This is a genomic window from Microbacterium sp. PI-1, assembly GCF_004337555.1.
Lineage (GTDB): Bacteria > Actinomycetota > Actinomycetes > Actinomycetales > Microbacteriaceae > Microbacterium > Microbacterium aurugineum.
The window spans coordinates 113,976-170,220 of record NZ_SJYZ01000001.1; the positions used below are offsets into that span (position 1 = coordinate 113,976).

The following is a 56,245-nucleotide window of genomic DNA, read 5'->3' on the forward strand; positions in this document are numbered from 1 at the left end:
CTGATCGGGGCGGGCAACGCGGGGAACCTGCAGTCGCGGTTCGCCGCCACCGATCTCGCCGCACCGCAGCATCGTGGTCGCGACCTGTCGATCGTCGTCTGGTCGACGACCATCGGCGGTGTCGCCGGCCCGCTGTTGCTCGGACCGGGCGAGATCGTCGGGCAGGCGGTCGGGATGCCTCCGCAGACGGGCTCCTATCTGTTCTCGTTCGTGGCGCAGTGCGCGGCGCTCGTGCTCTACATCGTCGCGCTGCGGCCCGATCCTCTGCTGGCCGCTCAGCGTCTCGCGAAGTCGTCCGCCGCCGTCACGGGAACCGCGGTCGCGGACCGGCCTCGGGTCGCGCGCTACGCGATCTTCGCGATCGCGGGGTCTCACGTGGTCATGGCATCGGTCATGGCGATGACCCCCGTCCACCTGTCCCACATGGCGCATGGCGCCGGCGGGATGGCGCCGAGCCCGGCGGATGTCTCCGCGCTGGTCGGTATCACGATCGCGCTCCATGTCGGCGGCATGTACGCGCTGTCGCCCGTCTTCGGGGTGCTCGCCGACCGGTGGGGCCGGCTCCAGGTCGTCCTCCTCGGTCAGGCGCTCCTCGCGGGGGCGCTGGCTTTCGCGGTCTTCACGGGCACCGAGGCCTGGGGCGTGATGGTCGCCCTCATCCTGCTCGGTCTGGGGTGGAGCGCCGCGACGGTGGCCGGTGCCGCGCTCCTCACCGAGGCGTCCGCGCCTGAGCTCCGCACGCGCAGGCAGGGCCGCAGCGACTCGTTGATGAGCCTGTCCGCTGCGGCGGGTTCGGTGCTCGCGGGAGTGGTGCTGGCGAACTTCCAGTACGCGGGGCTCGGGGTCGCCGCCTTCGTGCTGGTCATCGCGATCGTGGCGCTGGCTCCGCTGGCTCGTTCCGGAGCACGGTGAAGGACTGGTCCGGCGTCGGCGACGCGTACTCGGCTTCCTACGCCGCGCTCTGCGCGGGCACCTTCTCGGCGATGCGGGAGGTGCTGGGCGAAGGGAACGGTCGCAGTCTGGTCGACGTCGGTGCGGGGGACGGCACGCTCGCAGCGAGGTGGGCGGCCGACGGATGGACGGTGACGACATGTGAGCCGGAACCCACCATGCGCGCGGCGTCCCGCCGGTTGCACCCTCGGATCGAGACGATCGACGGCGCCCTGCCCACACTGCCGTTCGCGGAGGGAGAGTTCGACGTGGCCATCGCGAACTTCGTGCTCAATCACGTCGACTCTCCGCGCTCTGCCGCCGCGGAATTGCGACGAGTCAGCAGGGGTGTCGTCGTGGCGACGGTCTGGACCCTCTCGCCTTCCTGGCTCTGGGCCGAGATCACCGAGCGTGCCGGGATCGCGCCGTTCGTCGGCGCACGGCTCTCGGACGCGGAGGACTTCGAGCGGACGTCTGACGGATTCGGGCGGATGCTGCACGAGGCGGGACTCCCGCACGTCGCGGTCACCGAGATCGACTGGATCTGGAACGCGGACCCGGATTCGCTCTGGCTCTCGGTCGACGGGGGAGTGGCCGGTGCGGGTGCTCTCTACGCCGGTCTCGACCAGGCCGAGCGGCAGCGCTTCCGAACCGCGTTCGACACCGTCGTGGAGGAGCGGAGCGTGCGCGGATCGCTGCCGCTGGAGCATCGTGCGGCGATCGCGGTGAGCGCCGGTCGCTGAGCGCCGCGACCCGCCGACGGCGCCCAGCGCTGTCCCCGTAGAATCGAATGGCTATGGCTACCCCTCATCCTCTCACCACGACTGTCAGTGGTGCCGACGTCCGCGTCCGCTTCTGCCCCTCGCCGACCGGTCTGCCGCATGTCGGCATGGTCCGCACGGCTCTCTACAACTGGGCCTATGCCCGTCACAACGGCGGGAAGATGGTGTTCCGCATCGAGGACACTGACGCCGCGCGTGACAGCGAGGAGAGCTTCCGCCAGCTGGTGGACGCGCTGACCTGGCTCAAGATCGACTGGGATGAGGGCGTCGAGGTCGGCGGTCCGCATGCGCCCTACCGGCAGTCGGAGCGTCACGACATCTATCGTGAGGTGATCGACAAGCTCATCGCCACGGGAGCCCTCTACGAGAGCTACTCCACGGCGGAGGAGATCGATGCGCGCAACGAGGCCGCCGGTCGCGCCAAGCAGCTCGGCTACGACAACTTCGACCGCGACCTCACCGATGCGCAGAAGGAGGCGTTCCGTGCCGAGGGCCGTCAGCCCGCTCTCCGCCTGCGTGTTCCGGATGAGGACCTCACGTACGTCGACCTGATCCGCGGTGAGGTCACCTTCCCCGCCGGTTCGTTCCCCGACTTCGTGGTGGTGCGTCCGAACGGCGTGCCGCTGTACACGTTCGTGAACCCGGTCGACGATGCGCTGATGGGCATCACCCACGTGCTGCGTGGCGAAGACCTCATGCCCTCGACCGCGCGCCAGCTCTCGCTGTACGCGGCACTGATCGATGCAGGTGTGACGACCTTCGTGCCGCGCTTCGCCCACATGCCGCTGGTGCTGGGGGAGACCGGCAACAAGAAGCTCTCCAAGCGCGACCCGCAGGCGGACCTGTTCCTGCACCGGGAGCGCGGGTTCATCCCCGAGGGGCTGCTCAACTATCTGGCTCTGCTCGGGTGGTCGATCGGTCCCGACCGCGACGTCTTCTCGCTCGATGAGTTCACCGCCGCGTTCGACATCACCGACGTGAACCCCAACCCGGCGCGCTTCGATCAGAAGAAGGCCGAGTCGATCAACGGCGATCACATCCGGATGCTGGGGGAGAAGGACTTCGCCGAGCGGACCGTGCCGTACCTCGCCGCCGCGGGTCTGTTCGATGAGCCCACGCATGAGCAGCTGGTGATGGCGTTCCGCGTCGCGCCCCTCGTGCAGGAGCGTGTGCAGCTGCTGGGTGAGGTGCCGGGGATGGTCGGCTTCCTCTTCACGGATGAGGTCTCGTATGCCGAGGACGCGCTCAAGGGCCTTCCGGCGAATGCGGCCGAGGTGCTCGACGCCTGCGTCACCGCGCTCGAACCGGTGACGGATTTCACGCCGGAGAAGATCCAAGAGGCCCTCGCCGCCGAGCTCGTCGAGAAGCTCGAGCTCAAGCCGCGCATCGCCTACGGCCCGCCGCGGGTGGCCATCACCGGCCGACGGGTCTCGCCACCGCTGTTCGAGTCGATGGAGCTGCTGGGCAAGGAGGAGTCCTTGCGACGCCTGCGGTCGCTCTCCACGTTCCTCGCGGGCTGAACCGCGACGCGCCCGGGCGGCGGCACAGGGCACCGGTTTTGGTGTTCCGCCGCCGCTCGGGTAGGCTTGATTCTCGGTGCGAGGCCCTGGTTTCGCCCTTGGGGTATGGTGTAATTGGCAACACGACGGTTTCTGGTTCCGTTATTCTTGGTTCGAGTCCAGGTACCCCAGCAAGATCAAAACCCCCGCTCAGACGGGGGTTTCTTCGTGTTCGGGCGATCGTGCGCAGCTGGCCGGTCGTCGCACGGCATCCCCCCGCGTCGCGTCCGAGGAAGACCGACGTCGCGACTAATGTGAATGTGTGACAGGAACACGAGCGGAATCGGCATACTCCCGCGCTGTCACCGCTTTCCGCACTCCGACCCTCGATCTGCTCCACGGTCGGTTCGCTCCCTTCGTCGTCGCCTCGCTTTCTCTGCTGTTCACGGCTGACCGGCCGTCGATCCCGATCGCGGATGCCCATGCCGAGCTCTCCGAGATCCTCGAGGAGCTGAGGGGCGCGGACGACGACGACGATGAGCGGCGGACACCGGCGGGGACTGGACGCGATGTCTCGAGGAATTGGGTGCGCCTGGGCTGGCTGGTCCAGCAGATCGATGACGACGTCGAGGTGTATCGGCTCTCCGCGCATGCGGTGGAGGCGCTGGAGATCGCGGGCCGGACGGGCGGTGGACGCACACGCGTCTCGAACTCCCGCGTGCGCACGCTCCTCGAGGCCGTGGAGCACTTGGCGGACAGCGCGGAGGCCGATCCGGAGCGACGACTCACGCGCCTTCGCGAGGAGCGGACGGCACTCGACGCGGAGATCGCCCGGATCGAGGAATCCGGCAAGGCGGATCCCCTCGATGATGAAGAGCTCTTCGAAGAGGCGGAGAACGTGCTGCATCTGGCTCGCGAACTCCCGGCGGACTTCACCCGCGTCGCCGAGTCCCTGAAGCTCATGCAGCGCGATGTCGTCGCCCACCTGCGTCGCGACGAGCGTCCGACGGGCGAGGTCCTCCGTGAGTATCTGCAGCGCGCGCAGGACGTCATGAACTCCACCCCCGAAGGGCGCGCGTTCGCCGGGGCGCTGCGGTTGATCGGTGACCCGGAGCGCATCGACGCGCTGTCCGAGCAACTCCACGGCCTGCTCCGGCAGCCGTTCGCACGCAAGCTCGACAGCAACCAGCGCGCCGATCTCGATGCCATCGGACGCCGGGTCGAACTCGGCGTCGAGGAGGTCTTGGCCGCGCAGCGCCGCGCATCGCACGTCATCACCGGGCAGGTGAAGACGCACGATCCGCTGCGGGACCGTCAGATCGACGACCTGCTCCGCGATGTGATCGCCGCCCTCCACGTCTGGGACGGCACGGGCGCGAGCGCAGCGCCGGTGCGCAGCCTCCCGCTCGTCGACCTCGGACACCTCCGGCAAACGGTGAGCAGCATTCGCCCTCCCGCCGCCCCCGCTCCCCTCACGGACGCCGTCGACGTCGAGTTCCTCGACGTCGACAGTCGCGCCTGGGGAGGCCCGAGATACACCGAACTCGAAGAACACGTCTCCGCTCTCGGCGAGGAGTTCGACCTCGCCGCGGCGTTCACGACAGCCGCGGACGACACGCGCCGCCCCGTCGACCTTCTCGGTCTGCTCGAGATCGCACACCGCAACGGCATGACCGAGAGCGACGAGGTGTCGGTGGTCGAAGCCCTGCGTCCGGACGGTTCGACACGACGTTTCGCGTTCGGTGCCGTCACGGCGCGCAACCCGAAGGAAGATGCACATGCCTGAACAGAGCCTCGCGACCGAGGCGCCGCTCGATGAGCCGTTCATCGCGCCGGTTCCGATGGAAGACGACATCGAGGAGCACTTCGCCGGTGATCGGGGAACGCTCGATCCGGAGATCCGACGAGTGCTCGTGCACATCCTTCAGCGCCGGTTCATCGCTGCGGAGCGCAACCGTCGGGAGTGGACCCTGCTGCTGGACCATCAGCAGGTGATCGAGTCGCGCTTGAACGACCTGTACCTCCGCCTGGTCATCGACCACGGCCGGGGGTTCGCGTACAAGCAGCAACTCCGCTCCGATGAGATCGACATGCCCGTTCTCCTCAAGGATGCGCCGTACACACGTGCGGAGACCCTGGTGCTCGTGCACCTGCGCACCGTCTATCAGCGGGAGTCCGCCGCCGGTGAGGCCTCCGTCCGTATCGACATCGAAGATCTCGAGCAGACGGTGCTGAGCTACTTCACGGATGTCGACGGAGGGACCGCCCGACAGCAGAAGGCGATTCGCAACGCGATGGATCGTCTCGACCGTGAGGGGATCATCCAGGAGGAGACGAGTGGTCGCTATCGGATCACGGCGCTCGTCGAAGTGGTGCTGAGCGCGGAGACGCTCAAGGAGCTCCGGGATTGGCTGCGGTCGCAGGAAGTGGTGCAACGATGACGATGGTCGACACGCTGTTCGGACTCATTCCCTCGGGGTCCCGAGGACAGCAGTGGGTGGCGGAGGAACTGCAGCTGATCAACTGGGGCGGCTATGACGGCGGCCCTCACCGCGTGCGTTTCTCCCCGGATGCGACCCTGCTCTGCGGCGGTTCGGGGTCGGGGAAGTCCACGCTGATGGACGCGTACATCGCGCTCATGATGCCGCACACGACACCGTTCAACGGCGCGTCCAACGGTGGCGTGACCGGGCGCCCCCGGGGCGAGGAGCAGCGGAACATCCTCTCCTACGGGCGCGGGAAGATCGACGAGTCCCGAACCGAGGACGGCACCAAACTGCGCGTGCTGCGTGGTGACGGTGAGGACACCTGGAGCGCGATCGCCACGACGTGGCTGGATCACGACGGGTCACGGTTCACCGCGGTGCGTGCGTGGTACATCCCGGCGGACGCGCGCACTCTGGAAGACACGACCCGGGTGCGGGCGACGGTCGGCGGCGCCTTCGACCTGGGACTGCTGGAGCAGGCGGCCGCGCAGCGCCTGTCCGATGCGGCGGTGCGTGGGACCGGGCTGGAGACGCTCGCCACCGACCGTGAGTTCTCGGCGCGGCTGCAGGCCGTGCTCGGGATCGGTGCCGCGGGCTCCGGCTCGAAGGCCATCAGCCTACTGGCGCGCATCCAGGCAGGACAGCAGATCACGACGGTCGACGATCTCTACAAGAAGCTCGTCCTGGAAGAGCCCGAGACCATGGCCACCGCAGACGCCGTCGTCGCGCACTTCGACGAGCTCGAGAGCACGCGCACCCGGATGCTGACCGCCAAGCAGCAGGTGAGCGCTCTCGAACCGATCCGGGCGATCAAGGATCGGATCGCCGCGGCTGCCGAGCGCGTCAGGGTGATCGACGAGGTCGGGGTGTTCACCGACCCGTCCTCGCTCGCCGCTCTGTGGAATGCGCAGCGACGTCTGGATCTGCTCCGCGAGGTGGAGGTCGAACTGGGTGACCGTGCGCGTGCCCTGAGCCTCGCCGTCCGCGAGAAGCGTGCGCTCGTCGACGCGGCCGATCTCGAGCGCGAAGGACTCCTCGATGTCCTCCGTCAGTCCGGCGGCGATCGCCTCGAGACCGCACAGCGCGAGCTCCGCGTCGCGGAACGCCGGCTCGAGGACGTCCGCCGGGAACGGGCGAAGTTCGACGCCATCGTCCGCGAGTTCGGCGCAGAGGTCGAAACCGCGGCGCAGTTCGACGCGTTCGTCTCCCAGGCTCGCGGTGCGTCGGCGAAGTCCGACAGCCGCGGGGCACGGGCTGCGTTCGCCGACGCGGAGACGACTCGGAGAGCCGCGGAGACGGAGATGCGCGGTGTTCGGGAGGAACGCGAGCGGACGAGCCGCGTGCGGGGCAGCATCCCGGCGCGTCTCGACGAGTCGCGGGCTCTGCTCGCCGAAGCGGTGGGTCTCTCCCCGTCGGAGCTCCCCTTCGTGGCGGAGCTCATCGAGCTGCGGACCGAGTTCGAGCCCTGGCGTGAGGCTTTCAACCTCGCTCTCGGCAGTTTCGCCCGGACGCTGCTGATCGATGCCGAGCACCTGGCGACGTTCCGCTCCGCCATCAACGCGGTCCGCACTCCCGAGCGCCTGAACTACGAAGGCGTGCACGTCGGACTGCCCGAGATGCGCCCGGCTGACCCGAAGTCGCTTCCCGCCCGGCTCGACTACCTGCCATCGCCCTTCACCGGCTGGTTGCAGCAGAGACTGCAGGAGCGCTACGGGTACGTCTGCGTGGATTCCCCCTCGCAGCTGAGCGAACACCAGAAGGCGCTCACGATCAGCGGTCAAGTATCTCAGGGAAGCCGCGGCGGTCACGGCGGTCAGGGCCGTGCCAATGTGCTCGGCTTCACCAACGAACGCCGGTTGCGGGAACTCGACGAGCAACTCCGCCGACTTGCCGAGCGATACGAGGACGCCGCCGCGGCGGCGCAGGAGGCCGAGGCCGCGCTCGACCGGATCGAGACGACCTCCACCGCGCTCGCGAAGATCGAGGACCTCACCTGGGAGCAGATCGATGTCGTCGCCGTGGAAGCGGAGAAGGAGCGCTGGCTCGCGGTCGAAGCCGAGGTGACGACGGCCAGTCCCGAGATCGCGCAGCTGAAGAGCCAGGCCGAGGAGTTGAGGGCCCGCGCGGGTCGCCTCCGCGACGACGAGGCGCGTCTGGGCAATGAGCTCGCCCAGACGCAGGAGCGGTGGGGGCAGGTGACCGATGACGTCGACACCTGCCAGACCGTGATCGATGCGGCAGCGTCGTCGGGGACCGTCTTGGAGGAGGGGCACGCGGCCTTCCTCGACGGGCGATTCCTGCATGCGGAGACCGGGGACACACCGACGGCGGCTCAGAGACTGTCGCATCTCGACACAGCGCTCCGGACCGCCGCGCAGCGCCTCCTCGAGGAGCGCCGCGAAGCCGCCGACGCTCACGAGCAGCAGCGGGAGAGCATGCGTCGACTCATGACCGGGTTCCTCGAACGCTGGGACAGTCTGACGATCCTCCCCGATCCGGATGCCTCGGTCGGCGAGTTCGAGAGCATCCTCGAAGCGCTCCAGACCAACGGGCTGCATGAGCTCGAAGCCGAGTGGCGCGACAGTCTCCTCAAGCTGTCCGGAAACGATCTGACGAGCCTCGACTCGACGCTCAGCCGCTCCCTCCGAGAGATCAAGGATCGGATCGATCCCATCAACAGGATCATGGAGGAGCTCCCGTTCTACGACGATGACCATCGGCTGCAGATCACCCCGCGGGAGAACCAGACGGAGGCGCGCAAGCGGTTCCGCAGGGAGCTCCGTGAGGTCCGCGGACTCATCGATGCGGCGTCGACGGATGCGGAGCGTGAGACCGTCTACCGCAAGATGAGCCGGCTGATCGCACGCATGCGTCGCACGGCCCCCGATTTCGCGGAGCTGATCGACGTGAGGAACCATGTGCGGGTGAGTGCGGAGAGAGTGGACGCCGCCACGCGTTCGCATGTCGCGCTCTACGACCACATCGGCGAGAAGTCCGGAGGGGAGTCGCAGGAGCTTGTCGCGTTCATCGTCGGCGCCGCTCTTCGGTACCAGCTCGGAGACGCGGGCGCGGCTCGACCGCGCTACGCCCCGGTCTTCATGGACGAGGCTCTGATCAAGGCCGATGCGCATTTCACGAAGCGCGCGATCGGTGCGTGGAGAGGTCTCGGCTTCCAGCTGGTGATCGGCGCCCCGAACGACAAGTACAGCGCGATCGAGCCTCACGTCGATGTCGAGTACGACATCCTCAAGGACACGCACGGGCGGTCGTGGGCGAAGGCGAAGGTGGGCCTGCCGGAGGACACCGAGAATCGGAACGCCTAGGCTCCAGACATGGCTTTGGAACCCCTCTTCCTCCGTCTCGATCGGATCGCGGGCGGCCGCCACGCCGGCGTCGCCATCAGCGAGGCCGACCGCACCCACCCCCGGACGGTGCGCGCCTTCGCGTGGATCCTCTGGCTTCTCGTCGTCGAGCTCGTGATCGGTGTCGGGGCGGTCGTCGTGGCGCTGGTGCTCGCGGTCGACGGAGAGCCCGTTTCATTCGCGGTGTGGATGCGGACGCTCGTGGTCCTCGCGATGACCGTCACGCTGTTCTACTTCGCGTGGCGAGCGCGGCGCGGGTGGCGCTGGGCGTATCAGCGCCTGCGTCTGTTCGCGCAGATCTTCCCGATCATCACGCTCGTGATGGCCGCCATCCCCGGCCTGTATCCGCTGTGGATGGTCTCCGAGCAGATCATCTTCAGCCTCATCATGATCGGTATCGCCGACTTCCTGACGAGCGACCACATGCGTCGTGCGTTCGCCGCACCTCCCTCCGACGACGAATAGCACGCACAGGGCCGCGACGCCACTCCCTATCGCCGGCCGTGACGAGGCGGCATCCTCGTCCGAGGCGAGAGGGTCGAGGAGGGAGAGCGGATGGCGAGACTGAACCGCGTGGTTCCGGGGGAGGACCCCGGGTTCCGCAGGCGGCGATCCGGATCGGGGTTCCGGTATGCGGGTCCCGGGGGAGAGACAGCCCCGGAAGCTGATCGGCAACGCATCGACGATCTGGTGATTCCGCCGGCCTGGCGCGACGTCTGGATCGCTGCGGATCCGTTGGCGCACATCCAAGCGGTCGGGGTCGACGAGGCGGGCCGCAAACAGTACCTCTACCACCCGCTGTGGCGCGTCAGCCGCGACCGCAAGAAGTTCGTCCGCGCTCTCGAACTCGCCGCTGCGCTTCCCGGTGCCAGAGCACGCGTGACACGGGCTCTCCGCGAGGACGGACAGACGAAGGAGCGCGCGCTGGCGATCGCCTTCCGCCTGCTCGACGATGCGGCACTCCGGATCGGCTCGGAGCGGTACCTGGTGCGTCACGGCAGCCGTGGTCTCACGACCCTGCGACGTCGTGACGTGCGCGTGGCCGGGAGCGAGGTGGCGTTGTCGTTCCCCGCCAAGAGCGGGCGCACCGCATCGATAGAGATCACCGATGAGGCGCTCGCGGACGCCCTGACCGATTTCGCCGCGGGGAAGTCCGGAGCCTTCCTGCTGGCCTATCGGCGCGGCCGCCGCCGTGTGCGCATCAGCCCGGCCGAAGTGAACGCGTATCTGCGCGAGGTCACCGGCTCCTCCTTCTCGGCGAAGGACTTCCGGACTCTGCACGGGACGATCATCGCCGCCGACGCCCTGGCCCGGATCGGTGAACTCGATCGTCGCAGCGAGCGCAAGCAGGCCGAGCGGCTCGCAGTGCAGGCCGCGGCGACCGCACTCGGCAACACCACCGCCGTCGCACGCGGCAGCTACATCGATCCGAGAGTGTTCACGCAGTATGCGCGGGGGCGCACCCTCGACATCTCCGTGTCGCCCGAGACGGCCATCCGCCGACTGCTGGGCGGACCGGCGACGTCGCGGAAGAGGACGCGGCGATCCGGATGACAGGATGGATACATGGATACAGCCAACCTCACCCGCGAGGAGACCGCAGCGCGATCCGCAGCGGTCACCGTGCACCGCATTCGCGTCGAGCTCGACCTGACCGGCGCCCCCGAGCGGGCTCGCACCGGGTTCCCGACGGTGACGACGCTCGAATTCGACGCGTCCACCGAAGCGACCTGGCTCGACTTCATCGGTGAGGCCGTCACCCGCGTCGTCCTGAACGGTGTCGAGCAGGAGGTCGTCTATGACGGCGCACGGATCTCCCTCGTCGGGCTCGGCCCGTCCAACGTCGTCCGGGTCGAAGCGGTCGGCGCCTACAGCCGTTCGGGCGAAGGACTGCACCGTTTCCACGATCCCGCCGACGACCAGACGTATCTGTACACGCAATACGAGCCCGCCGACTCGCGCCGGGTCATGGCGTGCTTCGAGCAGCCGGATATGAAGGCGTCCTACACCTTCGTGGTCGACGCGCCGTCCGGGTGGGAGGTGCTCTCGAACCAGTCACCGACGCACACGGACCTCGGCGTCGGCGTGCAGCGCGTCGAGTTCGCCCCGACTCTCCCGATCTCGAGCTACATCACCTCGGTCGCCGCCGGCCCCTATACCCGGGTGGACGGCGAGTGGCAGCGCGGCGAGGAACAGGTCGCCCTCGGAGTCTTCGCCCGCCGCTCCCTGGCCCCGTATCTCGAATCCGAGGAGATCCTCGAGGTGACCCGGCAGGGGCTGGACTTCTTCGCGGAAGCGTTCGCCTACCCGTATCCCTGGGGCAAGTACGACCAGATCTTCGTCCCCGAGTACAACCTCGGAGCGATGGAGAACCCGGGGCTCGTCACCTTCACCGAGGCATACCTGTCCCGAGGGGCAGCCACCGAGGCGCAGCGAGCCGCGCGTGCCAACACGATCCTCCACGAGATGGCCCACATGTGGTTCGGCGACCTCGTGACCATGACCTGGTGGGACGATCTGTGGCTCAAGGAGTCCTTCGCCGACTACATGGGCGCACACGCGTCCGCCGTCGCGACGCGTTTCCATGACGCGTGGGTCAAGTTCGCCGCGAGTCGCAAGGCGTGGGCCTACCAGCAGGATCAGTTGCCGACGACGCACCCGATCGTGGCGGATATCACCGATCTCGAAGCCGCGAAACTCAACTTCGACGGCATCACCTATGCCAAGGGTGCTGCGGTGCTGAAGCAGCTCGTCGCGTTCGTCGGGGACGAGGCGTTCTTCGAGGGCGCCCGTCGCTACTTCGCGGCGAACGCGTTCGGGAACACGACTCTGGACGACTTCCTCGTGCAACTCAGTGCCGTGTCCGGACGTGACATGAGCGACTGGTCAGCGTCATGGCTGCAGACCTCCGGCGTGTCGACGATCCGGCTGGAGAGCGACGACGACGAGCGCCGTTTCCTCGTGCAGACGGATCCCCGCCCGCACCGGCTCCGCATCGGGCTCTACGGGCGCGAAGATGGTCGCATCGTCCGGAAGGACCAGCAGGAACTCGATCTGCTCGGTGAACGGACCGAGGTGGAGCTCGATGACGCCGATCTGGTGCTGCTCAACGACGACGATCTCACCTATGCGAAGGCGCGACTGGACGAGGCGTCCCTGCGCACCGTCGAGGAGTCCCTCTCGTCGATCGAAGACCCGCTGGCCCGCGCCCTGGTGTGGTCGTCGCTGTGGAACGCCACCCGCGACGGCGAGCTCAGCGCGACGCGCTACCTCGCGATCGTGCGCACGCATGCTCCGGCGGAGTCGAACAGCGGACTCCTGTCCGGCGTCCTGGCCAATGCGGTCCACACGATCCGGCACTTCGTCGCACCCGCCCGGCGCGACGACGAGCAGCGCACCTGGACCGACTCCGTGTGGAATGCGCTTCAGGCCGCGGACGTCGGGAGCGACGCGCAGCTCTCGTGGGCGCGGGCTCTGGCGACGGCCTCCGCGTTCGACGATGTGCACAGCGAACGGGTGCGCGCACTGCTCGACGGGGACGTGCCCGAGGGTCTCGTCGTCGATCCTGACCTGCGCTGGCAGCTCCTCACGGCACTCGTCGCGACGGGGCATGCCGACCTCGCAGACATCGCGGCCGAGGAGGAACGCGACGACACGGGGAGTGGGCGCACGGCGGCGCGGCGCGCACGTGCCTCGCGCCCGGAAACCGCCGTGCGACGCGGCGCGTGGGAGTCGGCGTGGAATGACGAATCGCTCAGCAACGACCACTTGGATGCCGAGATCGACGGCTTCCGCGCCGGGGGACGCCGAGACCTCATCGCGAGCTTCGATGAGGAGTATTTCCGCCGTATCGGTGCGGCATGGAGCGGACGCAGCATCGAGATCGCTCGAAGGCTGGTCCTCGGGTTCTTCCCTGCGGGCGACACCCTCGGCCCCGTCGACGCCTGGCTTTCGGACAACGAGGCCGCCCCGGCCGCACTTCGTCGCCTGGTCGTCGAGCAGCGGGATCACCTGCAACGCGACCTCCGGGTACGCGCCGCACAGGACGCGTCCGCCGAGGGCTAAGCCGGGGCGACCTGCATGCCCATGACCGTACGTACGATCCACGGGTGGGCGCGGTCGTCGTCGATGTGCGTCATGCCGAGGTTCTCGGCGACCCCGCGCGACGCGGTGTTGGCGGGGTGGATGATCGCCGTCAGCAGGGTGGGGGCGAGTTCGCGGGCGACGAGTTCGACGCATGCCCTCGCGGCTTCCGTCGCGTAGCCCCGGCGCTGACTCGCGCGACGGACGTGATAGCCGACCTCCAGCACCGGAGCATCGTTCGCGGACTGCCAGGTCAGACCGCAGTCCCCGATGAACTCACCGTCGTGCGTCTCGATCACCCAGAGCCCATGCCCGTGTTCCCGGTAGCGCTCCTGCATCCGCGCGATCCATTCGGCGCTCTCCGCGCGCGTCTTCACGGCCGGGTAGAAGGCCATGACCTCCGGATCGCCGAGCATCTCGGCGATCTGATCGAGGTCGTCTTCCCTCATCTCGCGGAAGCGCAGGCGGGCGGTCGGCGAGGGGAGGAGTCGGCGTGCTGCGCCGGTCACAGGTCGAGGGTGTCGCCGGGCTCCAGCACGAAGAACTCGCCGTCGCCCTGCTCGGTGGCCCATTGCAGGCGCTGCCGGTGCATGTTCTTGCCGATGACCGACAGCGTCATGTCGTGGGTGCCGAAGGCGCGGCGTGGCGCGACGGCGAGCACGTAGTCCATCGCTTCGCCGATCTTCAACCAGGGCGCTCCGAGCGGCGCGGCGAGAGTGCCCACCGAGATGCCTTCGGGAACGGCGTAGGAGTCGCCGGGGTAGTAGAGCTCGTCGTTGACGAGGACGCCGACGTTTTCCACGGTGGGGAGAGATGAGTGGATGACCTCGTGCGTGCCGCCGAAGAAACGCAGAGTGAAACCGCCGACCTCGACGGTGTCACCGGGGGAGACCACGGTGATGTCGTAGCCCTCTGCCGCGCGCGCGACGCCGGCGGGCGCGAAGATCGGGGTGCCGGGCGCCATGCGCAGCAGACGGTCGAAGTGCTCAGGGGTCCAGTGGTCGGGATGCTCGTGCGTGATCACGATCCCGACGAGATCGTTGAGATCGTTCACGGGTGCCGTGAAGGACCCCGGATCGATCAGGAGGGTCCTGTCGTTCGCATCGAGACGGAGAGCAGCATGTTCGAACTTGGTGACGCGCATGAGATGAGTCAACTCCTTCGTCTGCTCCACGGCAAACGGATTTCGCGCGCCACGCCCGGGGGTCACGAGGAGGCGGCCTCGATTTTGCGGACGGAGAAACGCCGTGGCATACTTGAACGGTTGTCGCGCGACGGAAACGTTTCGCCAGACGGCCCCATCGTATAGCGGCCTAGTACGCTGCCCTCTCACGGCGGTAACGCGGGTTCGAATCCCGCTGGGGTCACACAACACGAGAAAGCCTCCGGTTCGCCGGAGGCTTTCTCGCGTTTCAGAGGCCGTCATTCCGCCGGGGCCGAGCGAAGCGCCATCGTGCGGAAGGTCCTGTTGCTCAGCGGCAGGATCATCAGCGCCATCATCGCGCCGCCGAACAGGGTGAACGGCACCCACAGGCTCGTGAGTGAGGCGAGCGCGCCGAACCCCGCCATCGCCAACGGCATCAGGCAGTCGTCTCCCAATCGGGTCAGCGACCCCATCCGGCCGAGATAGGCGGTGTCGACGGTGGCTGAGAAGGTCGCGCTCAGCAAGACTGAGGCGTATCCGGCTGTCGCTCCGATCACGAAGGCGGCCGTCGCCACTGTCCAGGCCGGCCCGAACCCGAGGGCGACGATCCCTGCCCCTTGGACCACCAGGGCCCAGAAGCCACCGCGCGCTTCGTGGCGGGGTCGCCACTTCGCGACCGAGACGGCTCCGATCGCCGCGCCCAGACCGAGGAGGGCTTCGAAGAGGCCGACCGCCTGCGCGCCCCAGCCTTCGGCGTGTGCGCGCAACGCGAGGCCGATCCCGACAGCGGGCCCCACGGCGAGGTTCAGACCCGACAGCGCGATCACGAGGGTGCGCGTGGTCGGATTCGCGGAGAGGTGCGCGAATCCTCGCGCGATGCCGCGCAGCGCCGACTCCTTCTCGGCCCGGGCGAGCCGGAACCGCGGTCGCAACCAGATCGCGATGAAGGCGGCGACGAGCGCGAACGTCAGCGCATTCAGCGAAGCGCTGCCGACGAGGCCGGCGTGCGCCACGATGATCCCGCCGATCGCCGCGCCACCCATGGTGCCGAGTCGTGACGCAGTCTGCGCGGCCGCCCCGTACGACGGTAGATCCGTCGGTCGGACCAGCTGTCGCGCGATGGTGCCCGCCGACGGCTCGTAGAACGCGTCGCACACCCCGAACGCGATCGCGGCGAACAGCAGGATCGCCACGGATGGGGGCGTTGTGAGGACCCACACGGCCACGGTGACGAGCACGCCCACGCGGAGGATGGTGAAGAAGAGCATGATCCGCCGCGCATCGGCACGGTCGGCGATAACGCCGCCGAACAGCAGGATCGCCGCCCGGGGGATGGTCCCGGCTGCGACGATCAGGCCGGCGACGGCCGGCGACGCGATCTGCACGGCTGTCCAGGCGAGTGCGATCGTCCAGAGTGCATCCCCCGCGTCGGAGAGGGCCTTGACGCCGATCCATGCGTGCACGCGGTGGTCGCGTCGGAACTCCGGGGGAGTGAGGAGCACCGTCGGCTCGCTGAGGGTGGCCATCACGGCACCGTCGGGAAGGCGTGGGCGAACACGAAGATGGGCGTGCGCGACTGGTCGTCCGCGAGATCGATGCCGTCCTGCCACTCGCGGATCGTCGCCAGGAGTCGAGCGGAAAGATCTCGCAACTCATCGGGAGAAGCCCAGGTCGTGGTCTCGGTGTTGGAGCCGTCATACCCGACGTAGGCAGGATCGTGTCGGTGCCTGTGCCACTGCTGGAGTCGCTCGATCTGCATCCGGATGCCCTGGCGCTGCGCCTCTCGAGCGAGAAGGGCGTCGGAGGGGGAGTCCGCGTAGTCGTCGGTCGACCAGGTCAACCCTCTCCGTGCGACAGCCCACCAGCTGGTGCGCTTGTCACCGTCCGGGTCGGGAACGCGCTCGACGACCCCCGCTCGCTCGAGCATGCGCAGGTGGTGGCTGATGCTGCCGACCTGGCTCTCGAGTGCGCGGGCGAGCGTCGTCACCTGAGACGTCCCGTACAGGAGGAGGTAGTCGTAGATGCGGCGGCGCAACGGATGGTGCACGGCGGTGATCACGGAGATGTCTTCCACGGGAGAAGACGCTAATCCCGCCCGTGCAGACGCACAAGCCTTCTTGTATACCCCGGAAAATCAGGCTTCGTCGGCGTCCGTACGGTCTCCGGTTGTCGCGTGCGAGGCGCGACGGGCCCGGCGCGACCGGCGGACCAGCCACACGATCAGGATGACGACTCCGGCGATCGCCAGCCACGGGAGGATGAATCCGACCGCGACCACGAGCGCGTTCAGCGAGACCACGAGGCCGTTCCATCCGGCGAGCAGGCCGTCGCTGAATCCAGCGGGGTCAGCAGTGGTGGGAGAGTTCTCCCGGGTCAGCTGCACCTGCAGGGATGACATCGCCACCTGGTCCTGCAGTGCCTCGAGCTGCTGCTCGTACGACTCGAGCTGCGCTTGCCGATCGGTCAGCGCGACTTCCGCCTCGATCAACTCGGACACGCTGCCCGACTGCGACATCAACTCGGTGAGACGATCGACCGATGCTCTGGTCGAGTCGATCCGCGCCTGCAGATCGATGGAGATCGAGGTCACATCCTGCTTCGACGTCGACGAGGAGAGGACGTCCCCGACGTCGCCGAGCGCGGCGATCACCTCCGGCAGGTCATCGGACGGCACTCGGACGCTGATCCACCCGTACGCGGAGTCGGCCGGCGCCGGCTCGGAGGTGCCGTCCATCGCGGCCGCCTTGCCGATCTCCGTGCTCTCCACGTATCCGCCGTGGTCGGCGGCGAGTGCGGCGATGGTCGTCGCGGCTTCGGGAATGCTCGGTACCTGAACCGTGGCCTGTGCGGTGGCGATGATCTCCCGATCGCCGTCGACAGCGCCATCGACGGCACCTTCGACGGCGCCGCCCGCATCAGTGGTCCCTTCGGCGAGCATCTCCGGAACACTCTCGGCCATGCGGTCGGGCGAGGAGGAGGAAGCGTCGGTGGCGGCATCCCCGGACATGCTCCATCCACCCGCGGTGACCGAAGTGGAGCCGCCGACCGCGCCGAGGATCGGGGGAGTCACGAGCACGCCGATGACGAAGGCTGCGGCGATGCCGCCGCCTGTCAGCCAGCGCCGTCGTCGCGTGCGTGCGCGGGCCGCAGCCAGGTTCACCGGCGCACGCTCGGCGGCGATCTCGGCGAACACCGACTCCTCGATGCGGGCGATGGTCTCGTCCGACACGACCGGCAGCTCGCCGTGGGGGTTCTGATCGTTCATGCGTCTCTCGCTTCCTGGACGGTACCGCGCAGTCGGGTGCGCACGCGGGAGAGACGGTTTCGGACGACGGCGTGGGTGATGCCCAACTCTTCGGCGGCTGCGTGGTAGGCGTAGCCCTCGGACGCGCAGAGTCGGAAGATCTCCCGGTCGAGCTCGTTCAGGGTGCCCACCTCGGCGGCGATCCGTGCGGCGAGCTCAGCCGTGATGACCTGCTCCTCCACGCTGATCGTGTCCGGCAACAGCGTCGCATCCACGGCTTCGGCGGTGTGCGCCTGATCGCGTCGCTGCTGGCGGAGCCGGTTCGCGGCCTGGAACCGGCAGATCGTCGCCAACCACGGCAGGATCGATTCGCCCTGGAGGTCGAGGGCGGGGAGCTTCCGCCAGGCGACGACGAACGTCTCCTGCGTGACATCCTCCGCATCGGCGGCCGATGCGAGTATCCCTCGGGCGATCCAGTAGACCGGCCGGACATGCGCGCGGTACAGCTCGCGGAAGGCGCTCTCGTCGCCTGCCGCGGCCTGGGCCGCCCATTTCTGATCACTCGTCTGCACGGGCATCCTGATTCCGTTCGGTGTCTCTCACCCGGGAAGTGTCGACGGAGTCCTCATCGTCTCAGATCCTGTTCCGTCGATGTCCGCCGCGTGGGCGGTTCCCCACGCTCCCAGCACTCCGGTAGCATGGCCCGAGCGAGAGGGAGTATCCCGGATCCGCGCGTAACGTCATCACGAGCACCGTCATCGTTGCTCCGGGCGCGCGACGCACCACTGTGCGGGGGAGAGACTTTCGAGTCATTCCCGACCCTTCGCGAAAGGTGCAGTGCGCCGTTGGAAATCCCTGTCTGGTTCGAGATCACGTCGATGGTCGTCCTCACGATCATCCTGATCGCCGATCTGCTGCTCATCCGGCTGCGGCCGCACATCCCTTCCACGAAGGAGTCCACCCTCTGGGTGGTGTTCTACGTCGGCCTCGCGCTCCTCTTCGCCGTGCTCCTCGGCAACGTCGGCGGCTGGCAGAATGCGGGTGACTTCATCACCGGCTGGGCACTGGAATACAGCCTGTCGATCGACAACCTGTTCGTGTTCGTGCTGATCATGGCTCAGTTCGCGGTGCCGCGACGTCTCCAGCAGCAGGTGCTGATGGTCGGCATCATCATCGCCCTCATCCTGCGTGGCCTGTTCATCCTCGCGGGCGTCGCGATCGTCGAGAACTTCTCGCCGATCTTCTACATCTTCGGGGCGTTCCTCATCTGGACGGCGATCCGTCAGGCCATGCCGGACGGAGACCACGAGGGTGAGGTGCAGCGCGAGAACTTCGTCGTCCGCCTGCTGCGGCGTCGGATCGACATCAGCGAGACGTACGACGGGTCCAAGATCCGCACCACGGTGGACGGCAAGCGCATGTGGACCCCGATGGTCATCGTCTTCATCACCATCGGGGTGACGGACCTGATCTTCGCGATCGACTCCATCCCCGCGATCTTCGAGATCACGACCAACGGATTCCTCGTCTTCGCGGCCAACATCTTCGCGCTCATGGGTCTTCGTCAGCTCTACTTCCTGCTCGGCGACCTGCTCGACCGTCTCCGCTACCTGCACTACGGCATCGCCGTCATCCTGGGCTTCATCGGTGTCAAGCTGATCCTCCACGCCCTGCACGTCAACGAGCTGCCGTTCATCAACGGCGGCGAGCACGTCGAATGGGTGCCCGACATCAGCAACATGGTCTCGCTCGGGGTGATCCTGGCGTCGATGACCATCGCGACGATCGCGAGCCTGATCGCCTCCTCGCGGGAGAAGCGAGCGGCGAGGGTCGCGACGCCGGCGGAGTGAGCTCCCTCAGCGTCGCCGACGTCTCACTCGTCTGACCACAGAAGCTCGGCCTCGAGCGTGAGGTCGATGATCTGACGGAGCAGCGACCCGACTGTGGCGGACTGCAAGAGGGCGTATCTGTCGTACTCGCCGAGAGGTGCGATCGCCGCGAGCTGCCATGCCGCGGCGATCGGATCGTCCGAGAGCTCCGTGCCGGAATCCCACGGGGCCTCGGGCGTGCGTGCGAGGGTGCGCCGCACGATGGCCTCGGCCTCCGTGCGCATCGGGGTGAGCTGGTCGTTCCAGTCGAGCTCCGGCAGCGGCGTGACCTCGGCTCGGGGATACGGCTCGTCAGCCAGCCACTCGTCGACCGAGAACCGCTCGGTGCCGACGGCGACGGCGACCAGCGCGTCAGCGCCGGTGGAGATGCTGACCAGCCGCGCGGTCGTCCCGATGCGACGGCGCTGGTCGCCCCCACCGACCTCCTGGCCGCGTTCGATGAGAACGACACCGAATCGCGGGTCATCCTCGTCCAGAAGCCGCCCGATCAAGGTGAGATAGCGCGGCTCGAACACGCGGAGCGGAAGCGGGGTGTACGGGAACACCACCGAGCCGAGCGGGAACATCGGGAGGGCGGTCATGGCACCAGTCAACACCGAGAGACGTACAGTGAACAGATGCGCAGACCTCGCCCCGAAATCCCCGCCGCCGGTCAGGAGTCCGTCTGGGACTACCCGAGGCCGCCGCGCGTCGAGCCCGTCGGCGAGCGCATCACCATCCGCCTTGCGGGGAACCTGATCGCTGACACCCGCGATGCCGTGCGTGTGCTGGAGACGAGTCACCCTCCGGTGTATTACCTTCCGATGGCCGACTTCGTCCCCGGCGCACTGGTCGAGGCCTCGGGCTCGTCGTTCTGCGAGTTCAAGGGGGCCGCCCGTTACTTCGACGTGCGCAGCGGAGACACCCTGCGCCAGGGGGCGGCCTGGAACTACCCGCATCCCTCTCCGGGCTTCGAGATGCTGACCGATCGGGTCGCCGTCTACGCCGCGCCGATGGACGAGTGCACGGTCGGCGGCGAGGTCGTGGTACCGCAACCCGGCGGGTACTACGGCGGGTGGGTCACCTCGTCCGTCGTCGGTCCCTTCAAAGGCGGGCCGGGCTCGCTGGGCTGGTGACGGTCGCCTGACGGCCGGTCAGAACGCGTGCAGGTTCGCCTGCAGGCCGCCGTGCGAGTACTCCCGGCGGAGGATGCCGCGACGGCGCAGGATCGGCACGAGCTCGTCGAGCGTGCGATGCAGCGTGACCGGATGGAAGTCTCCCCACAGCAGCACGCCGTCGTTGCCCCATTCGCCGAGCTCTTCGATCAGGTCGGCGAACTCGTCCGCGGTTCCGACGAAGCCCGTCCGATCGCTGATCCGTCCGGTCCGGGCGAGCGCCGTCAGGTGCGCGCGCAACGGGGCGTCCTCTCCACGGTCGCCGATCAGACGCTGAATGCTGCCGCGCGAGACGTGGGAGCCGAAGAGCGAGGGAGGCAGGGGTTCGTCGAGATCGAGGGAGGTCAGATCGGTCTCGAGATCGCTGGACTGCTTGCGGGCGATCTGCAGGAGTGCTCCGTCGTCGGGGTGCGCGGAGGCCGCCACGACGCGATCCGCCTCTTCGCGCGACGGCGTGATCACGGGTTGGATGGCGAACAGGACCTTGACGTCCTCGGGGCGTCGTCCTTCGGCGACGGCAGCCGCGTGCACCCGGGAGCGGTAGTCGCGCACCGACTTCTCGTTCAGCGGTGCGAGGGCGAGTTGCACATCGGAGTTCGCGCCCGCGAACCCGAGCCCGCGACCGGAACCTCCGGGGAGACGATCGCAGGGTCGCCGTCGGTGAAGGGGAGGGCGTTGAGCGGGCCGTCGAAGGCGAAGTGCTCGCCACGGTGCTCGACAGCGCGCAGCCGCGAGCCGTCGGCGAACACGTCGGTCGCGCGATCGGCGATGAGGGCGCCGTCCTCCCAGCTGTGCCACAGGGCACGGATCCCGGCGAGCCATTCCTCGGCGCGGTCGTACGCCTCGTCGTGGCCGAGCTGCGGGGCGTCGGAGAAGTGACGCGCGCTGCCGGTGTCGGTGACCACGTTGAGTCCCAGCCGATGTCCGCTCGCGTGCTGCAGGGTCGCGAACTGGCGCGCCGCTGTATAGGGGAGGTGCGCCGCAGGGTTCACGGTCGGCACCACACCGAGATGCCTCGTCGCCTGGAAGAGGTAGGGGGCCAACAGCAGCGGATCGTGCTTCGGCCCGCCGAACGCGTGGCGCACGCGCAGGTCGATCGTCGAGGGCGAACCCAGCGACGGCGCGTCCTCGATGATGACCAGGTCGAACCCCGCCTGCTCGAGCGTCCGTGCCGCCTCCTGATAGACCTCGGGACGCGTCCAGTCGTAATCCCAGTCGAGGGACGGGTACCCCCAGCCCTGCGGCCCGAAGCCGCGGGCGAGGAACCAGCCGAAGTGCTGAAGGCGGCTCATGCCACCGTCTCCCGCACGCCCTCGAGCACCTGTGCCAGATCCGAGAGGAGGTCGTCGAGGTCCTCGATGCCCACCGAGAGCCGGAGCGTGCCCGCACGCACGCCGAGCCCCTCGCGCTCCTGCTCGGTGCGCTGAGCATGGCTCGTCGTCCCGGGGTGCAGGACCAGGGATCGCACATCGCCGAGGTGCGTCATGTGCGTGAACACCTGCACCTGCTCGACGAATCGTCGTGCTGCCGGGAGGCCGCCCCGGAGCGTGAACGTGAACACCGAGCCGAATCCGCCTTCCAGGTACCGGTTCGCGGTCGCGTGGTCAGGGTGCGACGGCAGGCCGACGTAGTCGACGCTTTCCACCTCCGGATGCTCTTCGAGCCAGCGGGCGATCTGCAGGGCGCTGCGGGATTGCCGCTCCACGCGCAGTCCGAGTGTTTCCACGCCCTGGCCGATCAGGAACGCATTGAACGGGGAGGGCGAGGCGCCGAATCGCGGAGCCACCGACTCCCGGGCATAGGCGATGCGAGCGCGGCCTCCGTGGCGCGCGAAGACGCTGGCCGCGTCGCCGCGGCCCGGGAGCACGAGATGGGGCGCGTTGTGGCCTGCGCCTTCGGCGTCGAAGCGTCCGTCGTCGACGATCACGCCACCCAGCACGGAACCATGCCCGGCGAGGAACTTCGACGCCGAGTGGACCACGATCGCGGCGCCGTGTTCCAGAGGGCGCAGAATCGCCGGTGTCGCGAGGGTGTTGTCGACGATCAGCGGGATCGCGAACTCTTCCCCGACGGTGCTGACGGCGCGGATGTCGAGCACGTCGTTGCGGGCGTTCGCGATCGATTCGGCGAACAGCGCGCGGGTGTTCGGGCGGATCGCGCTCCGCCAGGCGTCCGGGTCGGCGATGTCGTCGATGAACGTCGTCTCGATGTCGAGCCGCGCGAGGTTGTCGAGGAGCAGGCCCCGGGTGCCCTCGTAGATGTGCGTGGACGACACGATGTGGTCGCCGGCGGCCGCGACGGTGAGCAGGGCTGTGGCGACCGCCGCCTGGCCGCTGGCGACGAGCACGGCGTCCGCGCCCGACTCCAGCGCGGCGAGCTGGCGTTCCACGGCGCGGACGGTCGGGTTCCCGGTGCGGGTGTAGCCGAAGCCCGCTCCGGTGCGGAAGTGGTCGGCCGCGTGATCGAAGTCGTCGAACTCGAAGCCCGCCGTCAGGTAGATCGGTGTCGCGCGCGATGCGGCGGTCTCCCGGTCGCGCGCCGCATGGACCGCGCGGGTGGCGAAGCGGGGGTGTGCGACGGTCATGCGGTGCCTCTCGGTCGTTCGGTGCTCAACAGAGTGTCATGGCGGATCGGAGCACGGCCGAGCGGTGGTAATCTGACGTCATGCGGACCGTGCTCCTTCTTCTTATGGGCCGCGACGAGACCTCGATCTAGAGCCCCTCCTCGTCGCGGAGTCCATCGTGGGCCGAACCGTCAGCCACAGGAGACACGCAATGACCACCCCCGCACACAGTGCTGATCCGTCACGCCGCAGGACACTCGCCGAGAAGGTCTGGGACGACCACTTGGTCGTCAAGGGCGACAACGGCGAGCCCGACCTGATCTACATCGACCTGCACCTCGTGCACGAGGTGACGAGCCCCCAGGCCTTCGATGGGCTGCGCACCGAAGGACGACCGCTGCGCCGGCTCGACCTCACGATCGCGACCGAGGACCACAACACGCCGACCTGGGAGATCGACAAGCCGATCGCCGACCTCACCAGCCGCACGCAGATCGAGACCCTGCGACGCAACGCGGCGGAGTTCGGTGTGCGTCTGCATTCACTCGGTGACGCGGAGCAGGGCATCGTGCACGTCGTCGGGCCGCAGCTCGGTTTGACCATGCCGGGGATCACGGTGGTCTGCGGAGATTCGCACACCTCGACCCACGGGGCGTTCGGTGCGATGGCGTTCGGTATCGGCACGAGCGAGGTCGAGCACGTCATGGCCACGCAGACGCTTCCGCTCAAGCCGTTCAAGACGATGGCGATCAACGTCGACGGGACACTGCGTCCCGGGGTCACGGCGAAGGACATCATCCTTGCGGTGATCGCGAAGATCGGCACGGGCGGCGGGCAGGGCTACGTGCTCGAGTACCGCGGCAGCGCGATCCGCGCCCTTTCGATGGAGGGGCGCATGACGATCTGCAACATGTCGATCGAAGCCGGTGCGCGCGCAGGCATGGTCGCTCCCGACGAGACGACCTTCGCGTACCTCGAGGGGCGCCCGCACGCGCCCAAGGGCCAGGATTGGGAGGACGCGGTCGCCTACTGGCGCACGCTGCCGACCGACGAGGGCGCGACGTTCGACGCCGAGGTGTTCATCGACGCCGACGAGCTCGAACCGTTCGTGACCTGGGGGACCAACCCCGGTCAGGGAAGCTCGCTGTCCGCCTCCGTGCCGGACCCGGCGCAGATCGTCGATCCCAACGAACGTGCCGCGGCGGAGCGTGCGCTGGAGTACATGGACCTGACCCCCGGCACGCCGCTCAAGGAAGTGCCGGTGGATGCGGTCTTCATGGGGTCGTGCACGAACAGTCGCATCGAGGACCTGCGCGCCTTCGCCTCGGTCATCGAAGGCAAGAAGAAGGCCGACGGCGTCCGCGTGATGGTGGTTCCCGGATCCGCGCGGGTGCGTCTGGAGGCCGAGGCGGAGGGCTTGGACAAGGTCATCAAGGACTTCGGCGCGGAGTGGCGCTTCGCCGGCTGCTCGATGTGCTTGGGCATGAACCCCGACCAGCTCGCGCCGGGGGAGCGCTGCGCCTCCACATCCAACCGCAACTTCGAGGGCCGTCAGGGCAAGGGAGGGCGCACACATCTCGTGTCGCCGCTCGTCGCCGCCGCCACCGCGATCCGTGGCACGCTGTCCAGCCCGAGCGATCTGACCGAAGGGTTCTGAATCATGGAGAAGTTCACCACTCACACCGGCATCGCGGCGCCGTTGAAGCGCTCGAACGTGGACACCGACCAGATCATCCCCGCCGTCTTCCTCAAGCGGGTCACCAAGACCGGCTTCGAGGATGCGCTGTTCCACGGATGGCGCCAGGACCCGGAGTTCGTCCTCAACCAGCCTGCGTTCCAGGGGGCGTCCGTGCTTCTCGCCGGACCCGACTTCGGCACCGGCTCCAGCCGTGAGCACGCGGTCTGGGCCCTGCGCGACTTCGGCTTCAAGGTCGTGCTCAGCCCTCGTTTCGCCGACATCTTCCGCGGTAATTCCGGCAAGCAGGGCCTCCTCGCGGCGACCATCTCCGAAGAGGATCTCGAGCGTTTCTGGGCCGAGATCGACCGGAATCCCGGGGTGTCGATGACCGTCGACCTCGAGGCGCGGACGGCGTCCATCGGCGACGTCCAGGCCGACATCGGGATCGACGATTACACTAGATGGCGGCTCCTCGAAGGGCTCGATGACATCGGGCTCACGCTGCGCAACGAAGACAAGATCGCGCAGTTCGAGGCCCGTCGCGAGTCGTGGCGGCCACGGACCCTTCCCGTTCAGTAGACGGTGGGGGCGGGGGAGCCAGGGGCAACCCGCCCCCGAAATCCGTAAATGAAGTGAGGCTCCGAATGACGACACCTGTGCGCGACGCTCTTCCGGACGGAGTCCCTGCACTCACCGGAGACGTCCTCGCCATTCGAGGCGGACGTCCGCTCCGCGGCCGTGTCGACGTCAAGGGCGCGAAGAACCTGGCCACGAAGGCCATGGTCGCGTCCCTCCTCGGCGAGACCGTCAGCACGCTACGAGACGTCCCCGCCATCAGCGATGTCGCCGTCGTGCGTTCGCTGCTCGAGGTGCACGGCGTCCGGGTCTCCGAGGGCGACGAGCCCGGTTCGCTCGTGTTCGACCCCAGCGACGTGGAGTCCGCACACTTCGAGGAGATCGACGCGCACGCGGGGGCCTCCCGTATCCCGATCCTGTTCTGCGGCCCGTTGCTGCACCGTCTCGGACAGGCGTTCATCCCCGACCTCGGCGGGTGCCGCATCGGCGACCGCCCCATCGACTTCCACCTGGACGCACTGCGCAAGTTCGGCGCGATCGTCGAGAAGCTCCCCAGCGGCATCCGCCTCTCGACCGGGGGAACGCGTCTGCACGGCGCCAACATCCATCTCCCGTACCCGAGCGTCGGCGCGACCGAGCAGGTTCTGCTCACGGCCGTCCGCGCCGAGGGGGTCACGGAGCTGCGCAACGCAGCCATCGAGCCCGAGATCATGGACCTGATCGCCGTGCTGCAGAAGATGGGCGCGATCATCTCCTACGAGCCGAACCGCGTCATCGTGATCGAGGGCGTCGAGAAGCTCCGCGGCTACGACCACCGGTCGATCTTCGACCGCAACGAGGCGGCATCCTGGGCCTCCGCCGCGCTGGCCACCGACGGCGAGATCTTCGTCGGCGGCGCCAAGCAGCAGGAGATGCTGACGTTCCTCAACGTCTTCCGCAAGGCGGGCGGCTGGTTCGACATCCAGGAAGACGGCATCCTGTTCCGTCGCGACGGCGAGATCAAGCCCGTCGTGATCGAGACCGATGTTCACCCCGGCTTCATGACCGACTGGCAGCAGCCGCTGGTCGTCGCGCTCACCCAGGCACACGGTCGCTCCGTCGTTCACGAGACCGTGTACGAGAACCGGATGGGCTTCACCGATGCGCTGGTCAAGATGGGCGCCGACATCGTCGTCCACCCCCGGGGTCTCCAGGACGGCCCGCGTCGGGTCCCGCGTCGCGACCTCGAGCAGGCTGCCGTCGTCACCGGCCCCACGCCGCTGCACGGCGCTGACATCGTGGTCCCCGACCTTCGCGGCGGCTACAGCCACGTCATCGCGGCGCTGACCGCCACCGGGGAGTCGAAGGTGTCCGGCGTCGACATCCTCAGCCGCGGCTACGAGAAGTTCCTCGCCAAGCTCGACGCGCTCGGCGCCGACTTCGACGTCATCCGGTGACCGAAGTGGCGTCCCGATCATCGGAGACGAAGCGCCCGAGCATTTTCTGGCCGCTCGCGGCGCTGGTGATCCCTCCGGTCTCCCTGATCGCGAAGATCCGCGTCCGCGGGGCGGAGAAGCTGCCGCGTGAGGGCTCGTTCGTGCTGGCCCCGAACCACTACTCGGAGTTCGATCCGCTCATCGTCGCCGTCGCCGTCTGGCGTGCCGGTCGTGCGCCGCGCTTCATGGCCAAGGAAAGCCTCTTCAGGGTGCCGGTGCTCGGCTGGTTCCTGCGCCGCACCGGGATGATCCCGGTCGCTCGCACTTCATCGGCCGCGTCCGCTCGGCAGACGATGAAGCAGTCGGAAGAGCTCGTCGAGCACGGTCGGGGTGTGATCGTGTACCCCGAGGGCACGCTCACACGTGATCCCGAGCTGTGGCCGATGCGCGGCAAGTCGGGCGCGGTGCGTCTGGCACTCGCCGACGGCATCCCGCTGATCCCGATGGCCCAGTGGGGAACCCAGGCGATCATGGGGCGCTATCAGAAGGGTCTCAGCCTCTGGCCGCTGCGCAAGCCGGTCCGCGTGCTCATCGGAGATCCGGTCGATGTCGCGGATCTGCGTGAACGTGCGGGCGAGCCTGCTGCCCTCAATGAAGCCACCGATCGACTCATGAACGCCATCACCGCTCTGCTCGAGGAGCTTCGAGACGAGAAGTCCCCGGCGGAGCGCTGGAACCCCGCGAACCACGGCCAGAAGGAGACCGGGCGCCTTGACTCCTAAGAGAACCGTTCCGAGCGGACCGCGCGTCACGGTGATTGGCGCCGGCAGCTGGGGGACGACCTTCGGCAAGATCCTCGCCGACGGCGGCGCACACGTCACGATGTGGGCCCGGCGTGCAGAACTCGCGCAGGAGATCAACGAGGCCAAGCGCAATTCACGCTACCTCCCGGGCATCAACCTCCCGCGGACGATGGCGGCCACCCACGAACTCGCGACATCGCTCGACGGCGTGGAACAGGTGTACCTGTCGGTGCCGAGCCAGTCGCTCCGCGAGAACCTGAAGGCGCTGCGCCCGTTGCTCGCCGACAGCGACACCAAGGTGATCAGCCTCATGAAGGGCGTCGAACGCGGCACGGGTCTGCGCATGAGCCAGGTGATCCAGCAGGAACTCCGCTGCGATCCCGACCGCATCGCCGTGGCATCGGGGCCGAACCTCGCACTGGAGATCGCCCGGGAGCAGCCCACCGCAGCGGTGATCTCCTCCCGTAGCCAGGAGACGGCCGATGTCGTCGCGCGCGCGGCTCGCAACCAGTATTTCCGCACCTTCGTGAACACCGACGTGATCGGCACGGAGTTCGGCGGCGTCCTCAAGAACCTGATCGCGGTCGCCATCGGCATCGTCGACGGCGTCGGGTACGGGGAGAACACGAAGGCATCGATCATCACGCGCGGACTCGTCGAGATGACGGACTTCGCGGTGGCCAACGGTGCGCATCCGGAGACGCTCCAGGGCCTGGCCGGTCTCGGCGACCTGATCGCCACGTGCCAGTCGCCGCTGAGCAGGAACAACACGGCGGGACGCCTGCTCGGCCAGGGGTACAGCTTCCAGGACGTCGTGAAGCAGATGCAGCAGACGGCGGAAGGTCTCGCCTCCGTCGCTCCGATCCTGCAGCTCGCGCGCGAAGCCGAGGTCGACATGCCCATCGTCGAGCAGGTGAAGATGGTGCTCGACGGCAAGATGGATCCGCGGGACATCGCACCCCACCTGACGACGGACGACGACACCCCGCAGGGTGAGAGGACCAACCATGGACAAGCAGACGGTGGTGGTGCTCTTCGGCGGGCGCTCCAGCGAGCATTCGATCAGTTCCGCAACAGCGGGGGGCGTGCTGGGAGCGATTGATCGCGACCGGTATGCCGTGATCCCGGTGGGCATCACCCGCGAGGGTGCATTCGTGCTGGAAGACGACGATCCCGCGAAGTTCCCGCTGGATGCGGCGCATCTCCCGGAGGTCGTCGACAACGGCACTCGTGTGCTGTGGCCCGAGCCGGGTGGTGACCGCACACTGCGCGTCGTGCAGGCGGACGGCTCGGTCGAAGGCTTCGGCGAGATCGATGTGGTGCTGCCCATCCTGCACGGACCGCACGGCGAGGACGGCACGATCCAGGGCTACTTCGATACCCTCGAGGTCCCGTACGCGGGCGGCGGCGTGCTCGACTCCGCGCTCTGCATGGACAAGCACTTCATGAAGATCGCCCTCCAGGCCGCGGGCATCGCCGTCGCCCCGTGGGTGACCGTGCGCCGCCGGCAATGGGACGGTGACGCCGCAGACGTGCGCCGCCGTGCCGCCGCGCTCGGCCTGCCGCTGTTCGTGAAGCCGGCGCGCGCCGGTTCGAGCGTGGGCGTGTCGAAGGTCGACACCGCGGACGAGCTCGACGCCGCGCTGGCCGTGGCCTTCGCGGAAGACGACAAGGTGCTGATCGAGACCGGCGTGAGCGGTCGCGAGATCGAAGTCGCCGTCCTCGAGGGCGCCGACGGGGTCCGGGCGTCTCTGCCGGGCGAGATCGTGCTGACGTCCCGCGGCTTCTACGACTTCGAGGGCAAGTACCTCGGCGGCGACGGCGTCGATGTCGTGTGCCCGGCGGAGCTGACCGATGCCGAGACCGCAGCGATCCAGCAGGCGGGTATCCGCGCGTTCGACGCGGTGGACGGTCGGGGACTCGCCCGGGTCGACATGTTCCTGACCCCGACGGGCGAGTTGGTCGTCAACGAGCTGAACACGATGCCCGGCTTCACGCCGATCTCGATGTTCCCGAAATGCTGGGTCGCCTCGGGGCTGAGCTACGGCGAACTGATCACCGAGCTGGTCGAAGCGGGCCTCCGCCGCTGAACATCGAGTTCCCCGTGGCGATCAGCTCGCGGGGAACTCGACCCGATCGGTGCACTTCGCCGTGGCCGGGGCGAGCCCGGACTGGATGCTCTGCGAGATCGAGTCCACGATCGACTGGAAGTCGATCTGCTCGCCGCGCCGGATGTTCAGCTCGACCGCGGGATCCCGGCCGTAGGTGACGAGGCGCTGACGTTCCTCCTCCTGCTCGAGGACCAGCCAATCGACGCCCCCCAGCGTGGTGCACACGAGGGCGGAGGGAGCCGGCGGCTCGACGCCGCAGCGCAGCGCGACCGCGGTGGGCTCGCCCCACGCGCCGGTGGCCTGGGCATCCGTCCACACGCGGTCGAGACCGGCGACGTTGTCGGGCAGCAGGACCGACACCGAGGCGCATGCGGGATTGTTCGCATCGTCGGCCGGTTCGAGGTGCACGGTCGTCGCGCAACCGGAGAGGACGGCGGAGAGGGTCACCGCGCCTGCGAGGGCAGCGAGGCGACGGGAACGAGGCATGCTTCCAGGCTACCGTTGACAGCATGCCCTCCCGACCCGACGCCGACGATCCACGCCTCGGCGATGTCTCCGAAGGACGCATCCTCCACGCGATCCTGAGCCGAACGTCTTCCGCCTCGCACGCCCTCATCGGCCCGGGGGACGATGCCGCGGTCGTGGCGACCCCCTCGGGCAGTGTGGTCGCGACGACCGACACCCTGGTGCACGGACCTGACTTCCGCCTTGCCTGGTCGAGCGGATACGACCTCGGCTGGAAGGCCGCGGCCGTGAATCTGGCGGATGTCGCTGCGATGGGCGCACGTCCGACGGCACTCCTCGTCGCGTTGGCCGTGCCCGCCGATCTCCGACTCTCCTTCGTGGAAAGGCTCGCAGACGGCTTCCGGGACGCCTGTGACGCCCTCGCGCCCGGTTGTGCGGTCGTCGGAGGGGATCTGACGGTGTCGGATGTGCTGACGGTCGCTGTGACGGCGCTCGGAGATCTCGAAGGCAGAGCGCCGGTGACCCGCAGCGGGGCGCGTCCTGGCGACGTCGTCGCGGTGGCGGGAGAACTCGGTCACGCCGCTCACGGACTGGCGGTGCTGTTCGGACGCTTTCGTGACGGAGACGTGCCGGTGGCGGTCGACCCGGCGATGCTCGCCGCAGGGGAGAGCGCGGCGGTGGCCGCGCAATTGCGCCCCTCTCCGCCGATCGGACTCGGTGCGGTCGCAGCATCGGCCGGCGCCAGCGCGATGATGGATGTGTCGGACGGGCTCGCCCTCGACGCCCGGCGGATGGCTGCGGCCTCCGAGGTCACCATCGCGCTCGACCGCGAGACACTCGGTGATGACCCCGAGCGTGCGATCGCCGGTGGCGAGGACCATGCGCTGCTCGCGACTTTCCCCGCGGATGCGCTTCCGCCGGGCTTCCGTGCGATCGGACGGGTGCTTCCGCGCGGCGCGGAGGACCTGCTGTGCGACGGTTCTCCGGTCGAGGTCAGCGGGTGGGACCCCTATCGCGACTGGGACTCGGTCTCGGGCTGAGCGTCGGACGTCTTCGGCTCGTCGTCCGCCCGGGGCTCGGCCCACCAGAGGGCGGTGTCGCCGTAGGTCTTCTCCCGGAACAGGTCGAGGCCGGCGGCGGGAAAGTCCGGTGGCGTGGATCGGCGTGCACGTTCGACCACGACGACGGCATCGGGGGACAGGAGCGGCGCGAGCGCGACGAGATCCGCTGTCATCGCGGCATCGTCGAGGTCGTACGGCGGATCGCTGAAGACCAGATCGAAGGGGCCGGTCGCCCGCTGCAGGAACGTGCGGACCGCGCCCTCGTGCACATGGCCCGGCGCCATGCCGCCGGCCTTCGCCACGGCCGCGGCATTGCGGCGCACGATCGCGGCAGCCTGTCGTCCGCGCTCCACGAACTCCGCCGACGCCGCGCCCCGGCTCAGCGACTCGAGGCCGAGAGCACCGGATCCTGCATACAGGTCGAGGACCCGGGCTCCGTCGATGGCACTCAGTGACTCGAGTGCGCCGAAGAGCGACTCACGCACACGGTCGCTGGTGGGGCGCGTTCCCGCACCGGGTACTTCGAGTCGAGTGCCCCTGGCTCTGCCCGCGATGATCCTCGTCACCCGTTCACGATACGACAGCAGCGGTGCGGCCGGTGTCGGTCGGGTTCCCTAGACTCGGAGCATGTCGCTCTCGCTCGATTCCTCGCTGGAGGACGCGCTCGGCGCGGCGTCTGCCAAGACGCTCGGTCGTGCGTTCGCCATGCGGAGCGTCGGTGACCTCCTGGCGCACTACCCGCGCCGGTACGCCGACCCGGGTGAGCTGACCCCGATCCGTGAGCTGCCGCTCGGGGAGACGGTGACCATCGTGGCAGAGGTGCTCTCCTCGAGCTTCCGGCGTATGCGCAACCGCCCAGGAGCCATGGTCGACGTGGTGATCGGAGACGGCATCGGACGCATGTCGCTCACGTTCTTCGCGAAGAACGTCGGGGCAGCGGAATGGCGCTCCAAAGATCTCGCCGTGGGACGACGGGGAGTCTTCTCCGGAAAGGTCGGAGAGTTCAACGGAGTAACGCAGTTCGCGCATCCGGAGTACGAGCTCTTCGACGATGAAGACTCCGCGCGCCGGAGCGCAGACGCGCGTGCGGCTGTTCCCATCCCGATCTATCCGGCCACCTCGACGATCCAGACCTGGCAGATCGCCCGGCTCATCGGACGGGTGCTGGACGACCTCGCCGAGGTGCCCGACCCGCTGACCAAGGACATCCGCGAGAGCGAAGAGCTGCTCACGGCCGGCGAGGCGCTCGAACGTATCCACCGCCCGCGGACGCGCAACGACATCGATCCGGCGGTCCGCACTCTCCGGATGCATGAGGCTCTCACATTGCAGACGGCGCTCCTGCAGCAGCGGGATGCGGTCCGGGCGCTCTCGGCGACGGCCCGTCCGGCCGGTCCCGGCGGACTCCTGGAGCGCTTCGACGCGGCGATGCCCTACACGCTGACGCCCGATCAGGAGACGGTCGGCGCGCAGATCGCGGCCGACCTGATGGGATCCTGGCCGATGAACCGGCTCGTCCAGGGTGAGGTCGGTTCGGGTAAGACCCTCGTCGCGCTGCGGGCGATGCTGCAGGTCGCCGAGAGCGGAGGCCAGGCCGCTCTGATCGCCCCCACCGAAGTTCTGGCCGGCCAACATCTGCGTTCCATCGCGAAGATGCTGGGCCCGGAACTGGCGCCGCTGCTGATGCCCACGCTGCTGACCGGGCAGCTTCCCGCTGCCGAAAGACGCAAGGCCGCCCTCCGGGTCGCCTCGGGTCAGGCGCTCATCGTGGTCGGCACGCACGCCTTGCTGGGGGAGAAGACCACCTTCGCCGATCTCGGCCTCGTGGTGGTGGACGAGCAGCACCGCTTCGGCGTCGAACAGCGTGAGGCACTTCGCGCCAAGGGGTCGAGTCCGCACGCACTGGTCCTCACGGCGACGCCGATCCCGCGAACGGTGGCGATGACGGTGTTCGGCGACCTCGACACCTCGGTCATCCGGACGATGCCGGCCGGCCGCGCAGGCATCGAGTCCTTCGTGGCACCGCTGGCCGAGCACCCGGGATGGTTCAACCGGGTCTGGGAGCGCGCGGCAGAGGAGATCGCGCAGGGCCGCCAGGTCTTCGCCGTGTGCGCCGCGATCGATACCGCCAAGAAGACCGCGGAGGCCGGTGAGCAGCCGCCTCTCGCCCCCGATGGGGCCTCCGGCCCCCGGTGGGGGGTGGTGCAGCTCGATGAGGCGCTGGCGACGCATCCGACGCTCGGCGGGATCCGTCGTGCCGTGCTCCACGGCCGGATGCCTTCGGAAGAGAAGGATGCGGTGATGCAGGCGTTCGCGCGCGGTGACATCGATCTGCTCCTGGCGACCACGGTCATCGAGGTCGGCGTCGATGTGCCGAATGCATCGACGATGATCGTGCTCGATGCCGACAGGTTCGGTGTGTCCCAGCTGCATCAGCTGCGAGGGCGCGTCGGCCGTGGCGGCGTGCCTGGTCTCTGCTTGCTGGTCACGGAAGCGGAATCCGGGTCCCTCGCGCGAGAACGCGTCGACGCGGTCGCGGCGACGCTCGACGGTTTCGCTCTGGCGGAGGTCGATCTGGGGCTGCGCGGCGAGGGCGATGTGCTCGGCGCGGCACAAGCCGGCGTGCGTTCCTCGCTGAAGCTTCTCCGTGTCGTGAAGGATGCGGGTCTCATCACCCGAGCGCGTGAACTGGCCGAGACGATCCTCGTGGCAGACCCTGCTCTCGAGGCGCATCCGGGCCTGCGTGAGGCCATCGCCCGCCGGGTGAGTGACGAGGACCGTGCGGCGCTCGCGAAGAACTGAGGTGCGCGCGAGGTGCCCTAGGCTGGTGGCATGAGCAGCAGGATCGCCGTCGTCCCGGGTTCCTTCGATCCGCCGACCCTGGGTCATCTCGATGTGATCCGTCGGGCCGCGGCCCTGTACGACGAGCTGCACGTGCTCGTGGTGCACAACCCGGGCAAGGAGGCGATGCTCCCGATCGCACAGCGCCTGTCGCTGCTGGAGCGTTCGATCGCCGACGACGGGATGTCGGGGAACATCGTGATCGGGTCATGGACCATGGGTCTGCTGGTCGACTATGCGCGCGATGTCGGCGCCGGTGTGCTCGTGAAGGGCATCCGCTCCCAGATCGACGTCGCGTACGAGTCCCCGATGGCGATCGTCAATCGGCACCTCGCCGGCATCGAGACCGTGTTCCTGCTGCCCGACCCCTCGCATGCGATGGTCTCGAGCTCCCTGGTGCGTCAGGTCGCTTCGCTCGGCGGCGACGTCGCACCGTTCGTTCCGCCGGCGGTTGCCGACTTCCTCGACACGGGGGCCCGCGGAATCTGACCGCCGTTCCTGAGCACGGGCTCGGCGCGACCCTGGGGCGACCCGGGTAGCATGGCGGAGTGCGCTCTCGAATGAACGGTCCCTTCGTGCTCCCCGTCCGCGACATCGTCCGGCGACCGGGGGAGATGCGTGAACACGAGTTCTCCGTGGCTCTCAAAGAGGCATGGGGCGAGGGCATCGTGACGTTCGAAGCAGGCTCCGAGATGGCCCTCGATGTGCGGCTGGAGTCCGTTCACGAGGGGGTTCTCGTGTCCGGAACCGCCGATGCAGAATACGTCGGCGTCTGCGGCAGATGCCTGATCGACATCGCCCGGCCCGTCGAAGTCGAGTTCCAGGAGCTTTTCGCGTATCCTGGTGAGGAAGAAACTGACTTCGAGGTTCAAGACGACCACGTGGATCTTGAAACTCTCGTCAGGGATGCGGCCGTATTGTCGCTTCCTTTTCAGCCGGTGTGTCAGCCGGATTGCCCGGGTCTCGACCCGAAAACGGGTGAGCGACTGGCCGTGAACACCGGAACGGAGCAGGTGGCTCCCATCGATCCTCGATGGAGTGCGCTCCAGAACATCACAGACCAAGACGGCGCGGAAGAATCTCGCGCCGCCGAGAAAGAAGAGAGCTAGTCATGGCTGGTAACCCCCCGAAGCGCAAGGTTTCCCGTTCGAACACCCGCTCGCGCCGCGCGCAGTGGAAGGCGGCTCCCGTCGCCCTCGTCAAGACCATCGAGAACGGTCAGGTCGTCTACAGCCGTCCGCACCAGGCGAAGGTCGTCACCGACTCGCAGGGCACCGAGCTCTTCCTGGAGTACAAGGGCCGCAAGGTCGCCGACGTCTGAGTCGCGAACCGTGACGGAGGTCCCCGGGGGGACGAGACCTCTCCCAGATAAGCTCCGCGTCGAGATCGACGCGGAGCTTCTGGGGTTGGCCCTCACCCACCGCTCCTACGCGTATGAGCACGGCGGGATACCGCACAACGAGCGCCTGGAGTTCCTCGGCGACTCGGTGCTCGGGCAGGCGGTGACCGTCATGCTGTTCACCACGCACCCGGACCTCGACGAGGGCGAGCTGGCGAAGCGACGTGCGAGCGTCGTCTCGACCGTCGCGCTTGCAGAGGTGGCGCGGGGGATCGATCTCGGCAGTCACCTGTTGCTCGGACGCGGAGAAGAGCAGACCGGTGGTCGCGATAAGGATTCGATCCTCGCCGACACCATGGAAGCGGTGATCGGGGCCACCTATCTCTCCGCAGGACCGGATGCGGCCACGGAACTCGTCCTGCGTCTCACGAAGCCACTGCTCGCCGATCCGGAGCGCTACGGCGCGGCGATGGATCCCAAGACGAGTCTGCAGGAACTCGCCGCCCGCGTCGGTGCGACGCCGCCCCAGTACTCGATCGAGGCGAGCGGTCCCGATCATGACCGTCGTTTCACGGCGACCGTCGTGGTCGGTGACGTGACCATGACCGGCACCGGCAGCAGCAAGAAGACCGCGGAGATGGCGGCCGCCCTCAGCGCCTGGCGCACGCTCAGCGCGCGTGCCTGAGCTCCCTGAAGTCGAGGTCGTCCGCGCCGGCCTCGCGCCGGCCGCTGTCGGATCCCTGATCACCTCGGTGAGCGTGTTCGATGAACGCGCGCTCACGCGGCACTCCGCCGGCGCTGAGGACTTCGTCGCCCGGCTCGAGGGGCGACTTTTCGTGGCGGCCTCTCGCCGGGGGAAGTTCCTCTGGCTTCCGCTCGATGATGACGACTCCGCGTTGATCGCGCACCTGGGGATGAGTGGGCAGATGCTCCTGCGCGCACCGGAGGCTACCGCGGAGCGACACGAACGTGTGCGCATCGGCATCGAGCATCCCGAACATGGCGAACTCGCGATCGTGTTCGCAGACCAACGCACCTTCGGCTCGCTCGCGGTCGACGCCCTGGTAGACGACGGCGGCTCGAGGATTCCGACCCAAGTCGTCCACATCGCCCGCGACCCGCTCGACCGCCGCTTCGATGACGACGCCTTCCGCGCGGCGCTCGCCCGGCGTGGCAGCGCGATCAAGCGGGTCCTCCTCGATCAGGGCGTGGTGAGCGGTATCGGCAACATCTACGCCGACGAGTCCCTCTGGGCGGCGCGCATCCACCCCGAGACCCCCGCGGCCCGCCTGTCGACGCCGTCGGTGCGCAGACTGCTGGCCGAAGTGCGCAGCGTGCTGGAGAAGGCGCTTGCCGAGGGCGGGACGAGTTTCGACGCCCAGTACGTCAACGTCAACGGTCAGGCGGGTTATTTTGCTCACTCCCTCAACGCCTACGGGCGACAGGGAGAACCCTGCGCACGATGCGGCACGAGTATCCGTCGTGTGTCGTTCATGAACCGCTCGTCGCACTTCTGCCCGTCCTGCCAGCGACGACGATAGTTCTCACCCACTTGCGCAGTTCACGATTCTCTACGGCCTCGCTTCTCGTCACACCGGTGCGGCGTCGGAGAGCGTTGAGGCCTGCCAGTCACTCGTCGTGGGCCCTCCGTCGAGGGCGCGCCATCGGATCGATAGCGAAGCCGGGCCGCCGATGTCGGAGCGTATCGTTGTTCATAGACCCTGGAGGGTCTAGAGTGTCGGGTATGTGGACCGTCGACCTTGGGGTGATCGAGGCTTGGCTGATGAAACTGGATGACGACACGTACGACCAGGTCATTGCCGCCATCGAGCTCCTCCAGGACCACGGCCCGCAGCTGGGACGCCCCATTGTCGACACGGTGAAGGGGTCCGCGTACAAGAACATGAAGGAGCTTCGTCCGGGCTCATCCGGTGCGTCGGAGCTGAGGGTGCTGTTCGCCTTCGATCCCCAGCGACAGGCGATCTTGCTGGTCGCCGGGGACAAGGCCGGCAACTGGAAGAACTGGTACCGGGAGAGCATTCCGATCGCAGACGCTCGGTTCACGGAGCATCTGGCCCAGCTGAAGAAGACAGAGAACGACGAGACCAAGAGGAAGTGATCACGATGGCTCTTACCCCGGAGCAGCTGCTCGAGAAGCGTCCTGCGAACCGTGCACGTGTCGACATACACAAAGAGCGCATGCTGGGCGAGGTGCGGGCGTACCGGCTGCGCGAACTCCGTGAGCAACTCGGACTCAGCCAGGCGCAGCTCGCTGAACGTATCGGCGTTGGTCAGCGTCAGGTCTCGAAGATCGAGAACGGCGATCTCGACAGCGCGCGCGTCGGCACAGTCCGGAAGTACATCGAAGCTGTCGGCGGAGACCTTGTCATCGAGTATGTCGCCGGCGATAGTCGGCTGCAGGTGGCCTGAACAGTCGGAGGCGATGCTCAGCAAGGTCGCACTCGCTTACCCGCAGCCTCGTTCATGAACCGCTCGTCGCACTTCTGCCCGTCCTGCCAGCGTCGGCGCTGAACTCTTCGCGTCACGCGGTCCGGAACGCCTTTCGCAGGAGCGGACGCGTCGCCCAGGTGCTGGCCCACACGAGGGCGATGCCGACACCGACCACAGCGCTGATCGTCAGCACCGACACGGGCGCCGTGATCACCGCGATCCCCACGAGCGGGAACACCAGGAGTGCCGCGATCAGAGCCGAGCCGAGCGCCGTGACGAGCAGGGGAGACATGATCGCGCGACGGCGGGCACGATCCACCGTCTCCACCGGCATGCCCAGGTGATGGAGGCTTCGATGCAGCTCCCGCTGGTCGAGCACGTCCGATGCCTGATTGACTCCGACGGAGGCGGCGACCATGAGGAACGAGCCGATCAACGTGATGATGAGACCCGTGCGGATATCACGGGCGAGGGCGAAGTCGGCGGCGGATGCATCCGCGCTCGTCATCACATTCATCAGCGCGACGCCGGTGCCTGCGAACACGGCCATGAAGCTCGCCATCGCGATGCCGCCGACCTGACGCCAGGCCGCTTTCGGCGAGTCGAGAACGATGCGTGCCGCGAGCAACCGCTCGGGCTGTTCGGCACGACGCAGCTGGCGGGACGCCGAGACCTTGAGAACCCAGGGGCCGATCACGTTGAGGACGGCCAGGGCGGCGCCGAACAGTCCGGCGAGGACGACGACGGTGATGACGAAGCCGCCGATCGACGGGAACACCGTGATCAATGCGAAGGCGATGGCGATGGCGCCGGCAGCGAGAAGGGCGCGGATCCAGTGCACGCTCGACACGGTCGTGCGGGTGCGGACACCGAGTGGTGAGATCACGACGCGACGGAGGCCGATGACCGCACTCGCGGACGCGAGCACGAGCACACCGGCGAAGACGAGGGCGATCAGTGGCGGTGGAAGGATGACCGCGCCGAATCCGAGCGGTTCGCCCCGGAAGGGGATGAGCCCGATCAGAGGGCTGATCGCGAGGTGCCCGAGGACACCGGCGAGTGCTCCGGCGGCGGCGACGAGGGCAGACTCGGCGACCGTGACCACGGTGACGCCACCGGGGGTGACCCCCAGCAGGCGAAGTGTCGAGAGTCGTTCGTCACGGCGCCGCGCCGACAGGCGTGCCGCCGCGCCGCCGAGCGACATCAGTGGGACGACGAGAAGCACGAGGGCGATCGCCGCGAGCGCCTGATACAGAGGGGCGTAGTCATCGGACCACCCCCAGAACGACTGGGCTCCACCGATCACCGTCAGGACGAGCGTCGTCACGACACCGAACGCGATGACCGGGAGCGCGAGCACGCTGTTCTGCCCGGGAGCAGGGCGCAGCAGCATGGACAGGACGTTGCCGTTCACGCGGCCACCGCCGAGGGGATGATGCGACCGTCGCGGACGGCGATCGTCCGGGTGCAGCGCGCGGCGACATCGGGGTCGTGGGTCACGACGACGAGTGTCCGCCCTTGACCTGTCGTCGACCACAGGAGTGCGTCCATCACCTCGGACGACGTCTGCGAGTCGAGAGCGCCGGTCGGTTCGTCGGCGAAGACCAGCTCTGCACCGGTGGCCTGCGCACGGGCGATGGCCACCCGCTGGGCCTGCCCGCCCGACAGCTCGCCGATCCGACGCTCTTCCATCCCGGCGAGCCCGAGCGCGGCGAGCCAGGAGGCCGCGTGCGGGACGGCATCCCGTCGCCGGACACCGTTGATCATGGAGGCGAGGGCGACGTTCTCCACGGCCGTGAGCTCCGGGATGAGGAGTCCCTGCTGGAAGACGAAGCCGAACCGCTCGCGCCGGAGCCGGGAACGGGCGGACTCCCCGAGGGCGGTGACCTCGATCGGCGCGCCTTCGGCCGGACGGAAGACGACACTTCCCGCATCGGGCGCGGTGATACCTGCCAGAACGTGCAGGAGCGTTGTCTTGCCGGAACCGGAGGCACCCATGATCGCGACGGACTCGCCGCGACCGATCGCGAGGTCGACACCGGCGAGTGCGCGGGTCATCCCGAAGGTCTTGCTGAGGGCGTGGGCTTCGATCACAGGAACATTCATGATCCCAGCCTCTCCGTCGCCCCGCCCTGGGTCGTCGGTCTGGCGGATGACGATGCGGACCCGAGGTCATCCCGTCGAATGAGATCGGGTCCGCACGTGTCTCAGAGAGCGCGCTGCCAGCCGCCGGCGTACGACACCGGGACGAAGCCGATCGCCTCATTGATGTTCAGCATCGGCCGGTTCTCCTCCGCGTTGAAGGTGGAGACCACGGTGGAATCCGGCATCAACTCCCGCCAGCGGAGCAGATTCGCACACTTCACGATCGTGCCGAGACGATGCCCCCGGTGGTCCTTGCTGACCAGAGTGCCGAACTGGTGCGTGACCCCGGTGCGGTCGGCCGCGATGAGAAGCTCGTTGTAGGCGACGAGCTCTCCGGTCGACACGTGTTCGACGGCGACGACCGAGACGGCCTGACCTGCACCGAGGAGACGCGCTTCGCGGCGCACGACGCGCTCCGCGTCCCAGGCCTCCTCGGGGAAGTCCATGTCGCCGCTCGGCGCATCCGTCGACAGCCGCGCGAGGACCCCGGCGAAGCCGTCCCGCAGCTCCGGCGGGGTGGGCATGTTCCACTCGATGACGCGATAGTCGGCTCTGGCCACTGCGAGCGCGTCGTCCAGCGCGGTGCGCAAGGGGGCAGGGTCGCTCCGGAGGTCGAACTCGCTGTTGCGCTCGACCTGCTCCAGGACGAACCCGTTCGCCTCGGCCAGGTCGGAGAGCGGGGTCGCCGGGATGCGACCCCACCCGGTGCGCGGAACGAGCATCCGGTCGGCGTCCTTCGGGCGGTGGAGACTCCAGAGCTGCAGAAGACCCCGACCACGCGCACGCGCTTCCGCTTCGGCGCGGGCGAGCAGGGCATCCTCGACGCCCCGGCCCCAGTGCGCTTCCGGCACCAGCAGGTCGAGCTCCGCCGCATGCGCCTCGGCCTCCTGCGCGAAGGAGACCGTGATCATCCCGACGATCTCGTCGTCCACGCGTGCGACGAAACCGAGGTCGAGTGAATCGGTGTCGTCCTGCCAGTCCGGGAGCATCTGCGCGGCGTCTGGAGCGAGATCGGGCAGACCGACCTGCTCGTCGCAGATTCGCCGGTTGAGTTCGCCGTATGCGCGGAAATCCGCGGCGTCGTCACCGTCCAGGGAGACCGGCACCACCAGGGGGGTGATCGTCGGTTCGATGGTCGTCATGTCTTTTCCTTCGAGTGGGGCTTCCGAGGGAGCCGGTGTGTGGAGCGGGTGCCCGCATCCGCCCGTGACGAGCACGGGCGGATGCGGCGCGGGGGATGGGGGAGCTGTCACAGCCGGACGTCCGTCAGCGCATCCCCCGCTGCATGTCGAACGTCAGCAGGGCGGACGACTCGGCGGCGGAGCGGTGGCGCTGCTCGCCGAGGAGGAACAGCTCGGATGGGTCGATGTACAGGCCGCGGCGGTGTCGCTGCGGGCGCTGCGCCCTCTGGAACAGCCAGAGGCCGATCCGGAGGGAGAGACGATCCGCGAGCGAGAGGCGGCGCAGTTCGTCGGGACGGGGGATCTGGAGGACCTCACGGTCCTCGATATCGGGCGGGTGGGAGACGCTGCGGTGCAACGTGGTGTTCACGGTGATTCCTTCGTGAGTGATGGTGAGATGGGGTGCGGAAGCACCGACGCCCGACCGCCGAAGCAGTCGGGGACGGTGCGGAAGGATGCGGCTCCTCGGGTCTGCGAAGACGCAGATGCCGAAGGCGGCGGAAGATCCGTGATCTGGAGCAGATCAGAGGGTGGGGCGCGGAAGGACCGACCGGAGACGGCCCACTACGGGCCGGGATTCTCGGGGTGCGGTTCTAGCAGAGCGCGCTCGAGCGGACGCCGGCGGTTACCGAGAACGCAGGGCGCGGCGCGAAATGCGCGGGCGCGGCGAGGCCAGTGGCCTGTGCGTTGAGCTGAATCATCATCGGTAACCTCCTTTCGTGTGGCGATCCGCACGCCACCGTAGCGAACGCGCGCCGGAGACGTCAAGCATCTCGCCTCGAACTCGGCGTGTCGCGCCGCCATCCGGTTCCGTGGGGCATCCGCGCGGGATCACCGTTCCGGCCCGGAATTCCGGTAGCGTAGCCGCGTGATTCTCCCCGGACGAGCGGTGCCCGCATGCATCTGAAGAGCCTGACGCTCAAAGGGTTCAAGTCGTTCGCGCAGCCGACGAGTTTCGTGTTCGAGCCCGGTGTCACCTGCATCGTCGGTCCGAACGGCTCCGGAAAGTCCAATGTCGTCGACGCCCTCGCCTGGGTGATGGGGGAGCAGGGGGCGAAGACCCTGCGCGGCGGCAAGATGGAGGACGTGATCTTTGCGGGCACCTCTACCCGCGGTCCGCTCGGGCGCGCCGAGGTGCAGCTCACCATCGACAATGCCGACGGCGCTCTGCCGATCGAGTACGCCGAGGTGACGATCAGCCGCACGCTGTTCCGGAACGGTTCGAGCGAGTATGCGATCAACGGCGAGGGCTGCCGTCTTCTCGACCTGCAGGAGCTCTTGAGCGACTCAGGTCTGGGGCGCGAGATGCACGTGATCGTGGGTCAAGGACGTCTGGACACGGTGTTGCAGGCCTCTCCGGAAGATCGACGGGGCTTCATCGAGGAGGCCGCCGGAATCCTCAAGCATCGGCGACGCAAGGAGAAGACCCTCCGCAAGCTCGACGCCATGCAGACCAATCTCACCCGTCTGAGCGACCTCGCCGGAGAGATCCGGCGCCAACTCAAACCCCTCGGGCGCCAGGCGGAGATCGCGCGGGAGGCGCAGACCATCGCCGCCGTGGTCCGTGATGCCAAGGCGAGGATCTTCGCCGACGACGTGGTCGCTCTGCGCACCGCTCTGGCCGACCACACGCGCACCGAGCACGAACGCCACACCGAACGCCTGGTGCTGTCGGACCAGGCGGAGACGGTGCGGGCGAGCATCGCGCGCCTCGAGCACGAGCAGAACTCGGTCGCCGTCGACGAGGCGCGCAGCGTCGCCTTCGGGCTGGAGCAGGTGCAGGAGCGGATGCGCGGCCTTTACACGCTGGCGAATCAGCGCCTCGCCTTGCTCGGATCGGAGGAGGACGACGCCGCCGTCACCACGGTCACCGTCACTCAGGCCACGATCGACGAGGCGAAGGAAGAGATCGACGTGATCTCCGCGGGGCTGGGTGATGCGCAGGACGCGGCCGCGTCGGCGAGCCGCGAAGTGGTGCAGGCCCGCGCAGAACTGGACACGCTCGACGTGGACATCGCCGAGCAGAGCGCACTGGTCTCCGAGTACGACATGCGCATCTCCGCGCTGCGTGGCACGGCCGACGCGGCCTCCTCGGCCCTCGCCGCGGTGCGTGGGGCCGTTCTCCGGCAGGAGAATGCGCTCGAAGCGGCGAACATGCGTCGTCGGGAGGCCGCGGAGGCGCTCGAGGCGATCGACGATGCCGAGGCACCCGAGGGCACCGCCGTCGAGTACGCCGCCGCGTACGACAGCGCACAACGCGCCTCCACGGCGGCGGAAGCGGAACGGGAGACCCTGCGTGAGCGCCTGCACACCGCCGAGCGTGAGGTCGATGCTCTGACGGCGAAGGCCGCCGCTCTGAGCAGCGCACTGGCGCTGTCCGGTGGAGCGGCAGAGGTCGTCGAAGCCGGTGGGCGGGGCGTGCGCGGCCTCGTCGGCGACTCCGTGCAGGTCCGCGCCGGCTTCGAAGCAGCGATCGCGGCGGTGCTGGGCCCGCTCGCCGAGGGCGTGCTCATCGATACCGCCGCCGATGCCTTCGCGCAGGCCGAGCAGGCGGCCGAACATCGCCGGGGAGTGGTCGACTTCGTCGTCGCGGACGTGCCTGCCCCCCGGTCCGCGGTCGTCGCACCGATCGACGGAGTCACGCCTGCGGTGGAGACCGTCACCGCCCCCGATGGTGTTCTCGGCATCCTGTCCCATGTCCTCATCGCGAACGACCTCGGCGCGGCTCGTGCTGCGCGCACAGCGCTCGACACGGCGGGTGACACGTCCACGACGATCGTGACCGTCGGTGGCGATGTGATCACGGCGCACACCCTGCGAACCGGGTCCGGCGGCGAGCGCTCACGGCTCGAGCTCGCCGCGGAGCGGGATGCCGCAGCGGAACGACTCGCCGAGGTCCAGATCGTGGTCGACTCCCTCCGTGAGGCTCGGGAGGATGCGAACGAAGCAGTGGAGACGGCCCGGCGCCAGGCGAAGGATGCGCTGCGGGCTCTCCGCGAACACGACGCCGCTCTCGCCACGCATGCGGAGCAGCTGAACCGGGTCACGGTGCGGCACGAGTCCGCGGTCGCCGAATGCGAACGACTCGAGACGGGGCTCGCCCAGGCGCAGACCGCCGTTGCCGACGCCGAGGCGAAGGCCACCGATGCGAAAGCCGCACTGGACGAGGCGATCGCCACACCGCGCCCGGTACTCGACGCTTCCGCTCGCGACGGACTCCTGGAGGCGCTCGAACTCGCCCGGGAGGGAGAACTGCGGTCACGTCTCGAGATCGAGACTCTGCGTGAGCGGGTGCGCGCCGCCCAGGCGAGGGTGGCGAGTCTCGAACGGCAACGCGAACAGGAGCGGGATGCCGCGGCGGAAGCCGCACGCCGTGCCGTGATCCGTCGCGCTCAGCGCGAGGCTGCCTCCGGGGTGGCCGACGAACTCCCGCGCATCCTCGACTCGCTCGACCGATCGGTCACCGAAGCCCGTGTCGCTCTCGCCGAAGCCGAGGCGGCGCGGTCGGCGCAGAACCAGGAACTCGTTGCCCTGCGTGCCCAGGAGACGTCGCTCCGGGAACGCCTGGCGGGGCTGACGGAGAGCGTGCACGGGCTCGAACTGCAGATCCACGAGAAGAAGCTGCACCTGAGCAGCCTGCTCGAGCGGGTGTCGTCCGAGCTGTCACTCGACGAAGATATTCTTGTAGCGGAATATGGTCCCGATCAGCTGGTTCCTCGTGATCCGGGGACGGAACAGGCCGCCGAGGACGCGCACGACGACACCGCCATCCCGTTCGATCGTCGCATCCAGCAGCGTCGTCTGGCCGAGGCGGAGCGGAAGCTCGCGCAACTCGGCCGGGTGAACCCTCTGGCGCTCGAGGAGTTCGCTGCGCTCGAACAGCGCCATGCCTTCCTCACGGAGCAGCTCGCTGACCTGACGCAGACGCGGGAGGACCTCCTGACGATCATCGCCGACCTCGACGAACGGATGGAGACGATCTTCGCGAGCGCCTTCGAAGACACCAAGGAGGCCTTCGGCCAGGTCTTCCCGCTGCTCTTCCCGGGCGGGACCGGGAGCATCTCGCTGACCGATCCCGAAAACTTGCTGACGACCGGCATCGAGGTGTCGGTGCGTCCGGTCGGGAAGAAGATCGAGAGGCTGTCGCTCCTCTCCGGCGGTGAGCGTTCGCTGGCCGCCGTCGCGCTGCTCGTGGCGATCTTCAAGGCGCGACCGAGCCCGTTCTACATCCTCGACGAGGTCGAGGCCGCGCTGGACGACGCGAACCTCGGGCGGTTGCTCACGGTGTTCGAGCAGCTGCGGGAGAGCTCCCAGCTGCTCATCATCACCCACCAGAAGCGCACGATGGAGATCGCGGATGCGCTCTACGGTGTCTCGATGCGTCAGGACGGCGTGTCTGCGGTCGTCGGGCAGCGGGTCGGAGACAGGGCGGCCGCCGCCGTCTGACCGATCGAGGTCGGCTTCGCGGTCGATTCGCCCGCGCTACCCGTAGGCTGGAGGGATGGCGGAGAAGTCTTGGTCACTCGGTCGCGCACTGCGCGGCATGTTCGTCAAACCCACGATCGATGAGACCACGTGGGAGGACCTCGAGACAGCGCTGATCACCGCGGACTTCGGTCCCGACATCAGTGAGCGCGTCGTCGAGGAACTGCGTGCGAAGGTCGACAAGTACCGCACCACCGATCCCCAGGACCTGCAGCGGATGCTGCGGGAGACCCTGGAGGAGCACTTCGCGAAGTTCGACACCACCCTCAAGCTCACCGAGCGTCCTGCCGTCGTGCTGGTCGTCGGGGTCAACGGCGTCGGCAAGACCACGACCATCGGCAAGTTCACGAAGTTCCTCCGCGGCTACCAGCGCAGTGTCGTGGTCGGTGCGGCGGACACGTTCCGTGCTGCTGCGGTCGATCAGCTCGCCACGTGGGCGCAGCGCGGGGGTGCAGCGATCGTCCGCCCTCAGCAGGAAGGTCAGGATCCCGCCTCCGTCGCCTTCCAGACTGTCGAGTACGCCAAGCGCGAAGGCATCGAGATCGCGATCATCGACACCGCCGGGCGTCTGCACACCAAGGGCGGTCTCATGGACGAGCTCACCAAGGTGCGGCGGGTGATCGAGAAGCAGGCGCCCATCAGCGAGGTCCTTCTCGTCCTCGACGCGACCACCGGGCAGAACGGCGTGATGCAGGCAGAGGCCTTCCTCGAGCACGCGGGCGTCACGGGGCTCGTCCTCACCAAGCTCGACGGCTCGGCCAAGGGCGGGTTCGTGCTGGCCGTTCAAGAGCGCACCGGCATCCCTGTCAAGCTCCTCGGGCAGGGGGAGGGGATCGACGATCTCACCGGTTTCACGCCTCATGTCTTCGTCCAATCCCTGGTCGGCTGAGGACGGGACTACCGCCGTGAGCACGAGGCTGGTTTCATAGCGTTATGGCGATCGAACACGACTACTTCGGACTCCTGTCCTCGGGCCCCGACGGCTCGATCTTCTGGTCGGAGACCGTGGACCTCGGTGACCAGAGCGTCACCGTCGATCTGACCGCGCCGGACCAGGACGATGTGTCCGCCGACGCGCTCGACATCGCCGCCGGCCTCATCGCCGGCCTCGAGAACGTGGACGGGACGGCACGTCGCGGCATGCTGGCCGAGGTGGACGATCGCACCAGCGAGGTGACCGAGTACATCCTGCAGCAGCAGGAGGCCTACGGCGATGACCTCCCTGACGTCCTCGTCGATGTGTCGGGCGACGCCGCGGTGGACATCATCCGCTCGCTCCGACTGATGAGCATGACGATCCTGGCCGACGAGCACGGCGGTTCGGAACCCTTCGCCGTGCTCGAGTACGCCTTGGACGACAGCTCGTCCGACGATGTCCTGCTCGTGAACCTCGGCTCGAACGGTTCCGTCCAGTCGGTGATGAGCGCCGACTGAGGCGCCACCGCCGCGGGTGGCGCCTGCGACCCGGGCGTGGTCAGACGGCCTGCGCGAAACCGAGTTCCGCGCTGTCTGCGATGTGCGCGAGGTGCTCGGGGATCTCCCGTCCCTTCGACACCATCGACTGTGCCCACAGACGACCCGCACGGTAAGACGAGCGCACGAGGGGGCCGGCGAGGACGCCGAGGAATCCGATGCGCTCGGCCTCTTCCTTGAGCTCCACGAACTCGGCCGGCTTCACCCAGCGCGCGACGGGGTGATGGCGCGGTGACGGACGCAGGTACTGCGTGATCGTGATGATGTCGCAGCCGGCGTCATGGAGGTCGTGCAACGCCTGGACGACCTCCTCCGGTTCCTCGCCCATCCCCAGGATCAGGTTCGACTTCGTGATCAGACCGGCGTCGCGGGCCTGCGTGAGCACATCGAGTGAGCGCTCGTAGCGGAACGCCGGACGGATGCGCTTGAAGATGCGGGGCACGGTCTCGACATTGTGCGCGAACACCTCAGGGCGAGCATCGAAGATCTGCCCGAGGAAGGCCGGATCGGCGTTGTGCTCGTTCGCGAGCAGTTCGACGCCGGTGTTCGGGTTGAGCTCGTGGATCTTCCGGACGGTCTCAGCGTTGAGCCAGGCGCCCGTGTCGGGGAGGTCGTCCCGCGCGACGCTCGTCACCGTGGCGTAGCGGAGGTTCATGCGCACGACGCTCTCGGCGACGCGGCGGGGCTCGTCGGTGTCGTAGGCGTCGGGCTTGCCGGTGTCGATCTGGCAGAAGTCGCAGCGGCGGGTGCACTGCGAGCCCCCGATGAGGAACGTCGCCTCCCGGTCCTCCCAGCACTCGTAGATGTTCGGGCAGCCGGCTTCCTGACACACCGTGTGCAGGTCCTCGCTCTTCACGAGAGAGTGCAGCGCCGTGTATTCGGGGCCCATCTTCGCTTTGGTCTTGATCCACTCGGGCTTGCGCTCGATGGGGGTCTCGGCGTTGCGGACCTCCAATCGGAGGAGCTTGCGTCCTTCGGGGGCGGCGGTCATGCGGGAACTCCTGCGTACTCGGTGAGGAAGGCGGTCGTGACGTGATCGATGACGTCGGCGGGGGAGACGTCGGCTCCGACGATCTCGCTCACGGTGGTGACTCCGGCATCGGTGATGCCGCACGGGATGATCCCGCGGAACCCCACGAGGCTGTTGTCGCAGTTGATCGCGAAACCGTGCATCGTGACGCCCTGCTGCACTCGCACGCCGATGGCCGCGACCTTGTCCTCCGAGAGCGGGCGACGAACCCAGACGCCGCTCCGTCCGTCGACCTGGTACCCGTCCACTCCGAGAGGGCGGAGCACGTCGATCAGGATGCGTTCCAGCCGCCGCACGTGCGCGACGACGTCCATCGGTTCGGGGAGCCGGACGATGGGATACCCGACGAGCTGGCCGGGTCCGTGCCAGGTGATCTTCCCCCCGCGGTCGACGTCGATGACGGGTGTGCCGTCCTGAGGGCGTTCGTGCGGCTCGGTGCGCTTGCCGGCGGTGTAGACCGCCTCGTGCTCGAGCAGGATCAGCGTGTCCGGTCGACTTCCGTCCACCACCTCGGGGTGAATGCGGCGCTGCAGCTCCCACCCGTCGGCGTACGGCACGAGGTCCGGAGCCAGTCCCGGCGTGAGGATGTCCAGCATGAACGTCTCCCATCATCGATTAGTTGGATTGGGTCTAACAATACTCCCGACGAGGCGCATCGGATGCATGCCGGTCGCGCGCGGTAGCGTGAGAGCATGAGCTCCACCGGCCGTGCAGGGCGCCCCAAGGCGTCGTCCCGCGAGACTCTCGCGGAGGCCGCATGCGAGCTCTTCCTCGAACGCGGGTACGACGGCACATCGGTGGCCGACATCACTCAGCGCGCAGGCGTGAGCCGATCGAGCTTCTTCAATTACTTCACTTCGAAGAGCGACGTCCTGTGGTCGGGCGTCGACGAGCGGATCGAGGACGCGCTCGAGTCCCTCGAAGAGCTCGGGACGCGCGCGACGGGGGGAGCCGTCCGTGGCATCCTTCTGCTCGTCGTCCGAGACTTCGCGCCCGATGCATTGGCTCTCGCGCTCCGTAACGCGGCCGCCATGGGGCTCGAGGACGAACTCGTTCGCGACACCGGTCTGCGTCTGGCGAAGCTCTCTGCAGGGGTGTCGCGCGCGGCTCGCGGTTCCGGGGTCGATGCGGTGCGTGCCGACATCCTCGGCGCCGCGCACGCCGCGGCCGTCTTCTCGTCGCTGCGGGTCTGGGCCGAGCAGGGGGCCGGCCGGGGTACCCCGGAAGCCCTGCTCGCCGATGCGCTGGGGTTGATCCACGACCTTCCCTGGTCGGACTGACCCCGCGTCGCGACCGAGCTCCGCGCTGCGCTGAGCGTGGAGGCTCCGCTCGCGTAGAATCGACAGCACCATGGCTACCTTTGGCACGCTCTCCGATCGGCTCACCGAGACCTTCCGCAACCTTCGCACGAAGGGAAAGCTCACCGCGGCCGACGTCGACGGCACCGTACGGGAGATCCGTCGCGCGCTGCTCGACGCCGACGTCGCGCTCGTCGTCGTCAAGGACTTCACCGCCAGAGTGCGTGAGCGCGCGCTCGGTGACGAGGTCAACAAGGCGCTGAACCCCGCGCAGCAGGTCGTGCAGATCGTCAACGAGGAGCTCGTCCAGATCCTCGGCGGCGAGCAGCGTCGGCTGCAGTTCGCGAAGACCGCTCCGACCGTGATCATGCTCGCGGGTCTGCAGGGTTCGGGTAAGACGACGTTCGCGGGCAAGCTCGCGAAGCAGCTCGAGGGCGAAGGGCACACGCCCCTCCTGGTCGCCGCCGACCTTCAGCGCCCGAACGCCGTCAACCAGCTCCAGGTCGTGGCGGAGCAGGCCGGCGCCACCATCTACGCGCCGGAGCCCGGCAACGGCGTCGGGGATCCGGTGAAGGTCTCGCGCGATGGTGTCGAGTATGCGCGACGTCAGCAGCACGACGTCGTGATCATCGACACGGCCGGCCGTCTCGGCGTCGACGCCGAACTCATGAAGCAGGCCGCCGACATCCGCAAGGCGGTCACCCCCGACGAGGTCCTGTTCGTCATCGACGCGATGATCGGTCAGGATGCCGTCAACACGGCCAAGGCGTTCCAGGAGGGTGTCGACTTCACCGGCGTCGTGCTGTCGAAGCTCGACGGCGACGCACGTGGTGGCGCGGCTCTCTCCGTGGCCTCCGTGACCGGCCGTCCGATCATCTTCGCGTCGACGGGCGAGCGCCTCGAAGACCTCGAGCCGTTCCACCCCGACCGTATGGCGAGCCGGATCCTCGACCTCGGCGACATCCTGACCCTCATCGAGCAGGCCCAGCAGGCCTTCGACGAGGAAGAGGCCATGAAGATGGCCGAGAAGCTTGCGACCGAGGCCTTCACCCTCGAGGACTTCCTCGACCAGCTTCAGCAGATGAAGAAGATGGGTTCGATGAAGAAGATGCTCGGGATGCTTCCGGGCATGGGGCAGATGAAGCAGCAGCTCGAGGACTTCGACGAGCGTGAGATCGATCGCACCGAAGCCATCATCCGTTCGATGACGCCGGGGGAGCGGCGAAACCCGAAGGTGCTCAACGGCTCGCGCCGTCTGCGCATCGCCCGTGGTGCCGGCATGACGGTCACCGACGTGAACCAGCTCGTGCAGCGGTTCGAGCAGGCCGCGAAGATGATGAAGACGGTGGCCCGAGGGGGCACGCCCAACATCCCCGGTATGGGTGCGGTGCCCGGCATGGGACGTCCCGGTGCTTCCTCGAAGCGGGGGAAGGGCAAGAAGGGCAAGTCTTCCGGCGGTTCTCGTTCGGGCAACCCGGCCAAGCGCGCTGCGGAGAACGCGGGCATCACCTCCTCGGCCGCACCCACGGGGTCGGGCTTCGGGCTGGGTAATGCCCCCCAGGCTCCCAGCGAGGCTGATCTCGCGGAGATCCAGAAGCTCTTCGGCAAGGGCTGAGCCTGGTCAGCGCGGTGCGGTGAGCACGGGCGCGACCGCCGAGGCGGCAGGACGTCCCGGTCCTGCTGCCGGACGCGCAACGATCTGGCCCAGCACCAACGCGCCGAGCGTCAGCACGAACCCGATGGCCTGGAGTGGCGTGAACCACTCGCCCGCGACGAGCGCACCGAGCAGGGTCGCGACGATCGGGGAGAGCAGCGCGAGGAGCCCCGGCACGATCACCGGCAGTTGCTGGACCCCGCGGAACCAGAGCGAGTAGGCGACGATCCCGCCCACCGTGCCGAGCCACAGATACCCGAGCGTGGCTTCACCGTCGATCCGCGATGGCACCCCTTCGACGAGCAGAGTGACCGGCAGCAGCAGAAGCCCTCCGGCGCCGAGCTGCCAGCCGGCGTAGGCCACCGGCCCGACCCCGCTCGGCCTGCCCCAGCGCTTGGTGAGGATCATCCCCATTCCGGTCGCGGTGACACCGCCCAGCGCGGCGAGGACTCCCCAGAGATCGAGATCCGCCGCAGGGCCGAGGACGACCAGGGCGACACCACCTGCTCCCACGACGGCGGCAGCCGCGGTGAGCGCTCGGATGCGCTCCTGCAGCACGAGCGAACCGAGAGCCAGCACGATGACCGGTTGAGCACCGGCAACCGCTGCCGCCACCCCGCCGGGGAGACGTTCGGCAGCGAGGAACAGGAGAGGGAAGAACGCGCCGATGTTGAGTGCGCCGAGTGCCATCGACTTCCACCACCACGAACCGTGCGGAAGCCGTCGGCTCAGGACGACGGCGAGAAGGCCGGCGGGGAGCGAGCGCAGGAGCGCGGCGAACAGAGGGTGCCCGGGCGGGAGGAGCTCTGTCGTCACGAGATAGGTGGTCCCCCAGGAGATCGGTGCGAGGGCGGTGAGGAATACGAGCATCACGCGGTTCATACCTCCAGCGTGCGCGCCGTGCTCCGATGAATCCAACGCATGGTTGTCACCGCTTGCATGAGGGCTGATCATGGATACATGGAACTCCAACAGCTCCGGTACGTCGTAGAGGTTGCTGCCACCTCGAGCTTCACCAGGGCCGCTGAGCGCTGCTTCGTGACTCAGTCGGCCCTCAGCCACCAGATCGCTGCACTCGAGCGGGAACTCGGCCGGCGACTGTTCATCAGGTCGAGTCGGAGCGTGCGATTGAGCGAGGCCGGCGAGGCGTTCGTCGGGCATGCACGTGCCGCGGTCCGGGCGGCGGAACAGGCACGGGAGGATGCCGCCGCTGTCGACGGCGCGGTGGTGGGGACCCTCCGGATCGGTGTCATCCCGACCGTGACGGCCATCGATCTCCCCGCCGTACTCGTGGCCTTTCGTGGACAACACCCACAAGCACGAGTCGAACTGCAGGTGGGAAACAGCGATACGCTCGTCGCCCGGCTTCGTCGCGGCGATCTCGATGTGGCACTCCTGGGCCTGCGCGACGGCGTGGACCCGGTCGGCGTGGCATCACGTGTCCTGTCGCGTGACCGACTCGTGGCGGCGGTCCCTCGCGGGCACGCTCTTGCGGGCGCCGAAGCGATTCGGATCGAGGACTTGGCCGATCAGACCTTCGCGGACTTCCCGGCTGCGACCTCCGGCCGGGCGCAGAGCGACGCCGCATTCACGTCCGCGGGAGTGACGAGGGATGTCGCGTTCGAAGCCGACTCGGCCACTCTCATCCTCGGGCTCGTCGAGGCGGGGCTGGCGGTCACGCTTCTCGCACGGGAGACGGTGGCGCGATCGGGCGCCGATGTCGTGATCATCGACGTGCTCGACGGTCCCCGGCGCGTCGAGTACGTGGCCTGGGACCAGGCTGCGCCCCGGACGGTGGCCAGGGCCTTCCTCGCGGTGCTGGCTGCGGTTCCGGGGGAGCACGGGGCCGAAGCCTCGTCCTCCTCGTGAGGATGCAGGAAGACGCGAGAAGCGGGTCCGGAGGTGAACTCCGGACCCGCTTCGCTTCACTCGACGCTGTTACTTGACGTCTTCGTCGACCCAGTCCATGGACTTCGTGACGGCCTTGCGCCACAACCGGAGCTGGCGATCGCGCTCGGCTTCATCCATCGACGGCTCCCAGCGCTTGTCCTCCTGCCAGTTCGCGGAGAGGTCATCCAGACCGTTCCAGAAGCCGACGGCGAGACCGGCGGCGTAGGCGGCACCGAGCGCCGTGGTCTCGGCGACGACCGGGCGCACGACGGGGACACCGAGGACGTCCGCCTGGAACTGCATGAGCGCGTCGTTGGCGACCATGCCGCCGTCGACCTTGAGCTCCGTCAGATCGACACCGGCATCGGCGTTGACCGCATCCAGCACGTCGCGGGTCTGGAAGGCCACGGCCTCCAGCGCGGCGCGCGCGATGTGGTTCTTGTTCGCATACCGGGTGAGGCCGACGATCGCGCCCCGGGCGTCCGGACGCCAGTAGGGGGCGAACAGTCCCGAGAACGCGGGGACGATGTACACGCCGCCGTTGTCCTCGACCTGCTCGGCCAGCTTCTCGACCTCAGGGGCCGAGGAGATGATGCCGAGCTGGTCGCGCAGCCACTGGATGAGCGACCCGGTGACGGCGATCGATCCTTCGAGTGCGTAGTGGGTCGGTCCGTCGCCGAGCTTGTAGCCGACGGTGGTGAGCAGCCCGTTCTTCGAGTGGACGACTTCTTCGCCCGTGTTGAAGATCAGGAAGCAGCCCGTGCCGTAGGTGTTCTTGCTCTCGCCGGTCTGGAAGGCGGCCTGCCCGAACGTCGCGGCCTGCTGGTCGCCGAGGATGCCGGCGATCGGCGTCTCCCGCAGGAGCGAGGAGCTCTCCGCGGTGCCGTACACCTCGGACGAGGAACGGATCTCCGGCATCATCGAGCGCGGCACGCCGAACGCTTCGAGGATGTCATCGCGCCACTCGAGGGTTTCGAGGTCCATGAACATCGTGCGGGACGCGTTGGTGACGTCGGTCGCGTGCACGCCTCCGTCGGCGCCACCCGTGAGGTTCCAGAGAACCCAGCAGTCGGTGGTGCCGAAGAGCAGGTCGCCTGCTTCCGCCTTCTCGCGGGCCCCCTCGACGTTCTCCAGGATCCACGCGATCTTGGTCCCCGAGAAATACGTCGCGAGGGGCAGACCGACGACCGGCTTGAACCGCTCGACACCGCCGTCGGCCGCCAGGCGGTCGACGATCTCCTGCGTGCGGGTGTCCTGCCAGACGATCGCGTTGTAGATCGGCTTGCCGGTGTTCTTGTCCCACACGACGGCGGTCTCGCGCTGGTTGGTGATACCGACGGCCGCGATGTCGTGGCGCGTCAGGTCGGCGCGGCCCAGGGCCAAGCCGATGACCTCTTGCACGTTGCGCCAGATCTCCGCCGCGTCGTGTTCGACCCAGCCGGCCTTCGGAAGGATCTGTTCGTGCTCCTTCTGTCCGGTCGCGACGATGCTGCCCTTCTTGTCGAAGATGATCGCGCGGCTCGACGTGGTTCCCTGGTCGATGGCGATGATGTAGTCAGCCACTTGTGCTCTCCTTTGAATTCCAGTGCGGATGGGGTGTCGATCAGCCGGCGAGGCCGAGCAGCACGGGCGCGGCGAGTGCGGCGATCACACCACCGATGAGCGGACCGACGACGGGAACCCACGAGTAGGACCAGTCGCTGGCGCCCTTGCCCTTGATCGGCAGGATCGCGTGAGCGATACGCGGGCCGAGGTCACGGGCGGGGTTGATGGCGTAGCCGGTCGGACCACCGAGCGATGCGCCGATACCGACCACGAGCAGTGCGACCGGGAGCGCGGTGAGCGGTCCGAGGCCTCCGGGCGTGCCGACCTGGATGTCGCCGTAGTCCGCGAACGCGAAGATGACGAACACGAGGACGAACGTTCCGATGATCTCCGTGACGAGGTTCCACCCGTAGGAGCGGATCGCGGGACCGGTCGAGAAGACGCCGAGCTTGTTGGCGGCCTCCGGCTCCTCGTCGAAGTGCTGCTTGTATGCGAGCCACACGACGATCGCACCGAGGATCGCGCCGAGGAGCTCAGCGGCCGTCGCGGTGAGGAACATCACGAACGAGATCTTGCCGGCGACGAAGAGTCCGATGCCGACAGCCGGGTTGATGATCGCACCGGAGTACGCGGAGACGAGCACACCGGCGAAGACCGCGAGGCCCCATCCCCAGTTGACCATCAGGAAGCCGCCGCCGAAGCCCTTGTTCTTCGCAAGGGCCACGTTGGCCACGACACCACATCCGAGGAGGACGAGCATCGCTGTGCCGACCAACTCCGAGAGGAAGTAGAGACCGAGATTCACATCAGCCATGTCTTCTTTGACCTTTCTTGTGTGTCGAGGCCCCTCTGCCCCGACACGTTATGGGGGTTGCGCCGCGAGGAGGGCGGCTGTCCGAAGTCCAGTCAGCCGCGGGTGCGGGACTGGATATCGAGTCCGTGCCGCTCGTTGAGCAGCTGACGTGTCTGGTCGAGCTCGGCGTCGTGACGCGAGCGATCCCAGCCGAGCATCGGTGCGAGCGCATCGGCGATCTCATCGAGGACCTCGGCGTCCGCGTTTCCGGTGAAGGCGATGCTGGTGCGCCGCAGCACGACGTCTTCGAGGCGACTCACCATCTCGTTGTGCACCATCCATTCGAGTTCGCGGGTCGAGAGGTCGCCCTTCGCGAGCGGCTCGTCGGTACCCTGCTCGACATACTCCCAGACCTGGGCGGCGCGGGTGCCGTAGCGTGCGATCAGGCGGTCGGCACGTGCGCCGGCGCCGGCGAGGTTCTCCTGAACCCAGAGGCGCTTCGCCTTCTCCGTACGCGGGAACTCGCGGCCGCCGCCGATTGCGCGCCCGGCCGTCGAGACCGTCCTGGTACGACCGAGCAGGCCGAGCACGACATCGGAGAGCGACTCGCCGAGCGCGCGGAACGTCGTCCACTTGCCGCCGACGAGGCTCACGAGCGGTACCGCGCCCTTCTGGTCGACTTCGATGCGGTAGTCGCGGGAGACGAAGCCCGGTGCCGTGTCCTCATGACGCGGCAGCGGGCGGATACCCGAGAACTTGTAGACGATCTGGTCACGCGCCACCGGGATCGTCGGGAAGACGTGGTGGATCAGGTCGAAGAAGTAGTCGACCTCCTCCTCGGTGCACACCGGCACTTCGCGCGGGTCGGCGTCGAT

At 68.1% G+C, this 56,245-nt stretch carries 52 protein-coding genes, 2 tRNA genes and 1 pseudogene (2 of these 55 only partly in view); 34 read left to right on the forward strand and 21 right to left on the reverse strand.

The window, feature by feature from the left end:
- From E0W80_RS00530 to pepN, 10 genes are all read left to right on the forward strand, one after another.
- Positions 1-912, forward strand: the 3' portion of a protein-coding gene (locus tag E0W80_RS00530; RefSeq protein ID WP_131490904.1) for an MFS transporter. Its footprint begins 348 nt before the window's first position; 912 of the gene's 1,260 nt are visible here — the last part of the coding sequence; its start codon lies beyond the left edge, outside the window; the stop codon is at positions 910-912.
- Positions 909-1,673 (forward strand): class I SAM-dependent methyltransferase, encoded by a 765-nt coding sequence (locus tag E0W80_RS00535; RefSeq protein WP_131490905.1) that lies wholly within the window; start codon positions 909-911, stop codon positions 1,671-1,673. Before E0W80_RS00530 ends, E0W80_RS00535 begins: the two co-directional genes overlap by 4 nt.
- A gap of 53 nt (positions 1,674-1,726) precedes the next feature.
- The gene (gltX, locus tag E0W80_RS00540) at positions 1,727-3,232 is read left to right on the forward strand and encodes a glutamate--tRNA ligase (RefSeq protein ID WP_131490906.1); all 1,506 of its coding nucleotides are present in this window, start codon (positions 1,727-1,729) and stop codon (positions 3,230-3,232) included.
- 99 nt (positions 3,233-3,331) lie between these two features.
- Positions 3,332-3,403 (forward strand) — tRNA-Gln (locus E0W80_RS00545).
- 130 nt (positions 3,404-3,533) lie between these two features.
- Positions 3,534-4,997, forward strand: a complete 1,464-nt coding sequence (locus E0W80_RS00550; RefSeq protein ID WP_131490907.1) for a DUF3375 domain-containing protein — start codon at positions 3,534-3,536, stop codon at positions 4,995-4,997.
- The gene (locus E0W80_RS00555; protein WP_047523930.1) at positions 4,990-5,652 is read left to right on the forward strand and encodes a DUF4194 domain-containing protein; all 663 of its coding nucleotides are present in this window, start codon (positions 4,990-4,992) and stop codon (positions 5,650-5,652) included. The genes E0W80_RS00550 and E0W80_RS00555 overlap by 8 nt, the downstream gene beginning before the upstream one ends.
- Complete coding sequence (locus tag E0W80_RS00560; protein ID WP_131490908.1) at positions 5,649-9,020, forward strand: SbcC/MukB-like Walker B domain-containing protein; 3,372 nt, start codon at positions 5,649-5,651, stop codon at positions 9,018-9,020. Before E0W80_RS00555 ends, E0W80_RS00560 begins: the two co-directional genes overlap by 4 nt.
- A gap of 9 nt (positions 9,021-9,029) precedes the next feature.
- Positions 9,030-9,524, forward strand: a complete 495-nt coding sequence (locus E0W80_RS00565; protein WP_047523932.1) for a hypothetical protein — start codon at positions 9,030-9,032, stop codon at positions 9,522-9,524.
- Positions 9,525-9,614: 90 nt separating this feature from the next.
- Positions 9,615-10,613 (forward strand): DNA topoisomerase IB, encoded by a 999-nt coding sequence (locus tag E0W80_RS00570; protein WP_131490909.1) that lies wholly within the window; start codon positions 9,615-9,617, stop codon positions 10,611-10,613.
- Positions 10,614-10,625: 12 nt separating this feature from the next.
- Positions 10,626-13,124, forward strand: coding sequence for an aminopeptidase N (gene pepN, locus E0W80_RS00575; protein ID WP_131490910.1), 2,499 nt, complete (start codon positions 10,626-10,628; stop codon positions 13,122-13,124).
- On the opposite strand, the gene E0W80_RS00580 is transcribed toward pepN, so the two are convergent.
- Complete coding sequence (locus E0W80_RS00580; RefSeq protein WP_227991616.1) at positions 13,121-13,651, reverse strand: GNAT family N-acetyltransferase; 531 nt, start codon at positions 13,649-13,651, stop codon at positions 13,121-13,123. The genes pepN and E0W80_RS00580 overlap by 4 nt on opposite strands.
- Entirely contained in the window at positions 13,648-14,286 is a 639-nt protein-coding gene (locus tag E0W80_RS00585; RefSeq protein ID WP_131490912.1) for an MBL fold metallo-hydrolase, read from the reverse strand. Before E0W80_RS00585 ends, E0W80_RS00580 begins: the two co-directional genes overlap by 4 nt.
- A gap of 150 nt (positions 14,287-14,436) precedes the next feature.
- Here E0W80_RS00585 and E0W80_RS00590 point away from each other — a divergent pair.
- A tRNA-Glu gene (locus E0W80_RS00590) sits at positions 14,437-14,509 on the forward strand.
- Between the two features lie 55 nt (positions 14,510-14,564).
- On the opposite strand, the gene E0W80_RS00595 is transcribed toward E0W80_RS00590, so the two are convergent.
- The 4 genes from E0W80_RS00595 to E0W80_RS00610 are packed head-to-tail and all read right to left on the reverse strand — an operon-like array spanning position 14,565 to position 18,108.
- Complete coding sequence (locus E0W80_RS00595; protein WP_131490913.1) at positions 14,565-15,812, reverse strand: MFS transporter; 1,248 nt, start codon at positions 15,810-15,812, stop codon at positions 14,565-14,567.
- A complete protein-coding gene (locus E0W80_RS00600; protein WP_047523937.1) occupies positions 15,812-16,360 on the reverse strand; it encodes a helix-turn-helix domain-containing protein in 549 nt (182 codons plus the stop codon). The genes E0W80_RS00595 and E0W80_RS00600 overlap by 1 nt, the downstream gene beginning before the upstream one ends.
- A 60-nt stretch (positions 16,361-16,420) precedes the next feature.
- Positions 16,421-17,551 carry a DUF4349 domain-containing protein gene (locus E0W80_RS00605; protein ID WP_131490914.1) on the reverse strand — a complete coding sequence of 377 codons (1,131 nt, stop codon included), beginning with the start codon at positions 17,549-17,551 and terminating at the stop codon, positions 16,421-16,423.
- Positions 17,548-18,108: a sigma-70 family RNA polymerase sigma factor gene (locus E0W80_RS00610; RefSeq protein ID WP_047523939.1), complete on the reverse strand. Its 561-nt coding sequence runs from the start codon at positions 18,106-18,108 to the stop codon at positions 17,548-17,550. Before E0W80_RS00610 ends, E0W80_RS00605 begins: the two co-directional genes overlap by 4 nt.
- 267 nt (positions 18,109-18,375) lie before the next feature.
- Here E0W80_RS00610 and E0W80_RS00615 point away from each other — a divergent pair, with 267 nt between their 5' ends.
- Positions 18,376-19,380 (forward strand): TerC/Alx family metal homeostasis membrane protein, encoded by a 1,005-nt coding sequence (locus E0W80_RS00615; RefSeq protein WP_131490915.1) that lies wholly within the window; start codon positions 18,376-18,378, stop codon positions 19,378-19,380.
- Positions 19,381-19,403: 23 nt separating this feature from the next.
- Here the strand turns inward: E0W80_RS00615 and E0W80_RS00620 are convergent, their stop codons facing one another.
- A complete protein-coding gene (locus E0W80_RS00620; protein WP_131490916.1) occupies positions 19,404-20,000 on the reverse strand; it encodes an LON peptidase substrate-binding domain-containing protein in 597 nt (198 codons plus the stop codon).
- Positions 20,001-20,036: 36 nt separating this feature from the next.
- On the opposite strand from E0W80_RS00620, the gene E0W80_RS00625 reads away from it, so the two are divergent.
- Positions 20,037-20,534, forward strand: coding sequence for a DUF427 domain-containing protein (locus tag E0W80_RS00625; protein WP_131490917.1), 498 nt, complete (start codon positions 20,037-20,039; stop codon positions 20,532-20,534).
- A gap of 18 nt (positions 20,535-20,552) precedes the next feature.
- Here E0W80_RS00625 and E0W80_RS00630 read toward each other — a convergent pair.
- Both E0W80_RS00630 and E0W80_RS00635 read right to left on the reverse strand, forming a co-directional pair.
- A pseudogene (locus E0W80_RS00630) lies at positions 20,553-21,865 on the reverse strand (LLM class flavin-dependent oxidoreductase).
- Positions 21,862-23,157, reverse strand: a complete 1,296-nt coding sequence (locus E0W80_RS00635) for a PLP-dependent transferase (protein WP_131490918.1) — start codon at positions 23,155-23,157, stop codon at positions 21,862-21,864. Before E0W80_RS00635 ends, E0W80_RS00630 begins: the two are co-directional and overlap by 4 nt.
- A gap of 190 nt (positions 23,158-23,347) precedes the next feature.
- Here E0W80_RS00635 and leuC point away from each other — a divergent pair, with 190 nt between their 5' ends.
- The 6 genes from leuC (at position 23,348) to E0W80_RS00665 (ending at position 29,698) form a co-directional block, all read left to right on the forward strand.
- On the forward strand, positions 23,348-24,793 hold the full coding sequence (leuC, locus tag E0W80_RS00640) for a 3-isopropylmalate dehydratase large subunit (RefSeq protein WP_047523945.1): 1,446 nt from the start codon (positions 23,348-23,350) through the stop codon (positions 24,791-24,793).
- A 3-nt stretch (positions 24,794-24,796) separates the two neighbouring features.
- Positions 24,797-25,393 carry a 3-isopropylmalate dehydratase small subunit gene (leuD, locus tag E0W80_RS00645; protein ID WP_047523946.1) on the forward strand — a complete coding sequence of 199 codons (597 nt, stop codon included), beginning with the start codon at positions 24,797-24,799 and terminating at the stop codon, positions 25,391-25,393.
- 65 nt (positions 25,394-25,458) lie between these two features.
- Entirely contained in the window at positions 25,459-26,826 is a 1,368-nt protein-coding gene (murA, locus tag E0W80_RS00650) for a UDP-N-acetylglucosamine 1-carboxyvinyltransferase (protein ID WP_131490919.1), read from the forward strand.
- Positions 26,823-27,587: a lysophospholipid acyltransferase family protein gene (locus E0W80_RS00655; RefSeq protein WP_131490920.1), complete on the forward strand. Its 765-nt coding sequence runs from the start codon at positions 26,823-26,825 to the stop codon at positions 27,585-27,587. Before murA ends, E0W80_RS00655 begins: the two co-directional genes overlap by 4 nt.
- The gene (locus E0W80_RS00660; protein ID WP_131490921.1) at positions 27,577-28,710 is read left to right on the forward strand and encodes an NAD(P)H-dependent glycerol-3-phosphate dehydrogenase; all 1,134 of its coding nucleotides are present in this window, start codon (positions 27,577-27,579) and stop codon (positions 28,708-28,710) included. The genes E0W80_RS00655 and E0W80_RS00660 overlap by 11 nt, the downstream gene beginning before the upstream one ends.
- Positions 28,616-29,698: a D-alanine--D-alanine ligase family protein gene (locus E0W80_RS00665; protein ID WP_131490922.1), complete on the forward strand. Its 1,083-nt coding sequence runs from the start codon at positions 28,616-28,618 to the stop codon at positions 29,696-29,698. The genes E0W80_RS00660 and E0W80_RS00665 overlap by 95 nt, the downstream gene beginning before the upstream one ends.
- Before the next feature lie 21 nt (positions 29,699-29,719).
- Here the strand turns inward: E0W80_RS00665 and E0W80_RS00670 are convergent, their stop codons facing one another.
- Positions 29,720-30,205, reverse strand: a complete 486-nt coding sequence (locus E0W80_RS00670) for a DUF3515 family protein (RefSeq protein ID WP_047523951.1) — start codon at positions 30,203-30,205, stop codon at positions 29,720-29,722.
- Between the two features lie 23 nt (positions 30,206-30,228).
- Between E0W80_RS00670 and thiL the strand changes: the two genes are divergently transcribed.
- Complete coding sequence (gene thiL, locus E0W80_RS00675) at positions 30,229-31,224, forward strand: thiamine-phosphate kinase (RefSeq protein ID WP_131490923.1); 996 nt, start codon at positions 30,229-30,231, stop codon at positions 31,222-31,224.
- On the opposite strand, the gene rsmD is transcribed toward thiL, so the two are convergent.
- Entirely contained in the window at positions 31,194-31,811 is a 618-nt protein-coding gene (gene rsmD / locus E0W80_RS00680) for a 16S rRNA (guanine(966)-N(2))-methyltransferase RsmD (protein WP_131490924.1), read from the reverse strand. The two genes, thiL and rsmD, sit on opposite strands and share 31 nt — an antisense overlap.
- A 61-nt stretch (positions 31,812-31,872) precedes the next feature.
- On the opposite strand from rsmD, the gene E0W80_RS00685 reads away from it, so the two are divergent.
- The 8 genes from E0W80_RS00685 (at position 31,873) to E0W80_RS00720 (ending at position 37,855) form a co-directional block, all read left to right on the forward strand.
- Entirely contained in the window at positions 31,873-34,047 is a 2,175-nt protein-coding gene (locus E0W80_RS00685) for an ATP-dependent DNA helicase RecG (RefSeq protein ID WP_131490925.1), read from the forward strand.
- A gap of 30 nt (positions 34,048-34,077) precedes the next feature.
- Positions 34,078-34,575, forward strand: coding sequence for a pantetheine-phosphate adenylyltransferase (gene coaD / locus E0W80_RS00690; protein ID WP_047523955.1), 498 nt, complete (start codon positions 34,078-34,080; stop codon positions 34,573-34,575).
- 71 nt (positions 34,576-34,646) lie between these two features.
- Positions 34,647-35,195 (forward strand): DUF177 domain-containing protein, encoded by a 549-nt coding sequence (locus E0W80_RS00695; protein WP_131490926.1) that lies wholly within the window; start codon positions 34,647-34,649, stop codon positions 35,193-35,195.
- 2 nt (positions 35,196-35,197) lie between these two features.
- Positions 35,198-35,407 (forward strand): 50S ribosomal protein L32, encoded by a 210-nt coding sequence (gene rpmF / locus E0W80_RS00700; RefSeq protein ID WP_017830754.1) that lies wholly within the window; start codon positions 35,198-35,200, stop codon positions 35,405-35,407.
- A 10-nt stretch (positions 35,408-35,417) separates the two neighbouring features.
- On the forward strand, positions 35,418-36,110 hold the full coding sequence (rnc, locus tag E0W80_RS00705; protein WP_047523957.1) for a ribonuclease III: 693 nt from the start codon (positions 35,418-35,420) through the stop codon (positions 36,108-36,110).
- Positions 36,103-36,966, forward strand: coding sequence for a bifunctional DNA-formamidopyrimidine glycosylase/DNA-(apurinic or apyrimidinic site) lyase (gene mutM, locus E0W80_RS00710; RefSeq protein WP_131490927.1), 864 nt, complete (start codon positions 36,103-36,105; stop codon positions 36,964-36,966). Before rnc ends, mutM begins: the two co-directional genes overlap by 8 nt.
- A 203-nt stretch (positions 36,967-37,169) precedes the next feature.
- Positions 37,170-37,544, forward strand: coding sequence for a type II toxin-antitoxin system RelE/ParE family toxin (locus tag E0W80_RS00715; RefSeq protein WP_131490928.1), 375 nt, complete (start codon positions 37,170-37,172; stop codon positions 37,542-37,544).
- A 5-nt stretch (positions 37,545-37,549) separates the two neighbouring features.
- On the forward strand, positions 37,550-37,855 hold the full coding sequence (locus tag E0W80_RS00720) for a helix-turn-helix transcriptional regulator (protein WP_131490929.1): 306 nt from the start codon (positions 37,550-37,552) through the stop codon (positions 37,853-37,855).
- A gap of 112 nt (positions 37,856-37,967) precedes the next feature.
- On the opposite strand, the gene E0W80_RS00730 is transcribed toward E0W80_RS00720, so the two are convergent.
- The 4 genes from E0W80_RS00730 to E0W80_RS00745 all read right to left on the reverse strand — a co-directional run bounded on the left by E0W80_RS00730 (position 37,968) and on the right by E0W80_RS00745 (position 41,572).
- A complete protein-coding gene (locus E0W80_RS00730) occupies positions 37,968-39,290 on the reverse strand; it encodes an FtsX-like permease family protein (RefSeq protein ID WP_131490930.1) in 1,323 nt (440 codons plus the stop codon).
- On the reverse strand, positions 39,287-39,982 hold the full coding sequence (locus E0W80_RS00735; protein WP_131490931.1) for an ABC transporter ATP-binding protein: 696 nt from the start codon (positions 39,980-39,982) through the stop codon (positions 39,287-39,289). The genes E0W80_RS00730 and E0W80_RS00735 overlap by 4 nt, the downstream gene beginning before the upstream one ends.
- Positions 39,983-40,083: 101 nt before the next feature.
- Positions 40,084-41,163: a GNAT family N-acetyltransferase gene (locus E0W80_RS00740; RefSeq protein WP_131490932.1), complete on the reverse strand. Its 1,080-nt coding sequence runs from the start codon at positions 41,161-41,163 to the stop codon at positions 40,084-40,086.
- A gap of 124 nt (positions 41,164-41,287) precedes the next feature.
- A complete protein-coding gene (locus E0W80_RS00745) occupies positions 41,288-41,572 on the reverse strand; it encodes a hypothetical protein (RefSeq protein WP_047523395.1) in 285 nt (94 codons plus the stop codon).
- Positions 41,573-42,099: 527 nt separating this feature from the next.
- On the opposite strand from E0W80_RS00745, the gene smc reads away from it, so the two are divergent.
- From smc to E0W80_RS00760, 3 genes are read left to right on the forward strand one after another with little or no spacing between them, the layout of a single operon-like run.
- Positions 42,100-45,648, forward strand: coding sequence for a chromosome segregation protein SMC (gene smc / locus E0W80_RS00750; protein WP_131490933.1), 3,549 nt, complete (start codon positions 42,100-42,102; stop codon positions 45,646-45,648).
- A 55-nt stretch (positions 45,649-45,703) separates the two neighbouring features.
- The gene (gene ftsY / locus E0W80_RS00755) at positions 45,704-46,576 is read left to right on the forward strand and encodes a signal recognition particle-docking protein FtsY (RefSeq protein ID WP_047523393.1); all 873 of its coding nucleotides are present in this window, start codon (positions 45,704-45,706) and stop codon (positions 46,574-46,576) included.
- A gap of 44 nt (positions 46,577-46,620) precedes the next feature.
- Positions 46,621-47,121 (forward strand): DUF2004 domain-containing protein, encoded by a 501-nt coding sequence (locus E0W80_RS00760; protein WP_131490934.1) that lies wholly within the window; start codon positions 46,621-46,623, stop codon positions 47,119-47,121.
- Positions 47,122-47,161: 40 nt separating this feature from the next.
- Here the strand turns inward: E0W80_RS00760 and lipA are convergent, their stop codons facing one another.
- Positions 47,162-48,151, reverse strand: a complete 990-nt coding sequence (gene lipA, locus E0W80_RS00765; RefSeq protein ID WP_131490935.1) for a lipoyl synthase — start codon at positions 48,149-48,151, stop codon at positions 47,162-47,164.
- Entirely contained in the window at positions 48,148-48,786 is a 639-nt protein-coding gene (gene lipB / locus E0W80_RS00770) for a lipoyl(octanoyl) transferase LipB (RefSeq protein WP_131490936.1), read from the reverse strand. Before lipB ends, lipA begins: the two co-directional genes overlap by 4 nt.
- A gap of 96 nt (positions 48,787-48,882) precedes the next feature.
- On the opposite strand from lipB, the gene E0W80_RS00775 reads away from it, so the two are divergent.
- Complete coding sequence (locus E0W80_RS00775; RefSeq protein WP_131490937.1) at positions 48,883-49,470, forward strand: TetR/AcrR family transcriptional regulator; 588 nt, start codon at positions 48,883-48,885, stop codon at positions 49,468-49,470.
- 70 nt (positions 49,471-49,540) lie between these two features.
- Positions 49,541-51,103: a signal recognition particle protein gene (ffh, locus tag E0W80_RS00780; RefSeq protein ID WP_047523388.1), complete on the forward strand. Its 1,563-nt coding sequence runs from the start codon at positions 49,541-49,543 to the stop codon at positions 51,101-51,103.
- Positions 51,104-51,109: 6 nt separating this feature from the next.
- On the opposite strand, the gene E0W80_RS00785 is transcribed toward ffh, so the two are convergent.
- The gene (locus tag E0W80_RS00785; RefSeq protein WP_131490938.1) at positions 51,110-52,024 is read right to left on the reverse strand and encodes an EamA family transporter; all 915 of its coding nucleotides are present in this window, start codon (positions 52,022-52,024) and stop codon (positions 51,110-51,112) included.
- 78 nt (positions 52,025-52,102) lie between these two features.
- Here E0W80_RS00785 and E0W80_RS00790 point away from each other — a divergent pair, with 78 nt between their 5' ends.
- Positions 52,103-53,011, forward strand: coding sequence for a LysR substrate-binding domain-containing protein (locus E0W80_RS00790; protein ID WP_131490939.1), 909 nt, complete (start codon positions 52,103-52,105; stop codon positions 53,009-53,011).
- A gap of 69 nt (positions 53,012-53,080) precedes the next feature.
- Here the strand turns inward: E0W80_RS00790 and glpK are convergent, their stop codons facing one another.
- The 3 genes from glpK to E0W80_RS00805 form a co-directional block, all read right to left on the reverse strand.
- Positions 53,081-54,595 carry a glycerol kinase GlpK gene (glpK, locus tag E0W80_RS00795; protein ID WP_131490940.1) on the reverse strand — a complete coding sequence of 505 codons (1,515 nt, stop codon included), beginning with the start codon at positions 54,593-54,595 and terminating at the stop codon, positions 53,081-53,083.
- A 40-nt stretch (positions 54,596-54,635) separates the two neighbouring features.
- Positions 54,636-55,391, reverse strand: coding sequence for an MIP/aquaporin family protein (locus E0W80_RS00800; RefSeq protein WP_047523385.1), 756 nt, complete (start codon positions 55,389-55,391; stop codon positions 54,636-54,638).
- 92 nt (positions 55,392-55,483) lie between these two features.
- Positions 55,484-56,245: the 3' portion of a glycerol-3-phosphate dehydrogenase/oxidase gene (locus E0W80_RS00805; protein WP_131490941.1), read on the reverse strand. The gene runs 948 nt beyond the window's last position; the window shows 762 of its 1,710 coding nt (coding positions 949-1,710); its start codon lies off the right edge, out of view — the gene reads right to left on this strand; the stop codon is at positions 55,484-55,486.

What these genes read in the sequence shown, in the direction of transcription:
- lipB (WP_131490936.1), bottom strand. Translation starts at nt 48,786, where the DNA reads ATGCTGGACATCCTCACGCCGGGACTGGCTCCGGACCTCGTGCCGTAC.
- ftsY (WP_047523393.1), top strand. Translation starts at nt 45,704, where the DNA reads ATGGCGGAGAAGTCTTGGTCACTCGGTCGCGCACTGCGCGGCATGTTC.
- E0W80_RS00695 (WP_131490926.1), top strand. Translation starts at nt 34,647, where the DNA reads ATGAACGGTCCCTTCGTGCTCCCCGTCCGCGACATCGTCCGGCGACCG.
- murA (WP_131490919.1), top strand. Translation starts at nt 25,459, where the DNA reads ATGACGACACCTGTGCGCGACGCTCTTCCGGACGGAGTCCCTGCACTC.
- E0W80_RS00665 (WP_131490922.1), top strand. Translation starts at nt 28,616, where the DNA reads ATGGACAAGCAGACGGTGGTGGTGCTCTTCGGCGGGCGCTCCAGCGAG.
- E0W80_RS00775 (WP_131490937.1), top strand. Translation starts at nt 48,883, where the DNA reads ATGAGCTCCACCGGCCGTGCAGGGCGCCCCAAGGCGTCGTCCCGCGAG.
- E0W80_RS00740 (WP_131490932.1), bottom strand. Translation starts at nt 41,163, where the DNA reads ATGACGACCATCGAACCGACGATCACCCCCCTGGTGGTGCCGGTCTCC.
- coaD (WP_047523955.1), top strand. Translation starts at nt 34,078, where the DNA reads ATGAGCAGCAGGATCGCCGTCGTCCCGGGTTCCTTCGATCCGCCGACC.
- E0W80_RS00605 (WP_131490914.1), bottom strand. Translation starts at nt 17,551, where the DNA reads ATGAACGATCAGAACCCCCACGGCGAGCTGCCGGTCGTGTCGGACGAG.
- E0W80_RS00555 (WP_047523930.1), top strand. Translation starts at nt 4,990, where the DNA reads ATGCCTGAACAGAGCCTCGCGACCGAGGCGCCGCTCGATGAGCCGTTC.
- pepN (WP_131490910.1), top strand. Translation starts at nt 10,626, where the DNA reads ATGGATACAGCCAACCTCACCCGCGAGGAGACCGCAGCGCGATCCGCA.
- E0W80_RS00800 (WP_047523385.1), bottom strand. Translation starts at nt 55,391, where the DNA reads ATGGCTGATGTGAATCTCGGTCTCTACTTCCTCTCGGAGTTGGTCGGC.
- E0W80_RS00670 (WP_047523951.1), bottom strand. Translation starts at nt 30,205, where the DNA reads ATGCCTCGTTCCCGTCGCCTCGCTGCCCTCGCAGGCGCGGTGACCCTC.
- E0W80_RS00685 (WP_131490925.1), top strand. Translation starts at nt 31,873, where the DNA reads ATGTCGCTCTCGCTCGATTCCTCGCTGGAGGACGCGCTCGGCGCGGCG.
- lipA (WP_131490935.1), bottom strand. Translation starts at nt 48,151, where the DNA reads ATGACCGCCGCCCCCGAAGGACGCAAGCTCCTCCGATTGGAGGTCCGC.
- E0W80_RS00560 (WP_131490908.1), top strand. Translation starts at nt 5,649, where the DNA reads ATGACGATGGTCGACACGCTGTTCGGACTCATTCCCTCGGGGTCCCGA.
- E0W80_RS00715 (WP_131490928.1), top strand. Translation starts at nt 37,170, where the DNA reads ATGTGGACCGTCGACCTTGGGGTGATCGAGGCTTGGCTGATGAAACTG.
- rpmF (WP_017830754.1), top strand. Translation starts at nt 35,198, where the DNA reads ATGGCTGGTAACCCCCCGAAGCGCAAGGTTTCCCGTTCGAACACCCGC.
- E0W80_RS00585 (WP_131490912.1), bottom strand. Translation starts at nt 14,286, where the DNA reads ATGCGCGTCACCAAGTTCGAACATGCTGCTCTCCGTCTCGATGCGAAC.
- E0W80_RS00570 (WP_131490909.1), top strand. Translation starts at nt 9,615, where the DNA reads ATGGCGAGACTGAACCGCGTGGTTCCGGGGGAGGACCCCGGGTTCCGC.
- E0W80_RS00565 (WP_047523932.1), top strand. Translation starts at nt 9,030, where the DNA reads ATGGCTTTGGAACCCCTCTTCCTCCGTCTCGATCGGATCGCGGGCGGC.
- E0W80_RS00735 (WP_131490931.1), bottom strand. Translation starts at nt 39,982, where the DNA reads ATGAATGTTCCTGTGATCGAAGCCCACGCCCTCAGCAAGACCTTCGGG.
- smc (WP_131490933.1), top strand. Translation starts at nt 42,100, where the DNA reads ATGCATCTGAAGAGCCTGACGCTCAAAGGGTTCAAGTCGTTCGCGCAG.
- E0W80_RS00785 (WP_131490938.1), bottom strand. Translation starts at nt 52,024, where the DNA reads ATGAACCGCGTGATGCTCGTATTCCTCACCGCCCTCGCACCGATCTCC.
- E0W80_RS00625 (WP_131490917.1), top strand. Translation starts at nt 20,037, where the DNA reads ATGCGCAGACCTCGCCCCGAAATCCCCGCCGCCGGTCAGGAGTCCGTC.
- E0W80_RS00790 (WP_131490939.1), top strand. Translation starts at nt 52,103, where the DNA reads ATGGAACTCCAACAGCTCCGGTACGTCGTAGAGGTTGCTGCCACCTCG.
- E0W80_RS00595 (WP_131490913.1), bottom strand. Translation starts at nt 15,812, where the DNA reads ATGGCCACCCTCAGCGAGCCGACGGTGCTCCTCACTCCCCCGGAGTTC.
- E0W80_RS00635 (WP_131490918.1), bottom strand. Translation starts at nt 23,157, where the DNA reads ATGACCGTCGCACACCCCCGCTTCGCCACCCGCGCGGTCCATGCGGCG.
- E0W80_RS00760 (WP_131490934.1), top strand. Translation starts at nt 46,621, where the DNA reads ATGGCGATCGAACACGACTACTTCGGACTCCTGTCCTCGGGCCCCGAC.
- gltX (WP_131490906.1), top strand. Translation starts at nt 1,727, where the DNA reads ATGGCTACCCCTCATCCTCTCACCACGACTGTCAGTGGTGCCGACGTC.
- thiL (WP_131490923.1), top strand. Translation starts at nt 30,229, where the DNA reads ATGCCCTCCCGACCCGACGCCGACGATCCACGCCTCGGCGATGTCTCC.
- E0W80_RS00610 (WP_047523939.1), bottom strand. Translation starts at nt 18,108, where the DNA reads ATGCCCGTGCAGACGAGTGATCAGAAATGGGCGGCCCAGGCCGCGGCA.
- E0W80_RS00620 (WP_131490916.1), bottom strand. Translation starts at nt 20,000, where the DNA reads ATGACCGCCCTCCCGATGTTCCCGCTCGGCTCGGTGGTGTTCCCGTAC.
- ffh (WP_047523388.1), top strand. Translation starts at nt 49,541, where the DNA reads ATGGCTACCTTTGGCACGCTCTCCGATCGGCTCACCGAGACCTTCCGC.
- leuD (WP_047523946.1), top strand. Translation starts at nt 24,797, where the DNA reads ATGGAGAAGTTCACCACTCACACCGGCATCGCGGCGCCGTTGAAGCGC.
- E0W80_RS00720 (WP_131490929.1), top strand. Translation starts at nt 37,550, where the DNA reads ATGGCTCTTACCCCGGAGCAGCTGCTCGAGAAGCGTCCTGCGAACCGT.
- leuC (WP_047523945.1), top strand. Translation starts at nt 23,348, where the DNA reads ATGACCACCCCCGCACACAGTGCTGATCCGTCACGCCGCAGGACACTC.